56 protein-coding genes (2 of these 56 running past the window's edge) are annotated in these 56,307 nt (G+C 66.2%); 46 read left to right on the forward strand and 10 right to left on the reverse strand.

Annotation, left to right across the window (positions count from 1 at the left end; all coding sequences use genetic code 11):
• The 14 genes in view from WFP78_RS02450 to WFP78_RS02515 are tightly spaced (at most 49 nt apart) and all read left to right on the forward strand, a layout consistent with a single transcriptional unit that may run on beyond the window.
• Positions 1–33: the 3' end of a gamma-glutamyltransferase family protein gene (locus WFP78_RS02450; protein ID WP_336958313.1), read on the forward strand. Its footprint begins 1,551 nt before the window's first position; 33 of the gene's 1,584 nt are visible here — the last part of the coding sequence; its start codon lies beyond the left edge, outside the window; it ends in the stop codon at positions 31–33.
• A gap of 4 nt (positions 34–37) precedes the next feature.
• Positions 38–1,291 (forward strand): allantoate amidohydrolase, encoded by a 1,254-nt coding sequence (locus WFP78_RS02455; protein WP_336958315.1) that lies wholly within the window; start codon positions 38–40, stop codon positions 1,289–1,291.
• Positions 1,292–1,340: 49 nt separating this feature from the next.
• Positions 1,341–2,522: a pyridoxal-phosphate-dependent aminotransferase family protein gene (locus WFP78_RS02460; protein ID WP_336958864.1), complete on the forward strand. Its 1,182-nt coding sequence runs from the start codon at positions 1,341–1,343 to the stop codon at positions 2,520–2,522.
• Positions 2,523–2,524: 2 nt separating this feature from the next.
• Positions 2,525–3,418: an allantoinase PuuE gene (gene puuE, locus WFP78_RS02465; protein WP_336958317.1), complete on the forward strand. Its 894-nt coding sequence runs from the start codon at positions 2,525–2,527 to the stop codon at positions 3,416–3,418.
• A gap of 4 nt (positions 3,419–3,422) precedes the next feature.
• Positions 3,423–3,818 carry an oxalurate catabolism protein HpxZ gene (gene hpxZ / locus WFP78_RS02470; RefSeq protein ID WP_336958866.1) on the forward strand — a complete coding sequence of 132 codons (396 nt, stop codon included), beginning with the start codon at positions 3,423–3,425 and terminating at the stop codon, positions 3,816–3,818.
• Positions 3,815–4,306, forward strand: a complete 492-nt coding sequence (gene uraD / locus WFP78_RS02475; RefSeq protein WP_336958319.1) for a 2-oxo-4-hydroxy-4-carboxy-5-ureidoimidazoline decarboxylase — start codon at positions 3,815–3,817, stop codon at positions 4,304–4,306. The genes hpxZ and uraD overlap by 4 nt, the downstream gene beginning before the upstream one ends.
• Positions 4,303–5,772, forward strand: coding sequence for an FAD/NAD(P)-binding protein (locus WFP78_RS02480; protein WP_336958321.1), 1,470 nt, complete (start codon positions 4,303–4,305; stop codon positions 5,770–5,772). Before uraD ends, WFP78_RS02480 begins: the two co-directional genes overlap by 4 nt.
• Positions 5,769–6,131, forward strand: coding sequence for a hydroxyisourate hydrolase (gene uraH, locus WFP78_RS02485; protein WP_336958323.1), 363 nt, complete (start codon positions 5,769–5,771; stop codon positions 6,129–6,131). The genes WFP78_RS02480 and uraH overlap by 4 nt, the downstream gene beginning before the upstream one ends.
• A gap of 1 nt (position 6,132) precedes the next feature.
• A complete protein-coding gene (gene xdhA, locus WFP78_RS02490) occupies positions 6,133–7,626 on the forward strand; it encodes a xanthine dehydrogenase small subunit (protein WP_336958325.1) in 1,494 nt (497 codons plus the stop codon).
• The gene (gene xdhB / locus WFP78_RS02495; protein ID WP_336958327.1) at positions 7,619–9,967 is read left to right on the forward strand and encodes a xanthine dehydrogenase molybdopterin binding subunit; all 2,349 of its coding nucleotides are present in this window, start codon (positions 7,619–7,621) and stop codon (positions 9,965–9,967) included. The genes xdhA and xdhB overlap by 8 nt, the downstream gene beginning before the upstream one ends.
• Positions 9,967–10,923 carry a xanthine dehydrogenase accessory protein XdhC gene (xdhC, locus tag WFP78_RS02500; protein WP_336958329.1) on the forward strand — a complete coding sequence of 319 codons (957 nt, stop codon included), beginning with the start codon at positions 9,967–9,969 and terminating at the stop codon, positions 10,921–10,923. Before xdhB ends, xdhC begins: the two co-directional genes overlap by 1 nt.
• Complete coding sequence (gene guaD / locus WFP78_RS02505; protein ID WP_336958331.1) at positions 10,920–12,233, forward strand: guanine deaminase; 1,314 nt, start codon at positions 10,920–10,922, stop codon at positions 12,231–12,233. Before xdhC ends, guaD begins: the two co-directional genes overlap by 4 nt.
• A complete protein-coding gene (locus WFP78_RS02510) occupies positions 12,230–12,427 on the forward strand; it encodes a hypothetical protein (RefSeq protein WP_336958333.1) in 198 nt (65 codons plus the stop codon). The genes guaD and WFP78_RS02510 overlap by 4 nt, the downstream gene beginning before the upstream one ends.
• Positions 12,428–12,458: 31 nt before the next feature.
• Complete coding sequence (locus WFP78_RS02515; RefSeq protein ID WP_336958868.1) at positions 12,459–13,430, forward strand: bile acid:sodium symporter family protein; 972 nt, start codon at positions 12,459–12,461, stop codon at positions 13,428–13,430.
• A 42-nt stretch (positions 13,431–13,472) separates the two neighbouring features.
• Here the strand turns inward: WFP78_RS02515 and WFP78_RS02520 are convergent, their stop codons facing one another.
• Positions 13,473–14,132: an RBBP9/YdeN family alpha/beta hydrolase gene (locus WFP78_RS02520; RefSeq protein ID WP_336958335.1), complete on the reverse strand. Its 660-nt coding sequence runs from the start codon at positions 14,130–14,132 to the stop codon at positions 13,473–13,475.
• Positions 14,133–14,915: 783 nt separating this feature from the next.
• Between WFP78_RS02520 and WFP78_RS02525 the strand changes: the two genes are divergently transcribed.
• The 4 genes from WFP78_RS02525 to WFP78_RS02540 all read left to right on the forward strand — a co-directional run bounded on the left by WFP78_RS02525 (position 14,916) and on the right by WFP78_RS02540 (position 19,520).
• Positions 14,916–16,862: a ribonucleoside-diphosphate reductase subunit alpha gene (locus tag WFP78_RS02525; RefSeq protein WP_336958337.1), complete on the forward strand. Its 1,947-nt coding sequence runs from the start codon at positions 14,916–14,918 to the stop codon at positions 16,860–16,862.
• Positions 16,863–17,028: 166 nt separating this feature from the next.
• Complete coding sequence (locus WFP78_RS02530) at positions 17,029–17,427, forward strand: endonuclease domain-containing protein (protein WP_336958339.1); 399 nt, start codon at positions 17,029–17,031, stop codon at positions 17,425–17,427.
• Positions 17,428–17,469: 42 nt separating this feature from the next.
• Positions 17,470–18,522 (forward strand): ribonucleotide-diphosphate reductase subunit beta, encoded by a 1,053-nt coding sequence (locus WFP78_RS02535; protein WP_336958341.1) that lies wholly within the window; start codon positions 17,470–17,472, stop codon positions 18,520–18,522.
• A gap of 443 nt (positions 18,523–18,965) precedes the next feature.
• The gene (locus WFP78_RS02540; RefSeq protein ID WP_336958343.1) at positions 18,966–19,520 is read left to right on the forward strand and encodes a glycine zipper 2TM domain-containing protein; all 555 of its coding nucleotides are present in this window, start codon (positions 18,966–18,968) and stop codon (positions 19,518–19,520) included.
• Positions 19,521–19,736: 216 nt separating this feature from the next.
• Here WFP78_RS02540 and WFP78_RS02545 read toward each other — a convergent pair whose 3' ends face one another.
• From WFP78_RS02545 to WFP78_RS02555, 3 genes are all read right to left on the reverse strand, one after another.
• Positions 19,737–20,084, reverse strand: a complete 348-nt coding sequence (locus WFP78_RS02545; protein WP_336958345.1) for a hypothetical protein — start codon at positions 20,082–20,084, stop codon at positions 19,737–19,739.
• Between the two features lie 87 nt (positions 20,085–20,171).
• Positions 20,172–20,891, reverse strand: a complete 720-nt coding sequence (locus WFP78_RS02550) for a class I SAM-dependent methyltransferase (RefSeq protein WP_419722908.1) — start codon at positions 20,889–20,891, stop codon at positions 20,172–20,174.
• Between the two features lie 11 nt (positions 20,892–20,902).
• Positions 20,903–22,156, reverse strand: a complete 1,254-nt coding sequence (locus tag WFP78_RS02555; protein WP_336958350.1) for a BtaA family protein — start codon at positions 22,154–22,156, stop codon at positions 20,903–20,905.
• 241 nt (positions 22,157–22,397) lie between these two features.
• Here WFP78_RS02555 and WFP78_RS02560 point away from each other — a divergent pair, with 241 nt between their 5' ends.
• The 25 genes from WFP78_RS02560 to WFP78_RS02680 all read left to right on the forward strand — a co-directional run bounded on the left by WFP78_RS02560 (position 22,398) and on the right by WFP78_RS02680 (position 48,266).
• A complete protein-coding gene (locus WFP78_RS02560) occupies positions 22,398–23,432 on the forward strand; it encodes an acyltransferase family protein (RefSeq protein ID WP_336958351.1) in 1,035 nt (344 codons plus the stop codon).
• Positions 23,387–24,469, forward strand: coding sequence for an acyltransferase family protein (locus tag WFP78_RS02565; RefSeq protein ID WP_336958354.1), 1,083 nt, complete (start codon positions 23,387–23,389; stop codon positions 24,467–24,469). Before WFP78_RS02560 ends, WFP78_RS02565 begins: the two co-directional genes overlap by 46 nt.
• A 135-nt stretch (positions 24,470–24,604) precedes the next feature.
• Positions 24,605–26,188 (forward strand): M20/M25/M40 family metallo-hydrolase, encoded by a 1,584-nt coding sequence (locus WFP78_RS02570; protein ID WP_419722909.1) that lies wholly within the window; start codon positions 24,605–24,607, stop codon positions 26,186–26,188.
• Positions 26,189–26,588: 400 nt separating this feature from the next.
• Positions 26,589–26,957 (forward strand): 30S ribosomal protein S13, encoded by a 369-nt coding sequence (gene rpsM, locus WFP78_RS02575; protein ID WP_336958358.1) that lies wholly within the window; start codon positions 26,589–26,591, stop codon positions 26,955–26,957.
• Positions 26,958–27,060: 103 nt separating this feature from the next.
• Positions 27,061–27,450, forward strand: coding sequence for a 30S ribosomal protein S11 (gene rpsK / locus WFP78_RS02580; protein WP_336958361.1), 390 nt, complete (start codon positions 27,061–27,063; stop codon positions 27,448–27,450).
• A 114-nt stretch (positions 27,451–27,564) separates the two neighbouring features.
• The gene (locus WFP78_RS02585; RefSeq protein ID WP_336958363.1) at positions 27,565–28,629 is read left to right on the forward strand and encodes a DNA-directed RNA polymerase subunit alpha; all 1,065 of its coding nucleotides are present in this window, start codon (positions 27,565–27,567) and stop codon (positions 28,627–28,629) included.
• A 123-nt stretch (positions 28,630–28,752) separates the two neighbouring features.
• A complete protein-coding gene (gene rplQ, locus WFP78_RS02590; protein ID WP_336958365.1) occupies positions 28,753–29,178 on the forward strand; it encodes a 50S ribosomal protein L17 in 426 nt (141 codons plus the stop codon).
• Positions 29,179–29,388: 210 nt separating this feature from the next.
• The gene (locus WFP78_RS02595; protein WP_419722896.1) at positions 29,389–31,656 is read left to right on the forward strand and encodes a prolyl oligopeptidase family serine peptidase; all 2,268 of its coding nucleotides are present in this window, start codon (positions 29,389–29,391) and stop codon (positions 31,654–31,656) included.
• 70 nt (positions 31,657–31,726) lie between these two features.
• Positions 31,727–32,389 carry a hypothetical protein gene (locus WFP78_RS02600; protein WP_336958367.1) on the forward strand — a complete coding sequence of 221 codons (663 nt, stop codon included), beginning with the start codon at positions 31,727–31,729 and terminating at the stop codon, positions 32,387–32,389.
• Positions 32,390–32,544: 155 nt separating this feature from the next.
• The gene (locus WFP78_RS02605; protein WP_336958369.1) at positions 32,545–33,801 is read left to right on the forward strand and encodes a TCR/Tet family MFS transporter; all 1,257 of its coding nucleotides are present in this window, start codon (positions 32,545–32,547) and stop codon (positions 33,799–33,801) included.
• An 84-nt stretch (positions 33,802–33,885) separates the two neighbouring features.
• Positions 33,886–35,445, forward strand: coding sequence for a glutamine-hydrolyzing GMP synthase (gene guaA, locus WFP78_RS02610; RefSeq protein ID WP_336958371.1), 1,560 nt, complete (start codon positions 33,886–33,888; stop codon positions 35,443–35,445).
• 164 nt (positions 35,446–35,609) lie between these two features.
• Positions 35,610–36,479, forward strand: coding sequence for a 3-hydroxyacyl-CoA dehydrogenase NAD-binding domain-containing protein (locus WFP78_RS02615; RefSeq protein ID WP_336958373.1), 870 nt, complete (start codon positions 35,610–35,612; stop codon positions 36,477–36,479).
• Between the two features lie 85 nt (positions 36,480–36,564).
• The gene (locus WFP78_RS02620; protein WP_336958374.1) at positions 36,565–36,951 is read left to right on the forward strand and encodes a RidA family protein; all 387 of its coding nucleotides are present in this window, start codon (positions 36,565–36,567) and stop codon (positions 36,949–36,951) included.
• 20 nt (positions 36,952–36,971) lie between these two features.
• Positions 36,972–37,319 (forward strand): ArsC family reductase, encoded by a 348-nt coding sequence (locus WFP78_RS02625; protein ID WP_336958376.1) that lies wholly within the window; start codon positions 36,972–36,974, stop codon positions 37,317–37,319.
• A gap of 191 nt (positions 37,320–37,510) precedes the next feature.
• On the forward strand, positions 37,511–38,473 hold the full coding sequence (locus WFP78_RS02630; protein WP_336958872.1) for a glycerophosphodiester phosphodiesterase: 963 nt from the start codon (positions 37,511–37,513) through the stop codon (positions 38,471–38,473).
• Positions 38,474–38,562: 89 nt separating this feature from the next.
• Entirely contained in the window at positions 38,563–38,979 is a 417-nt protein-coding gene (locus tag WFP78_RS02635) for an RrF2 family transcriptional regulator (RefSeq protein WP_336958378.1), read from the forward strand.
• Positions 38,980–39,162: 183 nt separating this feature from the next.
• The gene (locus WFP78_RS02640) at positions 39,163–39,828 is read left to right on the forward strand and encodes an RBBP9/YdeN family alpha/beta hydrolase (RefSeq protein ID WP_336958380.1); all 666 of its coding nucleotides are present in this window, start codon (positions 39,163–39,165) and stop codon (positions 39,826–39,828) included.
• Between the two features lie 123 nt (positions 39,829–39,951).
• Positions 39,952–40,137 (forward strand): YezD family protein, encoded by a 186-nt coding sequence (locus WFP78_RS02645; RefSeq protein ID WP_336958382.1) that lies wholly within the window; start codon positions 39,952–39,954, stop codon positions 40,135–40,137.
• A gap of 163 nt (positions 40,138–40,300) precedes the next feature.
• Positions 40,301–42,739, forward strand: a complete 2,439-nt coding sequence (locus WFP78_RS02650; protein WP_336958384.1) for a TonB-dependent receptor — start codon at positions 40,301–40,303, stop codon at positions 42,737–42,739.
• A gap of 191 nt (positions 42,740–42,930) precedes the next feature.
• On the forward strand, positions 42,931–43,803 hold the full coding sequence (panB, locus tag WFP78_RS02655) for a 3-methyl-2-oxobutanoate hydroxymethyltransferase (protein WP_336958386.1): 873 nt from the start codon (positions 42,931–42,933) through the stop codon (positions 43,801–43,803).
• Positions 43,804–43,878: 75 nt separating this feature from the next.
• Positions 43,879–44,589, forward strand: a complete 711-nt coding sequence (locus tag WFP78_RS02660; RefSeq protein WP_336958388.1) for a tetratricopeptide repeat protein — start codon at positions 43,879–43,881, stop codon at positions 44,587–44,589.
• Entirely contained in the window at positions 44,576–45,907 is a 1,332-nt protein-coding gene (locus WFP78_RS02665; RefSeq protein ID WP_336958390.1) for an outer membrane protein assembly factor BamB family protein, read from the forward strand. Before WFP78_RS02660 ends, WFP78_RS02665 begins: the two co-directional genes overlap by 14 nt.
• Before the next feature lie 210 nt (positions 45,908–46,117).
• Entirely contained in the window at positions 46,118–47,500 is a 1,383-nt protein-coding gene (gene der, locus WFP78_RS02670) for a ribosome biogenesis GTPase Der (protein ID WP_336958392.1), read from the forward strand.
• On the forward strand, positions 47,487–47,756 hold the full coding sequence (locus WFP78_RS02675) for a sulfurtransferase TusA family protein (protein ID WP_336958394.1): 270 nt from the start codon (positions 47,487–47,489) through the stop codon (positions 47,754–47,756). Before der ends, WFP78_RS02675 begins: the two co-directional genes overlap by 14 nt.
• Positions 47,757–47,825: 69 nt before the next feature.
• Positions 47,826–48,266 carry an Hpt domain-containing protein gene (locus WFP78_RS02680; RefSeq protein ID WP_336958395.1) on the forward strand — a complete coding sequence of 147 codons (441 nt, stop codon included), beginning with the start codon at positions 47,826–47,828 and terminating at the stop codon, positions 48,264–48,266.
• A gap of 353 nt (positions 48,267–48,619) precedes the next feature.
• On the opposite strand, the gene bfr is transcribed toward WFP78_RS02680, so the two are convergent.
• The 3 genes from bfr to WFP78_RS02695 form a co-directional block, all read right to left on the reverse strand.
• Positions 48,620–49,099, reverse strand: a complete 480-nt coding sequence (gene bfr, locus WFP78_RS02685; protein WP_336958397.1) for a bacterioferritin — start codon at positions 49,097–49,099, stop codon at positions 48,620–48,622.
• A gap of 194 nt (positions 49,100–49,293) precedes the next feature.
• A complete protein-coding gene (locus tag WFP78_RS02690; RefSeq protein WP_336958399.1) occupies positions 49,294–49,464 on the reverse strand; it encodes a (2Fe-2S)-binding protein in 171 nt (56 codons plus the stop codon).
• A 62-nt stretch (positions 49,465–49,526) separates the two neighbouring features.
• Positions 49,527–50,783, reverse strand: a complete 1,257-nt coding sequence (locus tag WFP78_RS02695) for a DUF418 domain-containing protein (RefSeq protein WP_336958401.1) — start codon at positions 50,781–50,783, stop codon at positions 49,527–49,529.
• Positions 50,784–50,926: 143 nt separating this feature from the next.
• On the opposite strand from WFP78_RS02695, the gene WFP78_RS02700 reads away from it, so the two are divergent.
• The gene (locus WFP78_RS02700) at positions 50,927–51,712 is read left to right on the forward strand and encodes a methyltransferase domain-containing protein (protein WP_336958403.1); all 786 of its coding nucleotides are present in this window, start codon (positions 50,927–50,929) and stop codon (positions 51,710–51,712) included.
• An 11-nt stretch (positions 51,713–51,723) separates the two neighbouring features.
• Here WFP78_RS02700 and WFP78_RS02705 read toward each other — a convergent pair whose 3' ends face one another.
• Both WFP78_RS02705 and purL read right to left on the reverse strand, forming a co-directional pair.
• A complete protein-coding gene (locus tag WFP78_RS02705; protein WP_336958405.1) occupies positions 51,724–52,404 on the reverse strand; it encodes a peptidylprolyl isomerase in 681 nt (226 codons plus the stop codon).
• Positions 52,405–52,708: 304 nt separating this feature from the next.
• Positions 52,709–54,874: a phosphoribosylformylglycinamidine synthase subunit PurL gene (gene purL, locus WFP78_RS02710; protein WP_336958407.1), complete on the reverse strand. Its 2,166-nt coding sequence runs from the start codon at positions 54,872–54,874 to the stop codon at positions 52,709–52,711.
• A gap of 133 nt (positions 54,875–55,007) precedes the next feature.
• Between purL and WFP78_RS02715 the strand changes: the two genes are divergently transcribed.
• A complete protein-coding gene (locus WFP78_RS02715; RefSeq protein ID WP_336958409.1) occupies positions 55,008–55,439 on the forward strand; it encodes a DUF805 domain-containing protein in 432 nt (143 codons plus the stop codon).
• Between the two features lie 92 nt (positions 55,440–55,531).
• Here the strand turns inward: WFP78_RS02715 and WFP78_RS02720 are convergent, their stop codons facing one another.
• Positions 55,532–55,912, reverse strand: coding sequence for a hypothetical protein (locus WFP78_RS02720; protein WP_336958411.1), 381 nt, complete (start codon positions 55,910–55,912; stop codon positions 55,532–55,534).
• Positions 55,913–56,138: 226 nt separating this feature from the next.
• On the opposite strand from WFP78_RS02720, the gene WFP78_RS02725 reads away from it, so the two are divergent.
• A protein-coding gene (locus WFP78_RS02725) for an exodeoxyribonuclease VII small subunit (RefSeq protein WP_336958413.1) crosses the window boundary here: on the forward strand, positions 56,139–56,307 show its 5' portion. 86 nt of this gene lie beyond the right edge of the window; the window shows 169 of its 255 coding nt (coding positions 1–169); the start codon lies at positions 56,139–56,141; its stop codon lies off the right edge, out of view.

Below are 56,307 nucleotides of genomic sequence, written 5' to 3' on the forward strand. Positions count from 1 at the left end.
CCGCGCAGCGACGGGCAGGTGGCGGCATGGTGAGGGGATGGTGAGCGCCGTCGCCGATCTGCCGCCGGGCGGGGCGCGGGCGGTGGCGCGGTGCGACATGCTGGGCGTCGCGCCCTATAGCGACATGGCGGGCGGGCTTTATCGTGCTTATCTGACCCCCGCCTATGCCGCCGCGCAGGAACAGGCGCGCGCATGGATGGTGGAAGCCGGCATGGTGGTGACGCGCGATGCCGCCGCCAACCTTGTCGGCCGCTATGAAGGCAGCGCTCCCGATGCGCCCGCGCTGCTCATCGGCAGTCATCTCGACAGCGTGCGCGATGCGGGGCGCTATGACGGGCCGCTGGGCATCATGCTGGGCATCGAATGCGTCGCCGCACTGCATGCGCGGAGGCAGTGCCTGCCGTTTCCGATCGAGGTGATCGCCTTTGGCGACGAGGAGGGATCGCGCTTTCCCGCCGCCATGCTGACGAGCCGCGCGGTCGCCGGCACGCTCACCGCCGATGCGCTGGCCATATCCGATGCCGATGGCGTGCCGCTGGGCGAGGCGGGGGTGGATGTCGCCCACTATCTCTCCGCTGCTCGCGCGCCCGGCGAAACGCTGGCCTATCTGGAAGCGCATATCGAGCAGGGGCCGGTGCTGGAGGCGCAGGGGCTGGCCGTCGGCACCGTCACGGGCATCGCCGCGCAGTTGCGCTATCAACTGACCGTCACGGGCATGGCGGGGCATGCCGGCACCAGCAGCATGGGCCTGCGCCGCGATGCGCTCGCCGGTGCTGCCGAGATGATGGTGGCGATCGAGGGGATTGCGCGGGCCGACGCGTCCGATCTGGTGGCGACCGTCGGGCGGATCGAGGCGCTGCCGGGTGCGGCCAATGTCATCCCCGGCACCGTCCGCTTCACGCTGGACGTGCGCTCGGGCGATCCCCAGCGGCGCGACCGCGCGGCGCGCGCCATGCTGGACGAGGTTGCGGCCATCGCCGGCCGGCGCGGGCTGGATTTCGCCGTCGAACGGGTCCACGATCTGCCGGCCAGCCCCTGCGACGAGCGGCTGATGGCGCTGATGGATGCCGCCATCGCGCAGGCGGGTCAGCCGCCCTTCCGCCTCGTGTCGGGCGCGGGGCATGATGCGATGGTGATGGCGGCGCTCTGCCCCACGGCCATGCTGTTCATCCGCTGTGCGGGCGGGGTCAGCCACAATCCGGCCGAGGCGGTGGACGTGGCGGATGTGGAGATCGCGCTGGCGGTGATGCTGGCGTTCATAACGGGACTGGGAGAGACATTTGGCCGCTAATCTGGACCCGCTGCTGTTCGGAGAGATAGACCCGCCCCAGCGGCTGCTGATGGGCCCCGGCCCGGTCAACGCCCATCCACGGGTCCTGCGCGCGATGTCCGCCGACCTGCTGGGCCAGTTCGACCCGGAAATGACCGGCTATATGAACCAGGTGATGGCGCTCTATCGCCCGATCTTCGGCACGCAGAACCACTGGACGATGCTGGTCGACGGCACCGCGCGGGCGGGGATAGAGGCGGCGCTGGTCTCGCTGGTCGCGCCCGGCGACCGGGTGCTGGTGGTCAATTTCGGGCGCTTCGGGCTGCTGCTGACCGAAATCCTCGGCCGCATCGGCGCGCAGATCGAGACGGTCGACGCGCCCTGGGGCGAAGTGGTGCCGATGGACGCCATCGCCGCCGCCATCGCGCGCTTCGGGCCGAAGGTCGTCGCCTGCGTGCATGGCGATACCTCGACGACGATGGCGCAGCCGCTGGATGGGCTGGGCGATCTGTGCCGCGCGGCGGGTGCATTGAGCTATGTCGATGCCACCGCGACCATCGGCGGCATGCCGATCGCCGCCGACCGCTGGGGCGTGGACGTGGTGACGGGCGGCCTGCAGAAATGCCTTGGCGGCCCCTCGGGCTCCGCGCCGATCACGCTGTCGGATCGCGCCGCCGAGCATATCTTCGCCCGCCGCCATGTGGAACGGGGCATCCGCCGCGACGACATTGCGGACGGCACCGGCATCCGCATCGGCTCCAACTATTTCGACCTCGCCATGATCATGGATTACTGGTCGGACAAGCGCCTCAATCACCATACCGAGGCGACGACGATGCTCTATGGCGCGCGGGAATGCGCGCGCATCTGCCTCGCCGAGGGGCTGGACCGACGCTACGCCCGCCATGCCGCCGCCGGCCGCGCGGTGACGGCCGGGCTGCGGGCTATGGGGCTGACGGTCTTCGGCGACGACGCCCATCGCATGGCCAATGTGACCGGCGTCTACATCCCCGAGGGCGTCGACGGCGAGGCGGTGCGCGCCGCCATGCGCGAGCGGTTCGAGATCGAGATCGGCACCGCCTTCGGCCCGTTGCAGGGCAAGGTGTGGCGGATCGGCGCGATGGGCTACAATGCGATGAAGCATAAGGTGCTGATCACGCTGGCCGCGCTGGAAGCGTGCCTGCGCGCGCAGGGTTTTGCATTGCCGGCGGGTGCGGCGGTGGATGCGGCATTGCTGGGGTGGGAGGGGTGAGCGTGACCACCCCCCGCGACCTCACCGGCTATGGCGCCACCCCGCCCGATCCGCGCTGGCCCGGTGGCGCGCGGATCGCGGTGCAGTTCGTCGTCAATTATGAGGAGGGCGCGGAGAACAGCATCCTCAACGGCGACAAGGGTTCCGAAGCCTTCCTTTCCGAAATGGTCGGTGCGGGCAGCCATGCGGACCGGGCGATGGCGATGGAGAGCCTGTACGAATATGGCAGCCGCGCGGGCTTCTGGCGGCTGCACCGGCTGTTCACGGCGCGCGGGCTTCCCGTCACCGTCTTCGGCGTGGCGAAGGCGATGGAGATGAACCCGGAGGCGGTCGCGGCGATGCTGGCGGCGGACTGGGACATCGCCAGCCACGGCCTCAAATGGATCGACTATCAATATGTGCCCGAGGATGTGGAGCGCGCCCATATCGCGCAGGCCATCGCCCTTCATACCCGGCTTACCGGCAGCCGCCCGCTCGGCTGGTATCAGGGCCGCACATCGCCCAACACCGCGCGGCTGGTCGCGGAGGAGGGGGGCTTCCTCTATGACGCGGACAGCTATGCCGACGACCTGCCCTATTATGACCGGCGGTTCGGCATGACGCAGCTGATCGTCCCCTATACGCTGGACGTCAACGACATGAAGATCGTGGCATTGAACGGCTTCACCGAAGGGGAGCAGTTCTTCCGTTACCTGCGCGACACGTTCGACTATCTTCATGCCGAGGGTGGGCGCATGATGTCGGTCGGCCTGCATGGCCGCATTGCCGGGCGGCCGGGGCGGACGGCGGCGCTCGCCCGCTTTCTGGACCATATAAGCGCAAGAGAGGATGTCTGGATCGCGCGGCGGGTGGATATTGCCCGTCACTGGCTGAAGGAGCACGCCCCCGATGACTGATCCCGTGACCATCGACGATCCCGTCCTGCTGGCCGAAGTGACCGCCGCGTTCGCCGAATATGAGCGCGCGCTGATGGAGGATGATATCCCGGCGATGGACGCGCTGTTCCATGAGGCGCCGACGACCAACCGCTATGGCGTGGGCGAGGTGCTGTACGGCATCGAGGAGATCCGGGAATTCCGCAAGGGACGCGGCGGATCGCCTCAGCGCAGGCTCGGCAAGGTGGCGATCACCGTCTATGGGGGCGGGGACGGCGCCCCCGCTTTCGCCACCGCCGACGCCGAATTCTTCCGCGAGAACAGCGACCGGCGCGGGCGCCAGACGCAGAGCTGGGTGAAATTCCCGGACGGGTGGAAGGTCGTGACCGCCCATGTCAGCCTGGAAGGGAGCACGCATTGACGCTGGAAGAGGTCAACACGCTCAGCGAGGCGGCCTTTGTCGCCCGCTTCGGCGCGCTCTTCGAACATTCGCCCTGGGTGGTGGCGCGCGCCGCGATGTTGCGGCCCTTTGCCGATGTCCATGCCGGCCTGATGCAGGCGGTGCATGACGCGCGCCCGGAGGAACAGCTTGCCCTCATCCGCGCCCACCCCGAATTGGCCGGCAAGGCGGCGATCGACCGGACCCTGACCGACGCCTCGGCCGCAGAACAGGCGTCGGCCGGGCTCGACCGGCTGACGGCGGGGGAATATGCCCGCTTCCATGCGCTGAACGCCGCCTATGCGGAACGCTTCGGCTTTCCCTTCATCATCTGCGTGCGCCTGACCGACAAGGCGGGCATATTGGACGCCATGGAACGCCGTGCCGCCCATGACCGGGAGACCGAGATCGCGACCGCCATCGGCCAGATCGGCGAGATCGTCCGCCTGCGGCTGGAGGATTTGCCATGACGGAAGGCGAGGCGATCGGCCTGCCCATGCTGGAAGCGCGGCTGATGTGCGAGCTGATGCTGATCGGCCATGCCGGCACCGACTGGACCCGCCCGCGCATCCATGAGGACGGCCATGTCCATGACGTGGTCATCGTCGGTGGTGGGCAGAGCGGACTTGCCGCCGCCTTCGGCCTGCTGCGCGAGCGGATCGGCAATATCCTCGTCATCGACGACGGGCCGGAGGGCTATGAGGGGCCATGGGAAACCTATGCCCGCATGGTGACGCTGCGCACGCCCAAGGATCTGACCCCCATCGACTATGGCGTGCCTTCGCTCAGCTATCGGGCATGGTGGGAGGCGCAGCATGGGCGGGAAAGCTGGGCGGCGCTGGAGAGGATCGCGCGGGGCGACTGGATGGCCTATCTGCGCTGGTATCGCCGCGTGCTGGCGTTGCCGGTGCGCAACGACCACAGGCTGACCATGATCGAGCCGATGCCGCAGGATGGCCTGCATCGCCTGCACATCGCCAATGGCGTCACCTTCCTCACGCGAAAAGTGGTGCTGGCGACAGGCATTCAGGGCGGCGGGCAATGGCATACCCCGCCGATGATCGCGCAGAAGCTGTCGCGGGAACTTTATGCCCATAGCAGCGAGCCGATCGATTATGCGGCGATGGTGGGCAGACGCATCGGCATCCTTGGCGGCGGCGCTTCGGCCTTCGACAATGCCAACTGGGCGCTGGGGCTGGGCGCGGCGGCGGTGGAGGTGTTCGTTCGCCGCGAGACGTTGCCGCGCATCAATCCCATCCGCTTCATGGAGCGGCAGGGCTTCACCGCCCGCTATCCGGCGCTGGACGACGAGACCAAATATCGGGTGATGGCGGGCTTCCTTGGCCATAACCAGCCGCCGACCAACGACACGTTCGCGCGCGCGGCGGCCTGGCCCGGCTTTGCCCTGCATCTGGGCGCGCCCTGGCTGGATGTGGAGGAGGTGGACGGGCCGGATGGCGGGCCAGATGGCAGAGTGGTGCGCGTCACCACGCCGCAGGGCCGCCATGATTTCGATTTCGTCGTGTTGTCCACCGGCCTGGTCAGCGATCCCGCGCTGCGCCCGGAGTTGGCGCTGGTGGCGAACGGCATCGCCCGCTGGCGCGACCGGGTCACGCCGCCCGCCGCCGTCGCCAATCCGCTGATCGACGCGCATCCCTATCTGGGCGAGGGTTTCGAGCTGATGCCGCGCGCGCCGGAGGATAGCGCGCGCGTCCATGGCCTGTTCGCCTTCAACTATTCCGCGCTGATCAGCCTTGGCCTCTCCGCCTCCGCGCTTTCGGGGCTGAAGAACGCCTTGCCGCGCCTTGTGGCCGGCGTTGCCAACCAGCTGTTCCTTGACGACAAGGACCAGCTGGTCGCCGACCTGCTCGCCTATGACGAGCCTGAATTCCTGGGCGAATGGCCGCGCCCGGACGCGCGGGAGGCGGCGGCATGAGCAGCCTTTCCACCCCCACCCCGTCCACCCCCACCCTGTCCACGCATGTGCTGGACACCGCCCATGGCTGCCCGGCGGCAGGCGTCGCGCTGCGGTTGACGGCGGCGGACGGCAGCCGGCTGTTCGCGGGCACGACCAATGAGGATGGCCGCTGCGCCGGCCTGCCCGCGCTGGCGCCCGGCCGCTACCGGCTGGAATTCGACATCGCTCCCTATTTCCGTGCGCGCGGTGTGGCGCTCACCGATCCGCCCTTCCTCGATACCGTCGCCATCGATTTCGGCGTCGCGCCGGGCAGCGACCATTATCATGTGCCGCTGCTCGTCTCGCCCTTCGGCTATTCCACCTATCGGGGGAGCTGAGATGCGCGTGCGCTTCCTGCTGGATGGCGAGCTGGTCGAGATCGCCGATGTCGATCCCACCGCGACCGTTCTGGACCTGCTGCGCTATCGCCTGCGCCGCACCGGCGCCAAGGAAGGCTGCGCGGAGGGCGATTGCGGCGCCTGCACGGTGCTGCTGGGCGAGCTTTCGCCCGAAGCGGACAGCGGCGGCGAGGCGGTGGCATGGCGCGCGGTCAATGCCTGCATCCTCTTCGTGCCGATGCTGGACGGGCGCGCGCTGATGACCGTGGAAAGCCTCTCGCGGGACGGTACGCTCGCGCCGGTGCAGCAGGCGATGGTGGAATGCCACGGGTCGCAATGCGGCTTCTGCACGCCGGGCATCGTCATGTCGCTCCATGGCCGGGCGATCGGCGCTATGGGCACGGTGGACGTGCCTGTGGCCGATGTGCTTTCCGGCAACCTGTGCCGCTGCACCGGCTATGGCCCGATACTGGCGGCGGGCGAGAGGGTGATGCCCGCGCCGCAGGACGATGCGGAGGTCGTGGCGGCGCTCAAGGCGCTGGTGCGCGACGAGCCGCTGTCCTTCACCTATGACGACCCGCTGTCCGGCACCACCCGCCGCTGCTTCGCGCCGCGCTCTTCGGATGAACTGGCGGCGTTGCTGATCGACCATCCCGTGGCGTGGCTGGTCGCGGGCGCCACCGATGTCGGCCTGTGGGTGACGAAGCAGCAGCGCGTGCTGCCCGACATCATCCTGCTGGGCGATGTCGCCGACCTGCGCGGGATCGAGGAGACGACCGGGGGCCTCACCATCGGCGCGGGCGTGCGCTATGCCGAGGCGCAGGTGGCCCTCACTCGCCTGTCGCCCGATCTGGGTGAGCTGGTGCGGCGGATCGGGGGGACGCAGGTGCGCAATGCCGGCACCATCGGCGGCAATATCGCCAACGGATCGCCCATCGGCGACATGCCGCCGGCGTTGATCGCGCTGGGCGCGAGCCTCACCCTGCGGCGCGGCGACGGTCGGCGGACGATGCCGCTGGAGGATTATTTCCTCGCCTATGGCAGGCAGGACCGCGCGCCCGGCGAATTTGTCGAGAGTATCTTCGTGCCGCGCCCCACGCCCGAAACGCTGGTGCGCATCACCAAGCTGTCCAAGCGGTTCGACAGCGATATCTCGGCCGTCTGCGGCGCCTTCGTGCTGACGATCGCGGCGGGCATGGTCATGGATGCGCGCATCGCCTTTGGCGGCATGGCCGGCACGCCCGCCCGCGCCCGCGCCTGCGAGGGTGCGCTGATCGGCCAGCCATGGAACGAGGCCACGGTCGAGGCTGCCTGCGCCGCGCTGGGCGAGGATTATGCGCCGCTGAGCGACGTGCGCGGGTCTTCCGCCTATCGGCTGACGGCCGCCGCCAATCTGCTGCGGCGGATATGGGCGAAGACGCGCTATCCCGATGAACCGATGAGCGTGCTTGCCCCGGCATTGCTGCCCGTTTTTGCAGGTTCGCGCCATGGCTGACCGCGACGCCGCCCTGCCGCCCGAATTGCCCTTGCCGGCGGCCGGCGCGGTCCACAGCCCGATGCCGCATGACAGCGCCGCGATGCAGGTGGCGGGCGCCGCGCTTTATGTCGACGACATGGCCGAAAGCGCCGACCTGCTGCACCTTGCCTTCGGCCAGGGCAGCGAGGCGCATGCCGATATCCTGTCGATGGACCTTTCCGCCGTGCGCGCCGCGCCGGGGGTGGTCGCGGTCTATACCGCCGCCGACATTCCGGGGAAGAATGACGTGAGCCCCGTAGCGAGCGACGATCCGCTGCTGGCCGAGGGGCGGGTGCTCTTTGTCGGCCAGCCGATCTTCCTTGTCGCCGCGACCAGCGCCACCGCCGCCCGCCGCGCCGCAAAGCTGGCCAGGGTCGATTATGCCCCGCTGCCCGCGCTGCTCGATATCGAGGCCGCGCTGGCGGCAAAGTCCCTGATCGAGGCGAGCCAGACCATGGGCCGGGGCGATTCCGATGGCGCGATGGCTACCGCGCCGCATCGGCTCTCCGGCAGGATCGCCATCGGCGGGCAGGATCATTTCTACCTGGAAGGGCAGGTGGCGCTCGCGACGCCGGGCGAGGATGGGCAGGTGCATGTCCTCACCTCCTCCCAGCATCCCAGCGAAGTGCAGCATCTGGTCGCGCATCTGCTGCATCGCGCCAGCGCCGACGTGACGGTGGAGGTGCGGCGCATGGGCGGGGCATTCGGCGGCAAGGAAACGCAGGCCGCGCTGTTCGCCGCCGCCGCCGCGCTGGTGGCGAGCAAGACCGGCCGCCCCGCCAAGTTCCGCTGCGACCGGGACGATGACATGGTGATGACCGGCAAGCGCCATGATTTTGCTGCCAGCTATGATGTCGGCTTCGATGGCGAGGGGCGGATCGCCGGTATCCGCATGACGCTCGCCTCGCGCTGCGGCGCGACCACGGACCTGTCGCCCGCGATCAACGACCGGGCGATGTTCCACGCCGACAATTGCTATTATCTGCCCGCAGTCGAGATCGTCTCGCACCGGGCGAAGACCAACACCGTGTCCAACACCGCCTTTCGCGGTTTCGGCGGGCCGCAGGGCATGCTGGTGATCGAGCGGGTAATGGACGCCATCGCCGTGCATCTGGGGCGCGATCCGCTCGCCGTGCGGCGGGTCAATCTCTACGCTCGGCCGGGCGAAGGGGGAGGGCGCAACATCACCCCCTTCCATATGGAAGTGACGGACAATGTCGCGCCCGACCTGATCGATGAACTGGCGGCCCGTGCCGACTATGCCGGGCGGATGGCGGCGGTGCAGGCGTTCAACGCCTCCCACCATGTGCTGAAGAAGGGGCTGGCGCTCACCCCGGTCAAGTTCGGCATCAGCTTCACGACGACGCATCTCAACCAGGCCGGGGCGCTGGTGCTGGCCTATGCCGATGGCTCGATCCAGCTCAACCATGGCGGCACGGAGATGGGGCAGGGCCTGTTCATCAAGGTGGCGCAGGTGGTGGCGGATGTCTTTGCCGTGCCGGTCGAGAGCATCCGCATCACCGCGACGCGGACGGACAAGGTGCCCAACACCTCGGCGACTGCCGCGTCCTCGGGCTCGGACCTCAACGGCATGGCGGCGCAGAACGCCGCGCTGCAGATCCGCGACCGCCTCGCCAGCCTGCTCGCCGCCCGCCACGGCATCGCGCCGGAGGATGTGCGCTTCACCCCCGAAGGCATGGTGGCGGGGGAGAGCGTCACGCCCTTCGCCCAGCTGTGCCGCATGGCCTATCTGGCGCGCGTCTCGCTGGCGGCGAGCGGTTTCTACGCGACGCCCGACATCCATTATGACCGTGCCCGGCACAGCGGCCGGCCCTTTTATTATTTCGCCTATGGCGCGGCAATGAGCGAGGTGGTGATCGACACGCTGACCGGCGAACACAAGGTGCTGGCCGTGGACATCCTCCACGATGTCGGCCGCTCGCTGAACCCGGCCATCGACCTGGGGCAGGTGGAGGGCGGCTTCATCCAGGGCATGGGCTGGCTCACCACGGAGGAACTGGTGTTCGATGACAGGGGTCGGCTGCTGAGCCATGCGCCATCGACTTATAAGATCCCGACCGCCAGCGATCGCCCTGCGCATATGGACATTCGCCTGTGGGACGGCGGCTGCGCCAATGTGCCGACCATCCATCGTTCGAAGGCCGTGGGCGAGCCGCCCTTCATGCTGGCGCTCTCCGTGCTGTCGGCGCTGACCCATGCGGTTGCCGCCGCGGTGCCGGGCAAAGTTTTGCCCGCCCTCGATGCGCCCGCCACCCCTGAGCGCATCCTTGGCGCCATCGCCGCGTTGCGCGCGGGGTGATGGCGGTGCTCGACTGGGCGGAAGAGGCGTTGCGGGGGCTGGCACGGGGGCCGACCGCGATGGTGACGGTCCTTGCGACCGAAGGCTCCGCGCCGCGCGGGCCGGGCACGCGCATGGTGGTGACGGCAACGGGGCTGTCCGGTTCCATCGGCGGCGGCATGCTGGAATATCGCGCGACCGAGCAGGCCCGCGCCATCCTTGCCCATCCGCCGGGCAGCTGGCGGGTGCAGGATTATCCGCTGGGGCCGCTGCTCGGCCAATGCTGCGGCGGCAAGGTGCGGCTGCTGGTCGAGCGGCTGGACGATGACGCGGCGGCATGGCTCAACGCCGCCGATTTCGGCACGGTCTGGGAAGCGCGCTTCGAGGAGGGGCGGATCGCGCGCGCGCGGCTTGGCCCCGATGCCGCCGCCGCGCCGCCCTCCGCCCGCGATCCTCGGCCAGCGCCGGGCATGGTGCTGGCGGAGCGTCTGGGCGATCCGCCGCGCCCCGTCATCATGCTGGGCGCCGGCCATGTCGGGCAGGCGATCGCCCGCGCCGCCCATGGCCTGCCGCTCGCCTTCGCCTGGTATGATAGCCGCGCGGAGGCGGCCGACATCGCTGGCGTCACTTATGCGCGCGAGGACCAGATGATCGCCGCCATCGCCGCCGCGCCGGACGATGTCGCCGTGCTGATCCTCACCCACGACCATGGCCTCGACTTCCGCCTGGTGCAGGCGGCGCTGGCCCGGCCTTTCGCGTTCACCGGCGTCATCGGATCGGCCACCAAGCGCGCGCGCTTCCGCTCGCGCCTCGCCACGGCGGGGGTGGGGGAAGCGGCGCTTTCCCGCATGGTCTGCCCCATCGGCATGCCGGGCATCGGCGGCAAGCAACCCGAGGTGATCGCCATCGCCGTGCTGGCGCAGTTGCTGGCGCTGAAGGACGACGCGAAGGACGGCAGGGAAGGCGGGGCCGCATGACCCTCCACGGCTATCGCGCCGAAATCCTTGCCATGCCCCATGATCCCGCGCAGGCGGGCATGGACGCCATCGTCCATCATGAAGACGGTCTGCTGGTGGTGGAAGACGGCATCGTTATCGCGCTGGGCGACCATGCGATGCTTGAGCCCCGCTTTCCGGGCCTGCCCGTCACCGCCTTCCCCGGCGGGCTGATCGTGCCCGGCTTCATCGACACCCATGTCCATTATCCGCAGACCGACCGCATCGCCGCCCATGGCGCGCAACTGCTCGACTGGCTGGACCGGCATATCTTCCCCGCCGAAATCGCCTTTGCCGATCGCGCCCATGCCGATGGGGTCGCGGCCTTCTTCCTCGACGAGCTGCTGCGCAACGGCACCACCAGCGCGCTGGTCTTCTCCACCGTGCATCCGGGGTCCGTCGATGCGCTGTTCGACGCGGCGCTCAGCCGCAACATGCGGATCGTCTCGGGCAAGACGATGATGGACCAGTGCGCGCCGCAAGCCCTGTGCGACACGCCTGAGGGATCGCGCGACGAGAATGAAGCGCTGATCGCGCGCTGGCGGGGTCGGGGGCGGCTCGGCTATGCGGTGACGCCGCGTTTCGCGCTCACGTCCTCCGACGCACAGTTGCAGGTGGCGGGCGACCTGCTCGCCGCGCATCCGGAGGCGCTGCTGCACACGCATCTGTCGGAAAATCGGGGCGAGATCGCCGCTGTCGCCGCGCGCTTCGCCGATGCCATCGACTATCTCGACGTCTATGACCGCTTCGGGCTGGTCGGCGAGCGATCGGTCTTCGCCCATGGCGTGCATCTGGACGACCGCGCCATGGCCCGCATGGCGCAGGCCGGGGCGGGCATCGCCTTCTGCCCCACCTCCAACCTGTTCCTGGGCTCGGGCCTGTTCGACCTTGCCCGCGCCGACGCCCATGGCGTGAAGCTCGGCATGGGCACGGATGTCGGCGCGGGCACCAGCTTCTCGCTGCTTTCGACCATGGGGGAGGCGTACAAGGTCTGCCAGATGCGCGGGCAAAGCCTCGATCCCTTCCGCGCCCTCCATTTCGCCACGGCGGCGGGCGCGCGGCTGTTGGGCATGGCCGACCGGGTCGGCGCGCTGCAGCCGGGGCAGGAGGCGGACTTCGTCGTGCTCGATGGCGCCGCCACCCCGCTGCTCGCCCGCCGGACCGCTGGGCGTCCGCTGGCCGAGCGCCTGTTCGCGCTGCAGATTCTGGGTGATGACAGGGCGGTCGCCTTTACCTATGTCGCCGGGCGGGGCGCGCATGTCCGCTCCGGTAAGGATATGACAGCAAGATGACGATGTTCTGGACGACGGCAATCGCCCTGGCCGGCTTTTATTGCCTGGTGCGCGGCGCACAGGATCTGCGCCAGAAACGCTATGTCTGGGGCGTGCTCGGCTTGTGCTGCGGGGCGATCATCCTGCTGACGCCGGTGCCCGGCCAGACAGTGAACATCACGCTTCCCGCACCCACCCCGGCGGCACGGCATTGAGCGCCGGGTTCCACGGCACGGGCAAGGCATGATGGTGCGGCTGAAGGGCCTGCTCGACCCGTTCATCCTGATGCTGCTCGGCACGGTGCTGCTGGCGAGCGTGCTGCCGCCGCGCGGATGGGGCGTGCCGCTGTTCGGGGGCATTGCCGATGCGGCGATCGTGCTGCTGTTCTTCCTCCACGGCGCGAAACTCTCGCGTGAGGCGATCTGGGCGGGCGCGCGCAACTGGCGGCTGCATGGCGCGGTGCTGGCGACGACCTTCGTGCTGTTTCCGCTGCTGGGCGTCGCGATCGGGGCGATACCCTTCCTGCCGCCGATCCTGGCGGCGGGCATGCTGTTTCTCACCCTGCTGCCCTCTACGGTGCAATCCTCCATCGCCTTTACCGCCATGGCGCGGGGCAATGTGGCGGCGGCGGTGTGCAGCGCTTCCTTCTCCAACATCCTGGGCATCTTCGTGACGCCGGTGCTGGTCGCGCTGCTGATGGGGGGAGAGACCGGCGCCGTCTCCTTCTCCTCGGTCGAGAATATCGCGCTGCAACTGCTGTTGCCCTTTGTCAGCGGCCATTTGCTGCGGCCGGTGATCGGCGGCTTCGTGGCCCGGCACAAGGCGCTGGTGACGATGGTGGACCGGGGGTCGATCCTGCTGGTCGTCTACACCGCCTTCGGCGCGGCGGTGGTGGAGGGGCTGTGGAGCCGCGTGTCGCTGGGCGAGCTGGGTGTGATCGCGCTGCTGTGCGTGCTGCTGCTGGCCGTCGTGCTGCTGCTGACCTGGAGCGCGGGCAAGCTTTTCGGCTTCCGCCGCGAGGATGCGATCGTGCTGCTGTTCTGCGGATCGAAGAAAAGCCTTGCCTCGGGCGTGCCGATGGCCGGCGCGCTGTTCCCCGCGGCGCAGGTCGGCCCGATCATCCTGCCGCTGATGCTGTTCCACCAGATCCAGCTGATCGCCTGCGCCCTCATCGCCCGGCGCTTTGCCGCGCAGCCCGAAGAGATTGGCCGGGCATAGCAAAACCCTCTCCGGATGGGAGCCGGAGAGGGTTGGCACTGCCTAGAGCGAGAGATCGATGGGCCGCGCCGTCCTTCCGGGAAAGCCGATGATTTCCGCCGCGCCGCGCGGGGCGGCGGCCAAGCCTTCGCCGTCCTGCGCGGTCAGCCAGTGCAATATCGTGCGGCCATGCGTCCAGCGGCCAAGGTCGGCAGCGTCGTTGGCCGAGCCGATCTCGCCGCCGTCGACGCAATGGCTGCCCCACAGGCGGGCGAGGGATTGCGCGCCGGCATAGTCCATCCGGTGATCGTTGCGGCTGGCGACGACCACGCTGGGGAAGGGCAGCAGCACCTTGGCCGCCGGGCCGAAGCCGATATAGCGCAGATCGTCGCTGGCCGTGTCGATGCGCGGCGGCGCGACCAGCATCGCGCCGGCAACGGGGGTGCCATAAGCGGGGCGCTCCAGCGCCGCCCACCAGGCGACGGCATGGCAGGCAAGCCCGCGCGCCACCAGCACGACCGGCCGGTCGGCCTCGCGAATGGCGATGTTCAGCGCCGTGACCCAGGCATTGCGATTGGGGTTGGCCCACAGGCCCAGCGCCACCGGCTGGCAATCGGGCAGTTCCTCGTTCCACCGGCTCAGCCAGTGGCCGGGCCCGGGCTGTTCCATGCCGGCCAGGGTCAGGATGATGGGGGTTCGGTCGGTGACGGTCCGCTCGGTCATGACATCGTTCCTCCTGTGTCGATTCGCTGAGGACGATGTTATGTCTATTGCATGAGTAGACAAGAGGCCGGAGCCGAAATGAGAATGGTTTGCGCCAGTCCGTTGAACGCCCTCGGCCTGCCCCGCGGCCGCCCCGCCACCGCCGCCACCGGGCGTCTGGATCATGAAGATATCGCCGGCCTCTTCCGTCATGGCCGGCCGCTCCATCCGGTCGATGCGGAAAGGCCGTTCCGGCTGCAAATCCCGTCCGGGATCATGGGCGGGATCATGGGCGGGGTTGTGGGGCATGCCCTTCATTTCCGCGCTGCCGATACCATATATTGTATATGAGCCTTGACCGATCTTCCAGATGGGCGAGCGGGAAGCGTCGCTGGCGATGCTGCTGTGCAGCACGTTGATCCACATATTTATTTTCATTTTGACGATTGGCTCTTGCCTTTCATGGAGGCGAGGAAAGTCCGCGCGTCGCACAGGGCATGTCCATGAACCGGGTCGTTTCGGCGGCAGGCGGAGTCTCTAAACGGTAATTTACCCTCTTGCGTCCGAAACTGGCTATGGCACTATCCCTTGTATTCGGGACAACGGGGGTTACCCAATAGATGGTATAAGGCGCGGCGACGTGAGTCGGCGTGACGGGGTTTTGTCGGCTTAAGTGCAGGCTATACCTCGGCCTTTGTCGTCTCTGCATGCTTTGGTCCGGGCGGTTTGGAAATATGCTATGCTGGGCGCTTGCTCCGCACGGTTTGGCCGAATCGAACGAAATATGAACATTGGAGGCGGCGCATGGATTTTCGCGAAACGCAGGAAGTGAGTGGACAGGACGTGGCTACGACGATCGAAGATGTGATGGAGGCCGTTGCCGCCGCTCCGGCGAAAGCTGCTGCAGGGGCCGCGAAGGCCACGGCCGCGCCGATCGCGTCCAACGCCGTGCAGGAGCGCCGCTTCGCCGTGACGACGGATTCGTCGCGCGACGCGCTGTTGACCGATTTCGGCAAGGACACGCTGCAGGACCGCTATCTGCTGCCCGGTGAGAGCTATCAGGACCTGTTCGCTCGCGTCGCGGCGGCCTATGCCGACGATCAGCCGCATGCCCAGCGCATCTACGATTATATCAGCCGCCTGTGGTTCATGCCGGCAACGCCCGTGCTATCGAACGGCGGCACCGGACGCGGCCTGCCGATCTCCTGTTATCTGAACTCGGTGTCCGACAGCCTGGAAGGGATTGTCGCGACCTGGAACGAGAATGTCTGGCTGGCCTCGCGCGGCGGCGGCATCGGCACCTATTGGGGCAATGTGCGCGGCATCGGCGAGCCCGTCGGCCTCAACGGCAAGACCAGCGGCATCATCCCCTTCGTGCGGGTGATGGATTCGCTGACCCTCGCGATTTCTCAGGGCTCGCTGCGCCGTGGCTCGGCCGCCTGCTATCTCGACGTCTCCCACCCGGAGATCGAGGAGTTCCTGGAGATCCGCAAGACCTCGGGCGACTTCAACCGCAAGGCGCTGAACCTGCACCATGGCGTGCTGCTGACCGACGAGTTCATGGAAGCGGTGCGCGACGGCAGCGATTTCCACCTGCGCAGCCCGAAGGACCAGTCGATCCGCGGCACGGTGAACGCCCGCGCACTGTTCCAGAAGCTGGTCGAGGTGCGTCTGGCCACCGGCGAGCCCTATATCGTGTTCAACGACACCGTGAACCGCACGATGCCCAAGCATCACCGCGACCTGGGCCTGAAGGTCTCGACATCGAACCTCTGCTCGGAAATCACGCTGCCCACCGGCGTCGACCATCTGGGCAACGACCGCACGGCCGTCTGCTGCCTGTCTTCGCTGAACCTGGAAACCTGGGACCAGTGGAACGGCGACAAGCAGTTCATCGAGGATGTCATGCGCTTCCTCGACAATGTGCTGCAGGATTATATCGACCGCGCGCCCGACGAGATGGCCCGCGCCAAATATAGTGCCAGCCGCGAGCGCTCCGTGGGCCTTGGCGTCATGGGCTATCACAGCTTCCTGCAGGCGCGCCTCATCCCGTTCGAAAGCGCGATGGCGAAGAGCTGGAACATGAAGATGTTCAAGCACATCAACGCGCAGGTGAACGAAGCGTCGATGGTGCTGGCGCATGAGCGCGGGCCGTGCCCGGACGCGGCCGACATGGGCATGATGGAGCGGTTCAGCTGCAAGATGGCGATCGCGCCCACCGCGTCCATCTCCATCATCTGCGGCGGCACCTCGGCCTGTATCGAGCCGATCCCGGCGAACATCTACACGCACAAGACGCTGTCCGGCAGCTTCTCGATCAAGAATCCCTATCTGGAAAAGCTGCTGGTCGAAAAGGCGAAGGATTCCACCAATGTGTGGAATTCGATCCTCGAAAATGGCGGTTCGGTCCAGCATCTCGACTTCCTGAGCCAGGAAGAGAAGGATGCGTTCAAGACCAGCTTCGAGATCGACCAGCGCTGGCTGCTGGAACTGGCCGCCGACCGCACGCCCTATATCGACCAGGCGCAGTCGCTGAACCTGTTCATCCCGGCCGATGTCGAGAAGTGGGATCTGCTGATGCTCCATTTCCGCGCATGGGAGCTGGGCGTGAAGTCGCTCTATTACCTCCGCTCAAAGTCCGTGCAGCGCGCGGGCTTCGCCGGCGGCGTGGAGGCGGACAACACCAGCGAGGCACCCAAGTTCGAGATCGGTGAAAGCACCGACTATGACGAATGCCTTGCCTGTCAGTGAGACCCTTAAAGCCCTCTCCCCTTGTGGGAGAGGGTTGGGTGAGGGGGCAGTCGCGCCAGCGGCTGTCTACCCCTACTGGGACGTGGCAGTGAAGCGTATCCCTGGCGGCATCGAGCCGTCACGAGAGCGCTCTTTAGCCCGACTTTCTTTCGTAAGGGGAGCGGGGATGCAGCGGAAAGCCGATGCTATTGCCCATGCTCGGACATTGCGTCGGAATGCTACGGATGCTGAGCGCGCCTTGTGGAATGCCCTTCGTGCGCAACTCCCCATGGCCAAATTCCGCAGGCAGGTTCCGCTGGGAACCTATTTTGTGGATTTTGCGTCGCACTCTGCTCGGATGATCGTGGAAGTCGATGGCGGCCAGCATGCAGTCGACCGTGATCGTGATGCTGTGCGGACGGCCTTTCTCAACGGTGAGGGCTACCGCGTCCTGCGTTTCTGGAACCATGATGTGATGCAGAATATCGATGGCGTTCTGGCGACGATCGCCGCCGCCCTGCCCCCTCACCCTCCCACGCCTGACGGCGCGGGCCCCTCCCTCTCCCACAAGGGGAGAGGGGCGTAAGCTTTTCCTCTTTTTGTCTTTTTCGCTCCAAGGATACCTCCGATGTCCCTTCTCCAAGCCTCCAAGCAGTACAAGCCCTTCGAATATCCCTGGGCCTATGAGTTCTGGAAGCGCCAGCAGCAGCTGCACTGGCTGCCCGAGGAAGTGCCCCTGGGCGAGGATTGCCGCGACTGGGCGCAGAAGCTCAGCGACCATGAACGCAACCTGCTGACGCAGATCTTCCGCTTCTTCACCCAGGCGGACGTGGAAGTGCAGGATTGCTACCATGAAAAATATGGCCGCGTGTTCAAGCCGACCGAGATCAAGATGATGCTGACCGCGTTCAGCAACATGGAAACGGTTCACATCGCCGCCTATTCGCACCTGCTCGACACCATCGGCATGCCCGAGAGCGAGTATAGCGCCTTCATGCAGTATAAGGAGATGAAGGACAAACACGACTATCTGCAGCAGTTCGGCGTCGATACGGACGAGGATATCGCCCGCACGCTGGCGATGTTCGGCGGCTTCACCGAAGGGCTGCAACTGTTCGCCAGCTTTGCCATGCTGATGAACTTCCCGCGCTTCAACAAGATGAAGGGCATGGGGCAGATCGTCACCTGGTCCGTCCGCGACGAGACCCTGCATTGCGAGGGCATCATCAAGCTGTTCCACGCCTTCTGCGCCGAGCGCCAGTGCCTGACCCCCGCGGTCAAGGACGACATCATGGACATGTGCCAGAAGACGGTGCGGATCGAGGATGCGTTCATCGACCTGGTGTTCGAAATGGGGCCCGTGCCCGGCATGACGCCCAAGGACATCAAGCGCTATGTCCGCTACATCGCCGACTGGCGGCTGGGCCAGCTGGGCCTCAAGCCCATCTACATGATCGAGGACCACCCGCTCCCTTGGCTCGCCCCGCTGCTGAACGGCGTGGAGCATGCCAATTTCTTCGAAACCCGCGCGACCGAATATTCAAAGGGCGCGACCCGCGGCAACTGGAACGACGTGTGGGACAGCTTCGACCGCCGCAAGAAGCTCAAGGCCAATGACAGCACCGGCGCGGAAGAGGGCGACGCGGATATGTTCAAGGCGGCGGGGATCGCGGCGGAATAATCACGCGATTTGGTGAGTGGGCAATGATCGAAGCCGCATGTATTGGCCCACTCGCCGCCGTGATGATGATGCTTTGGATCAGGGGCGGGATCGGTTTTACGAGCGCCGCCTGAATATCCTCCGGTCTTTGGCGTGACATGAACGTTCAAGGCCGAAGTCGCAGAGACTCTTTTCGAGCAGGATCACTGGCTGCGGTCTTCCGACTGCGCCAGGCCATACAATTCTTGTCCTGCTGCCATTTCGCATAGCCGCGCTCGGTCTGCCCGGCGCGCGCGGCTTCAGCTTATGGAATGGACGTGCGTGGCGCCGGGTCGCGTAAATCCACGCGATAGTTGCGGGCATCGCAACGTTCCCTGAACCTCTCCTTATCTTTCCGTTCATGCAACATTCGGACATATTGTGGTGTTCTCGCTCCAGATCAAAACCATGTTGGAGCAAAAACAATGTCGTTCACCGTCAAGGGCGCACTGGCCGCCTTCTCTCTGGGGGCCATGATGCTCACCGCCGTTCCGGCTTCGGCCGATCAGGGCCATGGGCGTGGCAACGGGCATGGCCGCGACGGGGGCGACCGTGGCGACAATCGTGGCGACAGGGGCCATGGCCGCTATGATGAGCGCCATGGCGGCAAGCATTGGGATCGTGGGGATCGCGGCCATGGCGGCGGCAATTATCGCCCCGGCCGCGTCGTCTACAATTATGACTGGAACCGTCCGGACCCGCGCTATGGCCGCTATTATCGGCCGGACCGCTATTACCGCTCCGGCTATGCGCCCATCCGCGTAGACCGTTCGACCCGCATCTATCGCGGCTATGACGATCGCTATTATTGCCGCCGTTCGGATGGCACCACCGGCCTTATCGTCGGCGCGGCGCTGGGCGGCCTGCTGGGCAGCGAACTGGATCGCGGCCGCTCCAACACCGCGGGCATCCTCATCGGCGCGGGCACCGGCGCATTGCTGGGGCGGGAGATCGACCGGGGCAGCCTCAACTGCCGCTAAAGCCTTTTCGGGATGACCATGACACGGTCATCCGGTTCGAAAATGCGGCGACAAGGATCATGCATTTCGCTCAATGCGAAAATGCGCCGGGTCCATGAATGGCACGGGGGAGGCGCCATGCGCTTCCCCCTGCACTTGCGCGCCGGGGCAATGGCTTACGGCCTGTCGCTCGCCCCGCCATGCCTGCCTCCGGCCTGCGCCGGTCTTCCGTGGGGATTACGCGTCGCTATCGTCGTCCGTATCGCCATAATAATCTTCCTCGTCGTCCATCGAGGGTTCGCCGGCATAGGCGTCGAAGTCGATGCGGCCGCTGCGCTCCATGGCGTTCATCTTTTCGACCAGGTCTTCGGTGTCGTTGGGGATCAGTTGCGCCGGGTCGTCATGGCCGCCGCGCTCGCTGTCTTCGGACAGGTCCGTGCCGCCGGCCAGCGCATCGGCGGCGACATCCTGCGCCTGCGTGCCGGCTTCGCTCTGCTCGCTATTGTCGGTTTCCGGGGCAAGGCCGTCGGGTGCGTTGTCGCGGTCGTCGATATGATCGTCGATTCTGGATGTGCGGTCGGTCATGCGCGGGCTCCTTGGGGACAGGGCACTGGGAACTGGGCGCGCCGGCCGCGCGGCGTAGGGGATGGAGCGCGACCGATGCTGCCTGGATCAACGGGTCTGCGGCGCCGTTGTTCCGCGCCGCGTGGCGTTCTGCTCGGGGCGCCGCTCCAGCACCGCGCTCCACGCATAGCCGCGCAGCAGCGGGGTGAAGCGCGGGGTCAGCCGGTGGCGCTCGGCCACATCCTCCACCACGGCGCGCAGCCCGCCGCGCGGCGACACGTCGAAGCGGGCGAGCCAGGCGAAGAGGGCGGCGCGGAAGGGCGCGGGCAACCGCTCCTGCTGGCCGAAATCCACGATGTGGAGCGATCCGCCCGGCGCCAGCACGCTCGCCGCCATGTCCAGCGCCATTTCCCAGGGCGGGATCATGGACAGGGTATAGGACAGCATGATGCGGTCGAACCGGGCGATGCCGAACAGCGCCGCGGGATCGAACTCCGCCGCGTCGCCCTGCGCCAGCGCGATCCGGTGGGACAGGCCGGCGCGGGCCACCTGCACGCGGGCGGTGTCCAGCATCGCGTTGCTGATGTCGATGCCGTGCAGGCGCGCGCCCGGCCAGCGCTTCGCCGCGCGGATCAGGTTGCGCCCGGTGCCGCAGCCCACCTCCAGCACCTGCGCGCCGGCATCGGCATCCAGCGCGTCGATCAGCCGGTCGCGGCCCAGCAGATAATATTTGCGGCTGGCGTCATAGATATGCCGCTGGCGCGCATAGATGCGGTCCATCAGCGCGCCATGGCCGTCGGCGCCTTCCGGGCCGGTGCCGGTCCGCATGTCCATGGCCCTTACCAGCCGTCTTTCAGCACATAGAGGTGGACGCCGCCATAAATGGCCGATCGGTCGCGGCGGGTATAGTCGGTGGATGGCTCTGCCTCATAGCGCCAGGCATTGAGCAGCCGCTCCTCCACCCGGCCGGGCAACAGGCTGGGCGCGGCGGCGGTGCGGAAGACGACGCGGGCGCCGGGCCGCGCGGTGCGGGTGATCTGCGTCCACAGATCGTTGAGCTGCGCGTCGTTCATCCAGTCCTGCGCATCCAGCAGCACATAGCGGTCGAAGGCGCCCGGCGCGGCGCTGCGCAGATGCTCGGTGAAGTTGCGGTGGAGCACGCTGACCCGGTTCACCCGGTCGGCGACGGCGGCGTGGTTCTCCGCCTGCAGATAGGGTGGGAGCGAGGCGAGCGGCGCCTCGCCATAGCCGCGCCCGAACGCCTGCCAGGCGAAATAATTGCCGCGGATGTCGAAATCGCAGGCGAGCTTTTCCAGCCGCTGTTTCAGCACGCCGGCCATGTCCTGCTTGTCGCCCTCGCACAGCGCGTCGAACTGCGCGGGCGGGATGCCGAGGCCGAAGAGCGAGGCGGGCTGCGTCGTCAGCCAGCGCACCAGCTTGCGGTCGAAGATCGGGGCGAGCCGGGTCTCGAAGATGTGCCGCTGTTCGTCGATGCTGTTGGCGGCCAGCAATTCGCGCGGGTTCACCTTGTAGAGGCGGGCGATCAGATGGGCGCCGCCGATGAACTTGCCGAGCAGCCCGTTGGTGTAGAAATTGCGCGCGAAGGCGCCGATGCGGCGGCGGCCGGACAGGTCGCGCCCTTCCCAGTAGCGGCGGCTCATCTCGTCCAGATGCGGGCGCACATGCGCGCGATAGGCGGCGATATTCTCCGTCTGGCCCGATTGCGCGAAGAAGCGGTGGAAATCCGCATGGGTCGGCAGGTGCCGCGCGGCGGTGAGCTTCAGCCGGTTGAGCGCGACATGCGCGGTGTTGAGGTCCAGCGCGGTGATCGAGCGCGGATTGGCGGTGAGATAGGAGAGGATGTTGCACCCGCCGCTGGCGATGGCGACGATGTCGCTGTCCGGCCGGATGGCGAGCGCCTCCATGTCGACCACCGGGTCTTCCCAGATCTGCGCATAGACAAGGCCGCGAAAGGCGAAGGCAAAGGCGCGGTCGAGCAGGCCGGCGGGGCTCAGCTGCTCATGGCGGATCATCGCTTCCCCGACCTTCTTCGAGGATGAGGCGGTGCGGGAAGGGAGGGTGGGTGCGGCCATGGCGGTTGTCCGGTCAGCGTTGCGATCCGGCACGCCCTAGCCCTGTGGCGTTACGCGGCTGTGACCCGGCGATGACGCTTTTGCGTCGCCCCGGCGGAGCGGCCCGCCATCGACTATCCCTCCGGCGGAGCATCTGCTGTTAACCATGATTGCCCGCATTAACGACGATTTAACCGCGTTAACCCCTTTTGTCGGGCCGATTTTAACTTTTTGTTAAGTTTTGCGAAGCTTAACGCAACAGATGGAAACAACCGGGCAGCAAAGCGGAAGCAGGCGCCTGCAGGAGCTTGATGCCCTGCGCGGCATCGGCGCGCTTGCCGTCGTGCTGTTCCACTATACCACCCGTTTCCACGAGATGTTCCCGGCCGCGCAGCATGTGCCCTATGGCCTGATCGGCGGCAATTACCGGGTGCTGCTGTTCTTCGCGATCTCGGGCTTTGCCATTTTCTTCACGCTCGACCGGATCGGCAGCGCGGCCGATTTCGTGATGAACCGCTTTTCGCGGCTCTATCCGGTCTACTGGATCGCCATCGTGCTGACGGTGCTGGTCGAATATCTGGGCAATGTCACGGCGCTGCAGATTCCGCCCTGGGCCATCGTCGCCAATTTTTCCATGCTGGAGGGTTTCGCCTTCCTGCCGCAGGTGGACGGCGCCTATTGGACGCTGACGGTGGAGGTCGCCTTCTATGCCTGCATGATGGCGCTGTGGCTCAGCCCCTGGCGGCATCGGCTGGAGCCGGTGCTGATCGGCTGGCTGGCCTGCAAATGGCTATATGCCGCATGGCCGGACATGCCCGAGCGGATCATCATGCTGCTGATCCTGCGCTATGTGCCCTTCTTCGCGATCGGCATGCTGAGCTATCGGGTCTGGTCGGGGCAGCGAAGCTGGCGGCAGCAATGGCCCTATATGGCCGCCGTCATCGTCACCATCGCCGCGCTGGAAAGCCGGGCCTATCTGATCGCGGCGCTCATTCTGGTCGTGGCCTTCGCGGCGATGATCGCGGGGCGGCTGCGCTTCCTGTGCGTGCGGCCGCTGCTGTGGCTGGGGAGCATCAGCTATTCGCTCTACCTGGTCCACCAGCATATCGGTTTCGTGGTGATGCTGAAGGCGGATGAGCTGGGCATCGATCCATGGGTCGGCTGTGCGCTCGCCATCCTCATCGCGCTCAGCCTGGCGGTGGGCCTCAACCGGCTTGTCGAGCGCCCGGCGCAGCGGGTCATCGAGCGCTGGTGGCGGGCGCGCAGCCCGCGCCGCGCGCAATCGGCGGCGGCATGAACGCCGCGCATCCGCCGGGGGGCAGCGGCGGGGGCCGTCTGGCGGAACTGGATGCGCTGCGCGGCATCGCGGCGCTGGTGGTGGTGATCTATCATTTCAGCACGCGTTTCCACGAGATGTTCCCGGCCGCGGCGCATGTGCCCTTCGCGCTCACCCTCGGCCATGACGCGGTGCTGCTGTTCTTCGCCATTTCCGGCTTCGTCATCGCCTTTTCGCTCAGCACGGCGACGTCGGTGGCGGATTTTGCCGTCAAGCGCTTCGCCCGCCTCTACCCCGCTTATTGGGGGGCGATGGCGATCACCCTGCTGGTCGAATATCTGGGCGGCATCGCCGCGCTGCAGGTGTCGCCGGCGGCGGCGCTGGCCAATCTGTCGATGCTGCAGGGTTTCGCCTTCCTGCCGCAGGTGGACGGGGTCTACTGGACCTTGTCGGTGGAGCTGGCCTTCTATGTCTGCATGGCGGCGCTGTGGACGATGGGGCTGATGCCGCGCATCGAGCGGGTGGTGCTGCCATGGCTGGCGCTCTCGATCGTCGGGATGCTGTGGCCGCCCATGCCCTCGCGGCTCTCCATGCTGCTGGTCGCCGACCATATCCCCTTCTTCCTGATCGGCATCCTTTCCTGCCGGGTCTGGATGGGCGCGCGCCGCTGGGCGCAGCAGGCGCCGCTGTTCGTCGCGCTGCTGGCGACGGTGTGGCTGACGGACGGCGTCGCCGCGCTGGGCACGGCCCTGTTCCTCGTCGCGCTGTTCGCGGCGCTGGCCGCCGGGCAATTGCGGCTGCTGCGCGCGCCGCCGCTGCTGTGGCTGGGCGGGATCAGCTATGCGCTGTACCTTTCCCATCATAATAGCGGCTTCATCATCATGCTGACGGCCCAGGCGGCGGGATTTGGGCCATGGAGCGCGGCGGCGCTGGCGCTGGCGGCCGCCTTTGCGATGGCGATCCTGCTCCATCACGTTATCGAGCAGCCCGCCATCCGCCTGATCCGGGGATGGTGGGCAAGGCGCCGGCAGGCGCCGGAGCGTCCTGCGCTCGCCTGACGCATTTGTCGCGCCGCCCCCCTTGCGCCCGCCCGATCGCACGATAGGCTGCGCGCATTAAAAGAACATTGGGGAATCATAATCATGCGTCTCGCCATCGCGGCCCGGCCTCTGCTCGGGCTCTCCCTCATCGCCATGACGGTATCGCTCTCCGCGCCGCTCGCGGCCCAGCAGGCGGACGATGTCAATCGCCTGATCGACGAAGGCATGAACCACAGCCAGGTGATGCAGACCGCCCAGCAGCTGAGCGACGGCATTGGCGGCCGCATGACCAACTCGCCCCAGATGCGCCAGGCCGAGGAATGGACGGCGAAGCAGTTTCGTGATTGGGGCCTGTCGAACGTCCACAAGGAAGGGTTCGATTTCGGCCGGGGCTGGTCCATCCAGTCCGCCTATACGCGCATGGTCTCGCCCCGGCCGATCATGCTGACCTCCATCCCCGTCGCCTGGACGCCGGGCACCAATGGCGCGATCAGCGCGCCGATCATCGTCGCGCCGATGAAGAAGGAGAGCGATTTCGACGCCTGGAAGGGCAAGCTGGCCGGCAGGATCGTGCTCGTCTCCATGCCCGGCACCGGCAGCGAGCCCGACAAGGCAGCGTTCCAGCGCCTCTCCAATGAGGATATCGCCAAGCGCGATAGCTTCAGCCAGCCGGCCTATGATCCCGGCTCGGTCGAAAAGCGGATCAAGTCCGCCGGCTTTGCCCGCAAGCTGGATGCCTTCCTGAAGGCTGAGGGTGCGCTCGCCTGGGCGCGGATATCCTATCGCGACGCCAAGCTGGTGCATGGCGAGGGCTACAGCTTCCGCGTGGGCGACACGCCCGCACTGCCCGGCGTGGAGATCGCGGCGGAGGATTATCGCCGCCTCGCCCGCCTGGCGAAGACCGGCCCGGCGCCGGTGCTGGAAATCATGAGCGACGTGAAGTTCGATGACAGCGATCGCAACGCCTACAACATCATCGCCGAAATCCCCGGCACCGACCCCAAGGCGGGTTATGTGATGGCCGGCGCGCATCTGGACAGCTGGGTGGCGGGCGATGGCGCGGCGGACAATGGCGCGGGCAGCGCGATGATCATGGAGGCCGCGCGCATCCTGGCGAAATCGGGCGTGCGGCCCCGGCGCACCATCCGCTTCGCGCTGTGGAATGGCGAGGAGCAGGGGCTGCTCGGCAGCCTTGCCTATGTCGAGAAATATCTGGCGACCCGCGCGCCGGCGCCCGGCGTCGACAAGGAGGGCGGGCTGGAGCAGTTCTACCGCTGGCGCTACCGATTCCCGATCACGCCCAGGCCCGGCTATGCCGATCTGAAGGCCTATTTCAACATCGACAATGGATCGGGCAAGCTGCGCGGCCTCCATGCGGAGGGCAATGTCGCCGCCGTGCCGATGCTGAAGGAATGGCTCTCGCCCTTTGCCAGCATGGGCGCGACCGCCGTGGTCGCCGGGCCGACCGGCGGCACCGACCATGTCTACATGCAGGCGGTGGGCGTGCCGGGATACCAGTTCGTGCAGGACCCGCTGGATTATGGCAGCCGCGTCCACCACAGCAGCATCGACACCTTCGATCATCTGAAGGCAGAGGACATGCGGCAGGGATCGGTGGTGCTGGCCGGCGTGCTACTGAAGGCCGCCAACAGCGAGAAGACCCTGCCGCGCATGCCGCTGCCGACCGAGGGCGTGCTGACCGACCCCTTCAAATATGACGACCCCGCCGAGAATTGAGGGCCTGCGCAACCTCCTGCGCGATCCCTTGCATGACCGTGGGAAAGCGGGCGGGCGTCTGCGCGATGCCCGCCCGCTTTTGCCGGCCCGTTTTGCCGGCCCGTTTATGATGGTGGAATGAGCGGTGATGATCGGTTATGATGGCATTCGGCAATCCGGTGATCGGGACGATCCGCATTGTGCCCCTGCCGGGCGGAATGCGGGTTGCGATGTCGTCCTTGCCCGTCAGCGGCTTGACTCGTCCGGTGCGACTCTATAATGGCCCAAAATCCCGTCACGTTTGGCAGCGGCAGCGCATTTCTGAGCGCTGGCCGTCTTTCGTGCGTTTCGGGGTTTGTGCATCGCGCTTTGAGATAGGGTCGGCGGCCAGCCGCCCTGTGGAGCAGGAGACTTTTTACACATGGCACGTATCGCGGGCGTCAATCTGCCCACCAACAAGCGCGTGATCATCGCGCTCACCTACATCCACGGCATCGGCCGCAAGACCGCCGTCGACATCGCCGACAAGCTTGGCATCGACCACAGCCGCCGCATTCAGGATCTGTCGGACGCCGAAGTCCTGCAGATCCGCGAAACGATCGACTCCGACCTGACGGTCGAAGGCGATCTGCGCCGCGAAACGGCGATGAACATCAAGCGCCTGATGGACCTGGCCTGCTATCGCGGCCTGCGTCATCGCAAGGGTCTGCCGGTTCGCGGTCAGCGCACGCATACCAATGCGCGCACCCGCAAGGGCAAGGCGAAGCCGATCGCTGGCAAGAAGAAGTAAGAAAATAGTCCCCCGGACTATTTTCGTCTTCTTCTCCGCCGGAGGCAGTTCTCCCCAGGTGAGACGCCTTCGGCACAACAAGATTTGAGTAGGATAGAGCAAAATGGCACGCGAACCTCAGCGCATCAAACGCCGCGAGCGCAAGAACATTTCGGCCGGCGTCGCGCATGTGAACGCCAGCTTCAACAACACCATGGTCACCATCACCGACGCCCAGGGCAACGCGATCTCCTGGTCCTCCGCCGGCATGATGGGCTTCAAGGGCAGCCGCAAGTCGACCCCCTATGCGGCCCAGGTGTGCGCGGAAGATGCCGGCCGCAAGGCTGCCGAGCACGGCGTGCGCACCCTTGAGGTCGAGGTGAAGGGCCCGGGTTCGGGCCGTGAATCGGCGCTTCGTGCGCTGCAGGCGGTGGGCTTCACCATCACGTCCATCCGCGACGTGACGCCCATTCCGCACAACGGCGTTCGTCCGTCCAAGCGTCGTCGCGTCTAAGATCGCGTCCGTTTCGGCGGGTGGCGGACGCGCCATCCGCCTGCTTTTGCATCGGCCGGGGTCTTATCCACTGACGCAGCGGATCGACCCCCGCCACTTTCCCAGGGGAATTACATGACTGTCAACATGAAGAACTGGCAGGAATTGAAGAAGCCCACCGCTCTTGAGATCAAGGCGAGCGGCGATCCCAAGCGCAAGGCGACCTTCGTTGCCGAACCGCTCGAGCGCGGCTTTGGCCTGACGCTGGGCAACGCGCTCCGCCGCGTTCTTCTGTCGTCGCTTCAGGGCGCGGCGGTCACTTCGATCAAGATCGAGAATGTTCTGCACGAATTCTCCAGCCTTGCCGGCGTGCGGGAAGATGTCACCGACATCGTCCTCAACATCAAGCAGGTCGCGCTGAAGATGGAAGGCGAAGGCCCCAAGCGCCTGCAGCTCTCCGCCACTGGCCCTGCCACGGTGAAGGCTGGCGACATTGCCGTGACCGGCGATATCGAGGTGATGAACCCCGACCTGGTGATCTGCCACCTGGACGAGGGCGCGACGCTGAACATGGAACTGACGGCGGACATCGGCAAGGGCTATGTCCCCGCCGTTGCCAACCGTCCGGCGGACGCACCGATCGGGCTCATCCCCGTCGACGCGCTCTACTCGCCCGTGCGCCAGGTCGCCTACAAGGTGGACAACACCCGCGTCGGCCAGGAACTGGACTATGACAAGCTGTCGCTGACCATCGAGACTGATGGCACCGTCACGCCGGAAGACGCGGTGGCCTATGCCGCACGCATCCTGCAGGACCAGCTGCAGCTGTTCGTCCACTTCGAAGACGCGCTGCCGACCGCGGCGCCCTCCGTCGGTGGCACCTCTGCCGCTGCGGCTTCGGAAGGCGAGAGCGACACGAACCAGATCAACCGCTACCTCCTCAAGAAGGTGGACGAGCTGGAACTGTCGGTCCGTTCGGCGAACTGCCTGAAGAACGACAACATCATCTACATCGGCGACCTGGTCCAGAAGACCGAGGCCGAGATGCTCCGCACGCCGAATTTCGGCCGCAAGTCGCTGAACGAGATCAAGGAAGTGCTCTCGTCCATGGGCCTGCGCCTCGGCATGGACATCCCCGGCTGGCCGCCGGAAAATATCGAGGAAATGGCCAAGAAGCTCGAGCAGGAACTGCTGGGCTGAAGGGTATGGGTCAGGGCGATGCCTTGACCCTTTTCCGCGCGGGGGTTTGGGCGGTGCCCCCTTTTTCGCCGCCTGGTCGGGAATACCTGAAACGGTTCCCGGACGAACTGAAGGAAGAAGAAGATGCGTCATCGTGTAGGCGGCCGCAAGCTGCAGCGTACCTCCAGCCATCGCGCGGCCCTGTTCCGCAACATGGCGGCGGCCCTCATCAAGCATGAGCAGATCACCACCACCACCGCCAAGGCGAAGGAACTTCGCCCCTATGTGGAAAAGCTGATCACGCTCGCGAAGAAGGGTGGCCTGTCCAACCGTCGTCTGGCCCACGCCCGTCTTCTGGACGATGCGCAGCTGGTCAAGCTGTTCGACGTGCTGGCCGAGCGCTACAAGGATCGCAACGGCGGCTATTGCCGCGTCATCAAGGCTGGCATCCGCGCTTCGGACGCCGCCCCGATCGCGATCATCGAATTTGTCGACCGTGACGTCAACGCCAAGGGCCAGGATTCCGGCCCGGTGATGGGCGCCGACGAGGACGAGCTGGAAGCAGCCTGATCCTTTCGGCCCGACGGCCAGGAAACAGGGTCGCCGCGCCAGCCTCCAACGGGCTGGCCGGCGGCCTTTTTCTTTTGGCCGGATGGACCGGGCCGGGCCGAATGGCGCGGTGGGGGCGCCACGCACCGGCGGTCCGGAATGTCTCCGCTGGCCCCTTGCGGCATGCCTGCCGATGGCGGTATCCTGCGGAAAACAGAAGGTGAATGGAGGATGCCGGTGCGTCTGGCGCATGCGCTCTTGCTGGCGGCGATGCTTTCGCCCGCGCCGGCCCTTGCCGGCATGGCCGACACTGCGCCGCCCACGGCGGATGCGGCCATCGGCGTCACCAATGTGGCGCCCCATGCCGCCTTCAACCTCAACTATCCCGCTACCCGCCGCGATGACCTGATCGAGGATCATTTCGGCATCAAGGTGTCCGATCCCTTTCGCTGGTTGGAAGGCGACGCGCGCGGCGATCCGGCGGTGCGTGATTGGGTGAACCGGCAGAATGCGCTGACTACGGACTATCTCAAGACCCTGCCGGGCCGCGCCATCCTGCACGGCCGGATGGCGCGCTTCTACAATTATGGCCGCTATTCGACGCCCAAAAAGGCGGGCGGGCGCTATTTCTTCACCTATAATAGCGGGCTTCAGAACCAGTCGCCGCTCTTCGTGCGCGATGGGCTGTCGGGCGCGCGGCGGCTGTTGATCGATCCCAACGGCTTTTCGAAGGACGCGGCGATGGCGCTGGCCGAATGGGCGCCTTCGCCCGACGGCCGGCTGCTGCTCTATGCGCTGCAGGACAGCGGCACCGACTGGCGCACGCTGCGGCTGATCGACGTCGATAGCGGCAGGACGCTGGACGACGCCATCGGCTGGGTCCGCTTTTCGGACCTCAGCTGGGACAGCGACGGACAGGGCTTCTTCTATTCGCGGTTCCCGGCACCCGAGGATGCCGGCGCCCGGCTGTCCGCGATCAGGGACCAGCAGGTCTGGTATCATCGCATCGGCACCCCGCAATCGGCCGACCGGCTGGTCTATGCGACCCCGGACCGGCCGTCGCTGGGCCACCGGGCGGAAGTGACCGACGATGGCCGCTGGCTGCTCATCAGCTCGTCGGAGGGGACGAGCGACAAGCGCGAGGTGACGCTGGTCCCGCTCGCGCCCGGCTGGCGGGACCGGCCGATCGTGCTGCGCCGGCTGATCCGTGGGCTGGACAATGAATGGTCGTTCGTCGGCGGACGTGGCGACCTGCTCTGGTTCATCACCGATCGCGATGCGCCGCGCCAGCGGCTGGTGATCGTGGACGCGGCCCATCCGCGCCGCGATCCGGTGGAAGTGATGCCGCAGCGGCGCGAAACGCTGATCGCGGGCAATATCGTGGGCGACCGCATCATCCTCGCCTATCTGGACGATGGGCGCACCGTTGCGGAGCTGGTGGAACTGGACGGGCGCCGCGTCTCCGACGTGCCGTTGCCCGGCATGGGCACGGCGGCCGGTTTCGGCGGCAAGGGTGGCGACCCGGAAACCTTTTTCAGCTTTTCCGGCTACACCACGCCGTCGACCATCTATCGTTTCGATACGGCCACCGGGCGGGTGGAGCCCTTTGCCAAGCCGGAGCTTGCCTTCAATCCCGACGATTTCGTCACCGAGCAGATCAGCTATCCGTCGAAGGACGGGACGATGGTGCCGATGTTCGTCATCCGGCGCAAGGATCTGGCCGCAAGCGGCAAGCCGGCACCGACGCTGCTCTATGGCTATGGCGGCTTCAACATCGCGCTGACGCCGGGCTTTTCGCCCACGCGCATGGCGTGGCTGGAACAGGGCGGGGTGGTCGCCATCGCCAGCCTGCGCGGCGGCGGCGAATATGGCCGGGCCTGGTATGAAGCCGGCCGGCGCGAGAACAAGCAGAATGTGTTCGACGATTTCATCGCGGCGGGCGAATATCTCAAGAGCGCGGGCTATACCGGCAAGGACCAGCTGGCGATCGAGGGCCGGTCCAATGGCGGCCTGCTGGTGGGGGCGGTGGTGAACCAGCGGCCGGACCTGTTCGCGGCGGCGCTGCCCGCCGTCGGCGTGATGGACATGCTGCGCTTCGATCGCTTCACCGCCGGGCGTTACTGGGTGAACGACTATGGATCGCCCGGGCAGGAACAGGATTTCCGCCTGCTCTACACCTATTCCCCCTATCATAATGTGGCGTCGGGCCATGATTATCCCGCGATCATGGTGACGACCGCCGATACCGACGATCGCGTCGTGCCGGCGCACAGCTTCAAATATGCGGCGGCATTGCAGTCGAGCAGCATCGGCGGCAAACCCCACCTCATCCGCGTCGATACGCGGGCGGGCCATGGATCGGGCAAGCCGACCGACAAGGTGATCGACGAATATGCCGACATCTATGCCTTTGCCGCCTATTGGACGGGCCTGAAGATCGCCGACCCCGCGCTGGTCCCGGCGCCGGTCCTGACCATGGCCGGTCATTCAGCGCCCTGACAGCAATGCTGCGCTATCCGGGGGCGTAATGAAACGGGGGCGCCCGCCTGCGCCATGGAGGACAGTTGGTATGCGTAAGCTGCGCATGGTCATGGGATCGCTGGTTGGTGCGGCGCTGCTGGCCGGGAGCATCGCTCCGGCACAGGCGCGGGACGGTCGTGGATGGGACCGCGGGGGCTGGGGCCATCGCCACTATCGTGGCGACGGCTTCGGCTTTGGCGATGCGGTCGGCGTTGCCGCGCTGATCGGCGCGGTGGCGATCGTCGCCAATTCCATGAGCAAGGACAAGGCCGAGGCGCGCGACCGGGCATCCGCCCCGCCGCCGCCGGTGGACGACCGGGGCTATCAGCCCTCCGACCGGATGGACGATCGCAGCGGCGACAGCGGCTATGATGCGCGCGACGGGGATCATGCGCCGGCCGATGGCGGTTATGATGCCGGCGTCGCCGACGCCCGGAACGCGCCGGCTTCGGGCGATCTGGCGCACGAGGATTCCGCTGTCGACGCCTGCGCCGTGGCCGCCCGCGATCGCGCGGCCGAACAGGGCGGCTATGCGGAGATCCGTGAAATCGGATCGCCGCAGGCCACGGATGACGGCTTCAACATCGACGGCCGGGTCGAACGCCGCGCCAGCTATCGCGACACGGGCGGCGAGACCCGGCGCTTCACCTGCACGGTGAAGGGTGGCCGCGTGGCCGACGTGTATCTGAGCCGCGACGTCGCGCTGAACTAGGGGCGGGGCCTGTTCCTGCTATTCCCATCGTCATTCCCGCCTGCGCGGGGATGACGGATGCCGGGCAAAGCGCCCGCCACAGCTTGCCGTGGTGAAGACGGGCAGGTAGGAGAACGCCGCCCCGCTTGATCGCGCCGGGGCCTGGAGCCTCCTTCATGTCCGCCGTGCCCCATCAGGACGAACCGCTGCCCCGCGCCGCCCCGCGCCGCCGGGCCGCGATTGCGTTCATCATGGTGACGGCGCTGCTCGACATCATGTCGATGGGCATCATCATCCCCGTTCTGCCGCAGCTGATCGAAAGGCTGGCCGGATCGTCGGCACAGGCTGGGCTGTGGAACGGGCTGTTCGTGGCGCTGTGGGCGGGGATGCAGTTCATCTGCTCGCCGGTCATTGGATCGCTGTCCGACCGTTTCGGGCGCCGCCCGGTCATCCTGATTTCGGTCGCGGGGCTGGCGAGCGATTTCCTGCTGATGGCGGTGGCGCCCAGCCTGTGGTGGCTGGCCGTGGGCCGCATGCTGGGCGGGCTCACCTCGTCCAGCTTCACCACGGTGTTCGCCTATATGGCCGACATCACCCCGCCCGAGGCGCGCGCGCGCGGCTATGGGCTGATCGGCGCGGCGTTCAGTGCCGGGTTCGTCGCCGGGCCGCTGGTGGGCGGCGTGCTGGGCGAGATTTCGCTGCGCGCGCCCTTCTGGGCGGCGGCGGGGCTGAGCGGCCTCGCCTTTCTCTATGGCCTCTTCATCCTGCCCGAATCGCTGCCGGTCGAGCGGCGCATGGCCTTTTCATGGGCGCGCGCCAATCCCTTCGGCGCGCTCACCCTGTTGCGCTCCCACCCGGACCTCACCAGCCTCGCCTCGGTCAATTTCCTGCTCTATTTCGCGCATCACCTGTTTTCGGCGGTGTTCGTGCTCTATGCCGGGGATCGCTATGGCTGGGGCGCGTGGCAGGTGGGGACGCTGCTCGCCATGGTCGGCCTGCTCGACATGGGGGTGCAGGGCGTGCTGGTCGGTCCGGTGGTGAAGCGCATCGGCGACAGGCGGACGATGGTGACGGGACTTTCCTTCGGCGCGATCGGCATCGCCTGCATGGGGCTGGCGCCGACCGGATGGCTGTTTGTCGCGGCGATGCTGCCCAATGCGCTCTGGGGCCTTGCCATGCCGACCATCCAGTCGCTGATGACGCAGCGGGTTTCGCAATCCGAGCAGGGGCAGTTGCAGGGCGCGAACAACAGTGTCGGCGCCATTGCCGGCATCCTGTCGCCGTTGTTCTTCGGCGCGGTCTATTCCGCATCGGTGGGGGAGGGCGCGCTGCTGCCCTTCATCGGCACCGCCTTCCTGATCGCCGCGGCCGTGCTGGGGCTGGCCGCATTCATCGGCCGGCACGAGGCGAAGGCCGCGCGGGCGCACGCCTGACGCGGGCTTTGCTGGACATTGGGGAGCGGGGGGATTAACCGCGCCTCAAATTCCCGCCCCGCTTGCCATCCGAAAGGCGAATCGATGACGCTGCCCCTCCAGGATTCCATCCTCATCGTCGACTTCGGCAGCCAGGTGACTCAGCTGATCGCCCGCCGCGTCCGCGAAGCCGGCGTCTATAGCGAGATCGCCCCGTTCAACAGCGCCGCGGAGGCCTTTGACCGGCTGAAGCCCAAGGGCATCATCCTCTCCGGCGGCCCCTCTTCGGTGATGTGGGACGACAGCCCGCGCGCGCCGCAGCATTTCTTCGATGCGGGTATCCCCATCCTCGGCATCTGCTACGGCCAGCAGACGATGATGCAGCAGCTGGGCGGCAATGTCGAAGGCGGCGAGAGCGGCGAATTCGGCCGCGCCTTCATCGAGGTGAAGAAGAGCTGCGCGCTGTTCGACGGGCTGTGGCAGCCGGGCGAGAAGCATCAGGTGTGGATGAGCCATGGCGACAAGGTGACGCAGCTCGCCGACGGTTTCGAGGTGGTGGCGGTCAGCGACGGCGCGCCCTTTGCCGTGACCGCGAACGAGGCCAAGCGCTTCTACGCGACGCAGTTCCACCCCGAAGTTGTCCACACGCCCGATGGCGGCAGGCTGCTCTCCAATTTCGTGCGTCATGTCTGCGGCCTTGCCGGCGACTGGACCATGGCGGAATTCCGCGCAACCAAGATCGCCGATATCCGCGCGCAGGTGGGGGATGGCCGGGTGATCTGCGGCCTGTCCGGCGGCGTCGACAGCGCGGTGGCGGCGGTGCTGATCCATGAGGCGATCGGCGACCAGCTGACCTGCGTGTTCGTGGACCATGGCCTGATGCGGCTGGGCGAGGCGGAGCAGGTCGTCTCCCTGTTCCGCGAATATTATGGCATCACGCTGGTCCATGTGAACGCGGAAGAGCGTTTCCTGGGCGGCCTGGCCGGGCTCACCGACCCGGAAAAGAAGCGCAAGTTCATCGGCGGCGAGTTCATCGCCGTGTTCGAGGAAGAGGCGAAGAAGATCGGCGGCGCCGATTTCCTGGCGCAGGGCACGCTGTATCCCGACGTGATCGAATCGGTGTCGTTCACCGGCGGCCCGTCGGTGACGATCAAGAGCCACCACAATGTCGGCGGCCTGCCCGAGCGGATGAACATGAAGCTGGTCGAGCCGCTGCGCGAGCTGTTCAAGGACGAGGTCCGCGTGCTGGGCCGCGAGTTGGGCCTGCCGGAGATCTTCGTCGGCCGCCATCCCTTCCCCGGCCCCGGCCTTGCCATCCGCATCCCCGGCGAGGTGACGAAGGAACGCTGCGACATCCTGCGTAAGGCGGATGCGGTCTATCTTGAGGAAATCCGTTCCGCCGGGCTTTATGATGCGATCTGGCAGGCGTTCGCCGTGCTGCTGCCGGTGCGGACCGTGGGCGTGATGGGCGACTATCGCACCTATGACAGCGTCTGCGCCCTGCGCGCCGTGACCTCGACCGACGGCATGACGGCGGACATCTATCCGTTCGATGCGGCCTTCCTCAGCCGGGTCGCCACCCGGATCATCAACGAGGTGAAGGGCATCAACCGCGTCGTCTACGACTATACCAGCAAGCCCCCCGGCACGATCGAGTGGGAGTGAAGCGGAAAGAGCGCATGTCCGGGGGACATGCGCCCGCTTCACTCGGCGGCGCAAGCCGCCGCAAGGGCCGGGCAGGGCCATCTGGAAATAATCAAAGCCATTGATCGGCAAGGGACGACGCAGACAAGATAAGGCCATATGGCAACCTATCGAAAGGATGAGAGATGAAGGCTATCGGCGTGATCGGTGCAGGGCAGATGGGGGCTGGCATCGCCCAGGTCTCGGCGCAGGCCGGCTATCAGGTGTTTCTCTCCGACGTCGACGTCGCCCGTGCGCAAAAGGGCAAGGACGGCATTGCCAGGCAGCTTGGCCGGCTGGTCGAGAAGGGCAAGCTGGAGGGCGCGGATGTCGACGCCGCGCTCGGCCGCATCGTGCCGGTGGGCGACTATGGCCCGATGGTCGACGCCGGCCTCATCATCGAGGCGGCGACCGAGCGGGAAGAGATCAAGCGGGTGATCTTCGCCGAAGCGGCCAAGGTGCTGGCGCCCGACGCGGTGCTGGCGACCAATACCTCGTCCATCTCCATCACGCGCCTCGCGCAAGCGTCCAGCGATCCGAGCCGCTTTGTCGGCATCCATTTCTTCAACCCCGTGCCGTTGATGGCGCTGGTCGAGGTGATCCGCGGCCTTGCCACCAGCGATGCGACCGCCGCCGTGGCGAGGGATTTTGCCGTCGCGGTGGGCAAGCAGCCGGTGCTTGCCAAGGATTCGCCCTGCTTCGTGGTCAACCGCGTCCTGCTGCCGCTCATCAACGAGGCGTTCTTCGCGCTGGGCGAGGGCGTGGGATCGGCGCAGGATATCGACCTGGGCGTGAAGCTGGGCCTGGGCCATCCCATGGGGCCGCTGACGCTGGCCGACATGGTCGGCCTCGATACCGTGCTTGAGATCCTGCATGTGCTGCAGAAGGATTTCGGCGATCCCAAATATCGCCCCGCGCCGCTGCTGGTGAAATATGTCGAGGCCGGCTGGTTCGGCCGCAAGACCGGCAAGGGCGTGTACGACTATTCCGGGCCGGAGCCGGTGCCCTCGCTCTAGGTCCGACCCCGCCGCATTTTTTCCAGCGCCGGGCGGTGTTGTCACGGTCCGGCAATCTTCATGACGCAACAGGATACAGGATCGCATGACCAGCCGCACTCTCATCTCTTCCGGTTCCCCCTTCGAAGCGCAGGTCGGCTATTCGCGCGCTGTCGTGCAGGGCGACTGGTGCTTTGTCGCGGGCACGACCGGGACCGATCCCGAGACGAAGCTGATGCCACAGGATGTGGCGGCACAGGCGGCCAATGCGCTCGCCGTCATCGGCAAGGCGCTTGCGGAGGGCGGCTTTGCGTTCGAGGATGTCGTGCGCGCCACCTATTACATCACCGACGCGGCCTATTGGGATGCGATCGGCCCGGTTCTGGGCGGCACCTTCGGCGAGATCCGTCCGGCGGCGACCTGCATCGTCTGCGGCCTCATCAAGCCGGAGATGAAGATCGAGATCGAGGTCACGGCGCTCAGGAAGGCATAGGCAAGCGGGGGTAATGATCCATGGCGATCACCATGTACGGCATCAAGAATTGCGACACGATCAAGAAGGCTCGCACCTGGCTGGAGGGCAAGGGCATCGCCTATGACTTCCACGACTACAAGGCGCTGGGCGCGGAGGAGGGCAGGCTGCGCGCCTGGGTGGCCCAGCATGGCTGGGAAACCATCCTGAACCGCGCGGGCACCACCTTTCGCGCGCTGCCCGATGCCGACAAGACGGGGATCGACGCGGACAAGGCGGTGGCGCTGATGCTGGCCAACCCCTCCATGATCAAGCGGCCGGTGCTGGATCTGGGCGACAGGCGGATCGTGGGGTTCAAGCCCGACGCCTATCAGGCGGCATTGGGTTGATGCGCGGGGCGGTCGCCGGGATGCTGGCGCTGGTCGCGGTGCTGCAGCCCTGCGGCGCCCGCGCGCAGAGTGCCCTCGTTGCCGACCCGCGTGCTCCGGCAACGCAGGCCGAACCGGCGGCCGTTCCATCTCCGGTCCCGGCCCAGGCCCCGGTCCCGGCGACACCCGCCCCCGCGCAGAAGGAACGCCCCATGCCCCTCATCATCGGCCATCGCGGCGACAGCGGGGAACGGCCCGAACATACGCTCGCCAGCTATGAGCGCGCGATCGACCAGGGCGCCGATTTTGTCGAGCCCGACCTGGTGCCGACGAAGGACGGTATCCTCGTCGCCCGGCATGAGAATGAGATCGGCGGCACGACCGACGTGGCCGACCACCCGGAATTTGCCGCCCGCAAGACGACGAAGACGATCGACGGCCAGCAGATCACGGGCTGGTTCACCGAGGATTTCACGCTGGCCGAGCTGCGCACCCTGCGCGCGCGCGAACGGCTGGGCGCGGTCCGCACCGCCAATCGCCGGTTCGACGGGCTCTATCCCGTCCCCACCTTCGAGGAGGTGATCCGGCTGGTGCAGGCCAAGGAGGCGGAGACCGGGCGGCGCATCGGCCTGTATCCCGAAACCAAGCACCCGTCCTATTTCGCCTCCCTCGGCCTTGCGACCGAGCCGGTGCTGCTCGCGATGCTGGCGCGCTTTGGCTATATGGGCGCGGACGATCCGGTGTTCATCCAGTCCTTCGAGGTCGGCAATCTGCGGGCGCTGCGCGAGAAGACGCGGATTCGCCTGATCCAGCTTGTCGATGACACGGGGGCGCCGGCGGACGTGCCCGGCACATCCTATGCCGACATGATGACCGTGGGCGGGCTGAAGGCGATGGCCGGCTATGCCGACGGGATCGGCATTCCGGTGTCGCTCGCGGTCGGGCCGGACGGGACGGACGACGGCCTTGTGGCGCGCGCCCATGATGCCGGGCTGGCCGTGCATGTGTGGACGCTGCGGGCGGAAAACATGTTCCTGCCGGCGGCCTACAAGCGGGGTGACGACCCGGCGGCGCATGGCGATTTTCCAGGGCTGGTGAAGGCCGTCGCCGCCACCGGCGTGGACGGGCTGTTCAGCGATTTTCCGGGGCTGGCACGGGCTGCGCTCAAGCCCTGAACCATGGCGGCGCGCGCAAAGGACCTGGCGATCGTCATATCCCAATCCTTTCGCTTGAAATTCGGCACGGTTGGTCCGAATGATGGGCGATGCTTTCGCAGAAGACCCGTTACGCCATCCGCGCCCTTCAACATCTGGCGGATCACTATGGCCAGGGTCCGGTGCCGCTCACGGAGATCGCCGAGGGGCAGAATATCCCCGCCAAGTTCCTGACCGTCATCCTCTCCGAAATGTCGCGCGAGGGGCTGGTGGCGACGCAGCGCGGGCGTGACGGCGGCTATTGGCTGGCGCTCTCGCCCATCGACATCAGCTATGGCGACATCGTGCGGCTGACACGCGGATCGCTGGCGCTGACCCCCTGTGCCAGCCGGTTCGCGCATGAGACATGCGCCAATTGCCTGCCCGAGGAGGAATGCCGCCTGCACAAGGTGATGCTCCGCGTGCGGGATGAAACGGCCAAGGTGCTGGACGGCATCAGCCTGGCGGAAATGCTGCCGCAGCTCTGATCTTCGACCGCGGGCCTGTTCCGGCCAGCCCGATCATTGCCATATTGCGACCGGAATAATGCTCCCTCGCCATGGAATGGCGCGGCCATTCCGGCTGCCCAGATTTTGACACAATTGGGCGCTCGCCTATTGTCTACTATAAAAATAGAATTATCTGTGAGGTGCGACAAGAGGAGCAGGTTCATGGACCGATTCGGACATGCAGGTGATGCGCGGCAACCCGTGGTGCTGACGATTCCCGGCCTCAACAACAGCGGGCCGGGCCATTGGCAGACCATCTGGGAACAGACGCGGGGCGATTGCCAGCGCGTCGACCTGGGCAGTTGGGCCAGTCCCAATCGCAACAGTTGGGTCAGCCGGCTGGATGCCGCCATCCGCGAGGCGGAGGGGCCGATCGTGTTGGCCGCGCACAGCCTTGGCTGCATGGCCGTCGCCTGGTGGGGGGCGCTGCAGAGCCAGCCCTATGGCTGGCCGGTTGCGGGCGCGTTGCTGGTCGCGCCGCCCGATTGCGAACGGATGGAAACGCCCGAGACCATCGGCGGGTTCGCGCCGGTGCCGCGCGCGCCGCTGCCCTTCCCCTCCATCCTCGTGGCGAGCCGCAACGACCCCTATATCTTCTATGAGCGTGCCCACAGCATCGGGAAATATTGGGGCAGCCAGGTCGTAGACGCGGGGCATAGCGGCCATGTCAACGCGCAGTCGGGCCTTGGCGAATGGCGCTTCGGCCAAGGCCTGCTCGACAGGCTGATCGCGCTCGCGGGGGACCAGGCCGCGCTTGCCCGGCAATTCCGGCCGTCTCTGGTGCCGCAGGCCGACCGCCGTCCGATGCCCGTGACCGAGCGGGCCTGACCGGCCCGGCACCCGATTTCCCGGCGATTATGGATGATACCCATAGGGAAACTTGTCGCCGCCCCATATTTGCTTTTTTGTCTATCTTATGAGTTGAGATAAAGCCGTCGCAAGAGGACATAGATGAGCGAACAACAGCAGATTCGGCCGGCACGGGACAGTCTCTCCGCGCGGCATGACATAGAGGTGAGCATCGATGCGGTGCGCAAGGCGCTGGATGCGCTGCGCTATGGATCGATCACGTTGACGGTGCATGACGCCCACGTCGTGCAGCTCGACGTGACGGAGCGCACCCGCTTCGCGGGCTGACGCCGCGGCGCGGCTCCTTTTTGGGGCACGCCGATTTCCATCGGGTTCGCAAGGCCGGTGACGGCCGGGGGTTCGAACAAGGCGGGCGGCATTTCCGCCCGCATATCATCAGGCTTCGACCGGACCACCGGAGACGCCGCACGATCATAACGAAGGGGATCATATGACTGCGCGTTTCCTGTTGCTCGCCACTGCGGCGAGCGCATCCTTCATCGTGCCTGCCCATGCGCAGGATACCGGCACCGCACCTGCGGCCCAGGAGACGGCGCCCGAGCTGTCGGATGGTCGCGCAGGAGAGATCGTCGTCACCGCCCGGCGTCGCGCCGAGCAGATCCAGGATGTGCCGCTGGCCGTCTCCGTGCTCAATGCCAATGCCATCGAGCAGACCGGCAGCTATAATATCGGCCGTTTGCAGCAATTGCAGCCGACGCTGCAATTCTACACGTCCAACCCGCGCAACAGCTCGATCAACATCCGCGGCATCGGCGCGCCGCTGGGTCTCACCAATGACGGGATCGAGCAGGGTGTCGGCATCTATGTCGATCAGGTCTATTATAACCGCGTCGCCTCCGCGACGTTCGATTTCGTCGATATCGACCAGATCGAGGTGCTGCGCGGCCCGCAGGGCTCGCTCTACGGCAAGAACACGACGGCCGGCGCGATCAACATCACGACCCGCGCGCCCAGCTTCGACTTCGAGGGGCGGGCGGAGGTCTCCGTCGGCAATCTGGGCTTCAAGCAGGCGAAGGCATCGGTCTCCGGCCCGCTGTCCGACCGGCTGGCGGCGCGCATCAGCGTGTCGACCACCGACCGTCGTGGCACGATCTACAATGTCGCGACCAACCAGCATGTCAATTCGCAGGACAATCTGGGCCTGCGCGGCAGCCTGCTTTGGAAGGCGACCGACAGGCTCAACCTGACCCTGTCGGGCGACTATAATGTGCAGAACCCGGCCTGCTGCGCGCAGATTTACGCGGGTGTCGGTTCAACGCAGCGTGTCGCGACGCGCCAATATGCAGCGCTGATCAAACTGTTCCCCGGCTATGGGGTGCCCAGCACCGATCCGTTCGACCGCCTGACCGATCTGGATGCGCAGCTGCGTGCCCGCAACGAAGTGGGCGGCGTATCGCTGCGGGCAGAATGGGATGTCGGCGCCGGCACGCTGACCTCCGTGTCCGCCTATCGCTATTGGGACTGGCAGCCGGCCAATGACCGCGATTTCACCGGGCTCCCGATCACCACCAAGTCGCAGAACCCGACCCAGCAGAAGCAGTGGACGCAGGAATTGCGCTATGCGCAGTCGAGCGACAAACTGGACTTCGTGGTCGGCGCCTTCGCCTTCTACCAGAAGATCCATACGACCGGACAGCAGGTGCAGGGATCGGCGGCGAGCCGCTGGTTCCTGACCGGCGCGCTGCGCGACAATCCGGCGGTGCTGGACGGGCTGACGGCGGACAATGACATCCGCCTGAAGAACACCAGCCTTGCCGCCTTCGGCCAGCTCACCTGGCATGTCACCGACAAGCTGAAGCTGCAGCCGGGCCTGCGCCTCAATTACGACAAGAAGCAGGGCAGCTATAATTCGGTCGTCACCGGCACCACGTCCACCGGCGTGCGGCAGCTCGTGACCTTCACCAGCACCGATCCGTGGATCGTCGCCCAGCGCGGCGTGCTGGCGCCGCAATTCTTCGACGTGACGTTCAGCGACTGGAACCTGTCCTACGACTTCACGGCATCCTATGATTTCAGCCGCGACGTGATGGCCTATGCCACCTATTCGCGGGCCTTCAAGTCAGGTGGCGTCAACCTGAACGGCGTGCCGCTGAATGCGGCGGGCGTGCCGCAGACGGACGTGGCGACGGTGAAGCCGGAAAAGGTCAATCATTATGAAGTGGGCCTCAAGACCCAGTTCTGGGATCGCAAGGCGACGCTCAACCTCTCCGGCTTCTGGACCGAGATCGGCGATTATCAGGCGATCGTGAACGACGGCCAGAATTCGACCCTGCGCGGCTATCTGGCCAATGCGGACAAGGTGCGGACACGCGGCATCGAGGCCGATTTCTCCGTCCGTCCGTCCGATCGGGTGAACGCTTATGTGAACGGCGCCTACACCGATCCCAAATATGTGAAGTTCACCAATGCGCCATGCCCGCCGGAGCTTTCGGGCGGTGCCTCGGGCACGATACCCGGCGCGCCGGGCGTGCCCGGTGCGGTCAGCCCGCTGGTGTGCGACATTTCGGGCCAGTTGCTGCCCGGCATCTCCAAATGGGCGCTGTCCTATGGCGTGGAGTTCAATATCCCCACGACCTTCCTGGGCGACCATGGCGGCGAATTCTACATTGGCTGGGACGGCAGCTATCGCTCCAAATTCTCGTCCAACGCCTCGCGCTCCATCTACATGGATGTGGCCGGCTATTCGCTCAACAATCTGCGGGTCGGCTTCCGCCGGGAAAATGGCTTCAACATCTATGGCTGGGTGCGCAACATCTTCGACAAGGATTATTTCGAGCAGCTGGCGGTGACGCCGAACAATACCGGCCTGATCGCCGGCCAGCCGGGTGATCCGCGCACCTATGGCCTGACGATCAAGGCGAACTTCTGACGCGTCATGCGTTGAACCGGAAGGAGGCCTGGCCTCCCCTCTCGGGCAGGAATGGCACCACAGCTCACCCCGCCATTCCTGCCCACCTTTTTCGCGGCCTGCCCCGGCATCCTGCCCGGCAGGCAAGGGCGATTTGTCCCGGATGTCCGGTTCGGCTGGCTAAGGCCGGCGTGGCGCGCTAGATGACTTCCATGTCTACGACCTTTACGATCGACACCGCGACCAGCCGCGCCAACCCCACGCCCGCGCCGATGAAGCGCCTCACCGTGCCCGCGATCCAGCGCCGCAAGTTCGAAGGCCGGACGGAAGAGCCGTTGGTGATGCTGACCGCCTATACCGCGCGACAGGCGCAACTGCTCGATCCGCATTGCGACATGCTGCTGATCGGCGATTCGCTGGGGCAGGTGATCTACGGCCTGCCCTCCACCCTCGCGGTGACACTGGACATGATGATTGCCCATGGCGCGGCGGTCGTGCGCGGCAGCTATCACAGCGTCGTTATCGTCGACATGCCCTTTGGCAGCTATGAAGCCTCGCCGCAGGCCGCCTTTGCCAGCGCCAGCCGGGTGATGGCGGAAACCGGCTGCGCGGCGGTGAAGCTGGAGGGCGGCGAGGCGATGGCGCCGACCATCGCTTTCCTCAGCCAGCGCGGCATCCCGGTGATGGCGCATATCGGCCTGACGCCGCAGGCGGTGAACGCGCTGGGCGGCTATGGCGCGCGCGGCAAGAGCCAGGAAGAACATGCCAAAATCATGGCGGATGCCCGCGCCATCGCGGATGCCGGCGCTTTTGCCGTGGTGCTGGAAGGGGTGATGGAAGATCTCGCCGTCGCCGTCACCGACAGTATCGACATTCCGGTGATCGGCATCGGCGCGTCGGCCCATTGCGACGGGCAGGTGCTGGTGAGCGAGGACATGCTGGGCATGTTCGACCGGGTGCCGCGCTTCGTGAAGCGCTATGAAGCGCTGGCCGACACGATCTCCGGCGCGGCGGAGCGCTATGCCGGGGAGGTGCGGGCACGCACTTTCCCCACGGAAGAGCAGGTCTATCGCTCGAAAAAGTGATTTTCCTTCCTCGCGCGCGTCGCTAAGGTCGCCCGCCGCCCGTTCCCTGTTTCCAGCCATATCGGAGTATTTTCCTTGGCCCTGCCGCCGCAATCGAACGAAGCTTTCCTGCGTGAGGTGGATGACGCCGTCCGGCAGGATCAGCTGCTGGGCTTCTGGCGTCGCTTTGGCCGCTGGGTCGTGGCCGCCGTCATCCTTGGCCTTGTCGCCTTCGCGGCCTGGCTGTGGTGGGAGAATCACAGCAACACCCGTTCGGGCGAAACCGGCGAGGACATGGCGCAGCTGGTCGACGTCGCGACCGCCGGCGGCACCCCCGATGCGAAGAAGATCGACGCGCTGGTGAACGCCGGCCAGCCGGGATACCGCGCCGGTGCGCTGTTCCTGAAGGCCGCGGCCGCCGCGCAGAAGGATGACGGCAAGACGGCGATCGCCACCTATGCGCAGATCGCCGCCGACGAAAAGCTGGATCAGCCCTGGCGCGACCTGGCGCTCGTCAAGCAGACCGCGCTCGAATTCGACCAGATGAAGCCCGACGCCGTGGTCGCGCGGATGAAGCCGCTCGCCGTCTCCGGCGAGCCCTGGTTCGGCACGGCCGGCGAGATGGTCGCCATCGCCTATATGAAGATGAAGCGGCAGGATCTGGCGGGTCCGATGTATGCCGCCATGGCCAAGGATGAAAAGGTGCCCGCCTCCATCCGTTCACGCGCGCGACAGATGGCGGGCGTATTGGGGATCGATGCGGTCGAGATTCCGGGTGAGGATGGGACGGTTAATGCTGGTAGCTAAGAAGACGACACGCACGGCGCTGATGCTCGCCCTGGTGGTGGGCCTGGGCGCCTGTGGCGTGCTGAAGGGCAAGGGCGGCCCCAAGACCCCGGTGGTGGGCAATCGCACATCCATCCTGTCGCGCGAGCAGGGGGTGGAGGTCGATCCGGCGATCGCCGATGTCGCCGTGACCCTGCCTGAGCCCTTCAGCAATCCCGAATGGAGCCAGCCCGGCGGCAATCCGGCGAAGGCGATGGGGCAGCTTGCCCTTGGTGCATCGCCCGCCCGCGTGTGGACCGCGTCCATCAACGGCAGTTCGCCCCAGGCACGGCTTGCGGCGGCGCCGGTGGTCGCGGGCGGCAAGCTCTATGTGATCGACAGCAGCGCGACCGTGATCGCGATGGATGCCAAGACCGGTGCCAGGCTGTGGACGGCGCCGTTGCCTGCAGAGGGCAATGGCCGTGCGCGCTTCGGCGGCGGCGTCAGCGTCCTGGGCGACCGGGTCTATGCCGCGACCGGCGTGGGCGACGTGGTGGCGATCAACGTTGCCGATGGCGCCGTCGTGTGGAAAAAGCGCCCCGGCGGCCCGCTGCGCGGCGCGCCGACGCTGGAGAACGGCCATGTCTATGTGATGAGCCAGGACAACCAGATTTTCGCGCTCAACCAGACCGACGGCGAAACGCAGTGGACCGAAACCGGTACGCTGGAGGCGACGGCGGTGTTCGGCGTCGCCGCGCCGGCTGCTGCGCAGGGCACGGTGGTTGCGGGATACAGCTCGGGCGAACTGACTGCCTATCGCTATGAAAATGGCCGCACGCTGTGGGGCGACGCGCTGTCGCGCACCAGCATCGCGACCTCGGTCGCGACGCTCACCGATATCGACGCCAATCCGGTGATCGACCGTGGCCGGGTGTTCGCCATCGGTCAGGGCGGGCGCATGGCCTCCTATGAGCTGGTGAGCGGCCAGCGCCTGTGGGAAATCAATATCCCCGGCATTTCCAGCCCCTGGGTGGCGGGCGAATGGGTGTTCGTGGTGACGAGCGATGCGCGCCTGCTCTGCGTGGCGCGCGCCACCGGCAAGATCCGCTGGATCAGCCAGCTCAGGCGCTATCACAAGGAAAAGAAGCGGGATGGGCCGGTGCGCTGGTCCGGCCCGCTGCTGGCCGGCGGTCGCCTGATCCTGGTTTCGACCGAAGGCGACATGGTCTATGTGGACCCGTCGACGGGCAAGGAGCAGAGCACGATCGACATGGATGACAGCATGTCGATTGCGCCCGTCGTTGCCGACGGCATGCTGTATGTGCTGACCGACAAGGGGCGCCTGACCGCTTTCCGCTAAAGTGATTTCGAGCCAGATGAAGCTCTGGCGACTCGGAAATCACGGAAAACAAGGAATTTCCAGACTCGTTCCCGGGCAATCGGAACCGGAATAAGTCTGGGTTCCACCCGTCAAAAGGCTTTCGCCCGCCCGTCCGGCGCCCTCTTGCGGTGCCGGGCGGGCGATGTTTTTATACGCCGCAATTGCGGAAAAGGATGATAAGGCCGCGCCATGCTGCCAACAGTCGCCATCGTAGGCCGCCCCAATGTGGGCAAATCCACCCTGTTCAACCGCCTTGTCGGCAAGAAGCTCGCGCTGGTCGACGATCAGCCGGGCGTCACCCGTGACCGTCGTGAGGCGCAGGCGCATCTGCTCGGCCTGGATTTCCGCATCATCGATACGGCGGGCTATGAGGATGAAAATCCGCAGACCCTGCCCGGCCGGATGCGGATGCAGACGCAGGCGGCGGTGGAAAGCTGCGACGTTGCGCTGTTCCTGATCGATTCGCGGGTCGGCGTCACGCCGCTGGACGAAGAGATCGCCCGCTGGCTGCGCGAGGGCCATGCCCCCGTCGTGCTGGTCGCCAACAAGGCGGAAGGCAAGGCCGGCGACGACGGCGTTATGGAAGCGTTCAGCCTGGGTCTGGGCGAGCCCATTCCGTTCTCCGCCGAACATGGCCAGGGCCTGGCCGACCTGTTCCAGGCGCTGTTGCCGTTTCTGGACCGTGAGGGCGAGGAAGAGGATGAAGAGGGCGCGCGGGAAGAGCTGAGCGAGGCCGATATGGAGGCCGCGCCGCTCAAGCTGGCCATCGTCGGCCGGCCCAATGCCGGCAAGTCCACGCTCATCAACAAGCTGCTGGGCGAAAATCGCCTGCTGACCGGGCCGGAAGCGGGCATCACCCGCGACAGCATCGCCGTCGACTGGCTGTGGACCGATTATGAGGGCAATGATCGCCCGGTGCGGCTGATCGACACCGCCGGCATGCGCAAGCGCGCCAAGGTGCAGGACAAGCTGGAAAAGCTCGCCGTCACCGATGGGCTCAACGCCGTCAATTTCGCCGAGGTCGTCGTGCTGCTGCTCGATTCGACGCGCGGCCTTGAAGCGCAGGACCTGCGGATCGCGGACCGGGTGCTGGAGGAAGGCCGCGCGCTGGTGATCGCGCTCAACAAGTGGGACACGGTGGAGCATGGCTCCGCGCTCTATCAGGGCGTGAAAAAGGCGCTGGAGGACGGGCTGGCGCAGGTGCGCGGCGTGCCGTTGATGACCGTGTCGGGCGCGACCGGCAAGGGGCTGGACGACCTGATCAAGGTGGCCTTCGAAACCCGCACCGCCTGGTCGCAGCGTGTTTCCACCGGCACGCTCAACCGTTGGTTCGAGCGCGCGCTGGAGGCCAATCCACCGCCGGCGCCCGGCGGCAAGCGCATCAAGCTGCGCTACATCACCCAGGCGAAGACCCGCCCGCCCGGCTTCATCCTGTTCGGCACCCGGCTGGATATGCTGCCCGAAAGCTATCGCCGCTATCTGGTGAACGGCATCCGCCGTGAACTGGGCTTTGGCGCGGTGCCGGTGCGCCTGACCCTGCGGACCCAGAGCAACCCCTATGGCAATCGCTGACGAAGACCAGCCGTTTCCCGCCACAATGGTGCGAATCGATGCGCGCGGGATGCGCTGCCCCTGGCCGGCGCTGCGCGCGGCGCGGGCGATCCGTGAGGGCGCGGCCTCCGTCGCGGTGATCGCCGATGACCCGATTGCGCCGGGGGAACTGGCGGCGCTGGCCTCGGCGCGCGGCTGGGATTGTGCCCAAAGCCTGTTGCCCGAAGGGCCATATTTCCTGCTGAGCCCTCGGCCAGCGCGGCCGGGCGCGCTTTAACCCCACATTTACCCCGACAATCTTACACTCTCCAGCAAGCAGGTCTTGCATGCGTTGAGGGAGCGGCAGGTGGGTTATCATGATACCAGGCTGATCAGCTGGGAAGATTTCCAGCAGGCCCGCACCGAACTGGGCGCGGGATTCGTCCGTATCCTCGGCTATTTCCGCGAGGACGGCATCAAATCCGTCGGCGCGATCGAAGCAGCGATGCGCGGCCGCAATGCCGCCGCGCTGGTGATGCCCGCGCATACGCTGAAAGGCGAATCGCGGCAGTTCGGCGGCGAGCGGCTTGGCCTGATGGCCGAAGAGATCGAACTGGTCGCCCGCCGCTGCGTGGAATATCATGAAAGCCCCGAAGAGCTGATCGAGACGGTGGTCGAGCTGCGCCGCTGTTTCGAGGAAACGCTGGCCGCGCTGGAAAGCGATTCCAGCCCGCTGGTGGCCCGCCGCCCCTCCGCTTTCGGCCGCCGCGACGGCGCGGGCTTTGGCCAGGGCCTGAACCGGCATTAGAGCATCGTGCGCAGAAGTGGGAATCGGTTTTGCGCAAGAAACGATGCGACAACAGAGAATGAGCCCGCGCCCTGCGCCAGATGTAACGCAGCGCGCTTTTAGAGCGGTTGATCTGATACGATCAGATCAACCGTTCCATGTCCTTGATTGACTGCGGTTTCCCTGGCTTCGGTGCCGACATGGCGGAACCGCCCGCCAGAACCACCCTTTTGCCCCGCGGTCGTCCATGACGCCGGCTCCACCTGAAGATGGACTCCAGGCAGGACCAGCCGGCGCGCATTTCCTTGGGGGACAGGGGATGGCGCAGCCGGGTGGAAAGGCCTCCGCCCTGGCCATCATGCCTTGCCCGTCCGTCAGCCTTCGGCGGCTTCCGACTGCAGCTGGATATAATTCTGGATGCCCATGCGTTCGATCAGCTCGAACTGGGTTTCCAGCGTGTCGACATGCTCTTCCTCGCTTTCGAGGATATATTGGAACAGGTCGCGGCTCACATAGTCGCGGATCTGCTCGCAATATTGGATCGCATCCCGGAGCACGGGCAGCGCCTCATATTCCAGCTCCAGGTCGGCCTTCAGGATTTCCTCGACCGTCTCGCCGATCTTCAGACGCCCCAGCAGCTGGAAATTGGGCAGGCCGTCGAGGAAGAGGATGCGATCCGCCACCTTGTCGGCATGCTTCATCTCGTCGATCGATTCTTCATATTCGAACTTGGCGAGCTTCTTGATGCCCCAATGGCTGAGCATGCGGTAATGCAGGAAATATTGATTGATCGCCGTCAGCTCATTCTTGAGCACGTCGTTCAGATAGTCGATGACCTTGGGGTCGCCCTTCATGGGGATGCTCCGCCTGTTTGGAATATAATGCACCATGATAGGCGAGCGGGGCGCAATTGTTAAGGTAAAACCCTAGGAAATCCGCCATTTTTTGCGGTGAGACTGCGAAGCGGTCGCGGGCTTTGCCCTTATGTCATCTGCGGGTGCTTCGCATTCCCAGGGCATGTTCGCGTTGGGCCGGACCGCCCAACGGCTCAGATGGTGGCGCGCTCGGCGGCGATGATGGAGCGGGCGAAGGACACGCACTGGCCGCATTTGGGCCGGCGACCGAAGCGGGCATAGGCGCTGCACGGGCTTTCGGCGCCATCGCGCGCGGCTTCCCGAAGGTCTTTTTCCCGAATCGCATTGCAGACACAAACAACCATCAGTCGCGCTCCTGTCCCATGGAGATAGCGATACTGATAATAGCTCGCAATAGTAAATTTGCTTATTGCGAAGCGGTTCGTCGCATCGGCTGCAGGCGGCGGCGCGCCAAGGTGCGCCACAGCCATTCGAAGGGGCCATAGGCGAATCGGTCCAGCCAGGGCTTGGACCACAGCAGCATCAGCCCCCAGGCGGCGATGACGAAGAGATAGACCGGCGCGCGATCCACCTTGCCGAACAGGCCAAGGCCATAGCCGTAGAAGACCGTCGTCATGACGAGGCTGGTGCCCAGATAGTTGGAAAAGGCCGCCCGTCCCACCGCGCGGACCCGCAAGATCAGCGGATGCCCGGCATGGGTCGTGGCGATCCATGTGAACAGCGCCGCATATCCCACCACCAGCGGGATGCGGAAGGGAAAGGCGTAGAGGATGAACAGCAGGAAGGTGTCGAGCGTATCGAACCCGCCATGCCACACCCAGGCGGTGAGCAGGATCATGGGCGGAAAGCCGATCAGGAAACAATGGCGCATGGTCCGCCGGTAGAGGTCCGGGGGCCAGCTGCCGGTCAGGAAGCCCGATTTCAGCATCGCCATGCCGAGCAGCATCATGCCGATCGTGTCGAACAGGTTGAACAGCGTACTGCCGATCATCTCCCCGGCAAAGCCATGGATGCGATGCGCGAGCATGCCCGCATAATCGCCGCCATAGATCGCCAGTTCCTCCGCGATTTTCGGAGAACCCGGCGCGGCGAAGCCCTCGACCGTATCCGCATAGCGGCGGACATCCTCGACGGAGGCGCCAGGCGCGGTGGCGACGCTGCGCATGTGCAGTTGCGACACGGCGAAGAGGCCGCAGAGCAGGATGTGCAGGCCGAAGAAAAGGAAGGCGAGCTTGGTCAGGCTGCCGGCCGATTTGCGTGCGAAGAACACGGCCACGCTGCCGCACAGCGCATAGAGGGCCAGCACATCCCCCCACCAGAGCAGCAGATGATGGGCAAGGCCGAATAGCAGCAGCCAGAAGATGCGGTTGAAATGCACCGCGCGGGGATCTTCGCCCGCCATCGCCGCCCGTTCCATCACCAGCAGCATGGATGCGCCGAACATCAGGCTGAACAGGCCGCGAAACTTGCCGTCGAACAGTATCTGCGCGATGGCCCAGGCGGAAAGGTCGGCCGGATCGCCGCCGCCCCAGGCCAGCGGATTGAGATAGGCTGCCGACGGCATCGCAAAGGCGATGATGTTGAGCAGCAGGATGCCCATCACGGCAAAGCCGCGGACCACATCCATGCTGTCGTGGCGCGGCGCCATGGCGATGCTGGCCATTGCTGTCGATCTCCCGGTTTCCAAGGGCGCGGACGCTAGTCCGATGAGGCTGCTGCTGTCCAGAGGGCTTGCCGATGGGAGGAGGGGCCAAGGCGCCCCGTCATGCTGGCCTTGGCGCGGCGGCTCTGCCACAGACGGTCGCCATGGACACGGGGCGCAAGCAGCGAATCGGCAGTGCCTTCGGCGCGGCGGCGGCGGGCTATGAGGATCATGCCGGCGTGCAACGCACCGTGGCGCGCGCGGTTGCCGAACTGGCCGAACGGCAGGCGCATATGGCCGGCGTCGCGGGCCAGCGGCTGCGCGTGCTGGAGCTTGGCTGCGGCACCGGCTTCCTGACCCGCGATATCCAGGCGATCTGGCCGCAGGCGGAACTGGTGGCGACCGATCTTGCGCCCGAAATGGTCGGCCGCACGGCCGATGGCGCGATGCTGGCCGGCACCTTCCTGCCGATGGATGGCGAACAGCCCTGGTTCGAAGGGCCCTGGTTCGACCTCATCCTCTCCAGCCTCGCCTTCCAGTGGTTCGACGATATGGCGCGGGCGATCGACCGGCTGGTCGCGCTGCTGCGGCCGGGGGGCAGCCTGATCTTCTCGACCATGGGCGCGCGCAGCTTTGCCGGATGGCGCGCCGCCCATGCCGCCTGCGGGGCAGAGGCCGGCGTGCCCGCCTATCCCACTCTGGGCGCGCTGCAGGCGATGTTGGTGCGCTATCCCGATGCCTTCGCCTTCGATGAGGATTATCCGCTCGATTGCGGCAGCGCCAGGGGGCTGATCGCGCATTTGAAGGGCATCGGCGCGGTCGTGCCGATCAAGGGACGGGCGCCGCTGGCCCCGGCGAAGCTCCGGGCGGTCATGGCGGCGTTCGATGCGGCCGGTGCGCGCGACGGCTATCATGTGCTGTTCGGCCGGGTGACGCGGCTGCCGGATTGATCCGCCCGACGTCAGCGGGCGTCGGGATTGGGTTTGCGCTGCGGCACCTTGATCAGCCAGGGGCGCGGGCCGCCTGTCGGCCTGGCAATGCCGTCCAGCCTGCGCGCGGTGATGATGCGGACGGGTTTCAGGATCATCTGGCCCTTCATCGGCCCGGTGCCGCCGCCAATGGGCTCGGCAAGGATGCGGCGCACCGTGTCCATGCCGGCGACGACATGGCCGAAGGCGGCATAGCCCGGATTGTCGCCGCGCGCGTCCATATATTCCACCGGCCCCAGCGTGATGAAGAAATTGCCCATCGCCGTTCCGGGCGGTCCGCCCCGCGCCATGGAGATGGTGCCGTCCAGATGGCGGATACCGGTGACGTTCGTCGGTTCATGCGCGACCGGCGGCAGGGTGCGGCGCGCCTCCGTGCCGATGCCGCCCTGGATGAAGCCGCGCTTCGGGTCCGCCTTGCGCGGGGCGGAGCGGTAGAATTTGGTGTCGTCGAAGCGGCCGTCATCGACATAGGCGAGGAAATTGGCGGTGGTCCTGGGCGCGCGGCGGGCGTCGAGCGCCAGTACGATGGGTCCGTCCGACGTGACGAACCTCACGCGCACATAGCCGGGCGTCGGCCTGTTCGTCGGCAGGGCAGCGGCGGTCAGCGCGACGCAGCCAAGGAGTATCAGAAGGGCGCGGAACAGGTGAGGCATCGAAGGGCAGGCAGGCTCTCGGGCATGGGTCTACACGCTAGTTATCTGGACCTGAAATTCGTCACATAGAAATCGTCATGCTGAACTCGTTTCAGCATCCATTGCGCCTCCGGGTGACGCAGAATGTGGGGAGAAATGTGCAGTCGAGGCACGTGACTCGGCTGCACTGAACCAAGTTCAGGGTGACGACCTTTCGATGTCATGAACTTCGTTTCCATCATATTAGAGACATTTCCCTGCCAAGAAACCGCATCCATGCTGCGCCGCCGCAATTTTGCGACGGCGGCGCGCTATCCCCACCCGATCAGCCGTCCATCAGTGCGGGGAAGAAGCCCTCATGCGCGGCGCGCAGGTCGGCGAGCGCCACGCCCGCCACGCTGTCGCCGCCGGTGGTGCCGATACGCAGCGCGCCCGCAATGGCAGTGCCGGCCGGCGCGGTGACGACATAGCGGCCCTGATCCTCGCCGAACGCCGCCGCCGTGCCCAGCGGATCGAGCGTCGCGCCGATCTTCCCCGCCAGCGCCATTTCCGCGACCGTGACCAGCAGGCCGCCGTCGGAAATGTCATGCACGGCGGTCACGGTGCCGGCCTGCACCAGCGCGCGGACCGCATCGCCATGGGCGCGCTCGGCGGCCAGATCGATGGGCGGCGGTGCGCCTTCCTCGCGGCCATGCAGTTCGCGCAGCCAGATCGACTGGCCCAGATGCGTGCCGGGGCCGCCGATCAGGAAGATGTCCTCGCCCTCGGCCTTGAAGGCGACGGTCGCCATCACGTCGATGTCGGGAAGCAGGCCGATGCCGCCGATCGCGGGCGTAGGCAGGATGGCGCTGCCGCCGCCGGTCGCCTTGCTTTCATTGTACAGGCTGACATTGCCCGACACGATCGGGAAGTCGAAGGCGCGGCAGGCGTCGCCCATGCCCTCCAGGCAGCCGGTCAGCTGCGCCATGATCTCGGGGCGCTGCGGATTGGCGAAGTTGAGGCAGTTGGTGACGGCGAGCGGGGTCGCGCCCACGGCCGAGATGTTGCGATAGCATTCCGCGATCGCCTGCTTGCCGCCTTCATAGGGGTCGGCATAGCAATAGCGCGGCGTGCAGTCGGTGCTGATCGCGATGCCCTTTTGGGTGCCATGCACCCGCACGACCGCCGCGTCGCCGCCGGGGCGCTGGATCGTATCGGCGCCGACCATATGGTCATATTGTTCCCAGATCCACCGGCGGCTGGCGATGTCCGGCGAGCCCATCAGCTTGAGCAGGTCCGCACCGACGTCCGCCGATTCCGGCACGCTCTCGAGCGGCTTCACGCCGGCCCATGCCTTGTATTCCTCACGTGAGACGGAGGGACGGTCGTAGAGCGGCGCGTCGTCGGCCAGCGGCGCGAGCGGAATGTCGCACACCGTCTCGCCATGGTGGACAAGGACCATGCGGCCGGTGTCGGTGACTTCGCCGATCACCGCGAAATCCAGCTCCCATTTGTGGAAGATCGCCTCGGCAAAGGCTTCCTTGCCGGGCTTGAGCACCATGAGCATGCGCTCCTGGCTTTCCGACAGCATCATCTCATAGGCCGTCATGCCAATTTCGCGCTGGGGCACCTTGTCCATGTCCAGCCGGATGCCGACGCCGCCCTTCGACGCCATCTCGACGCTGGAGGAGGTGAGGCCCGCCGCGCCCATGTCCTGAATGGCGACGATCGCGTCCGACGCCATCAGCTCCAGGCAGGCTTCGATCAGCAGCTTTTCGGTGAAGGGGTCGCCGACCTGCACGGTGGGGCGCTTGGCGTCCGAATCTTCGCCGAAATCCGCCGACGCCATGGTCGCGCCATGGATGCCGTCGCGCCCGGTCTTCGACCCGACATAGACGATCGGATTGCCGATGCCCGATGCGGCCGAATAGAAGATCTTGTCCGTGTCCGCGACGCCCACGGTCATCGCGTTGACCAGGATGTTGCCGTCATAGGCGGGGTGGAAATTCACCTCGCCGCCCACGGTCGGCACGCCCACGCAATTGCCATAGCCGCCGATGCCGGACACGACGCCGCTGATGAGGTGGCGCATCTTGGGGTGATCGGGCCGGCCGAAGCGCAGCGCGTTCATGTTGGCGATCGGCCGGGCGCCCATGGTGAACACATCGCGCAGGATGCCGCCCACGCCCGTCGCCGCGCCTTGATAGGGCTCGATATAGGACGGGTGGTTGTGGCTCTCCATCTTGAAGATCGCGGCCTGACCGTCGCCGATGTCGACCACGCCGGCATTCTCGCCGGGGCCGCAGATCACCTGCGGGCCCTCGGTCGGCAGCTTCTTGAGGTGGATGCGGCTGGATTTGTACGAGCAATGCTCCGACCACATCACCGAGAAGATGCCCAGTTCCGTCAGATTCGGTTCGCGGCCCAGCGCATGGAGGACGCGATCATATTCCTCTGGCGAAAGGCCATGCTCGGCGACGATTTCCGGGGTGATGGCCAAGACGCGCTCCATTGGTTTGCGAAGGTGCAATGCGGGATTGCCGCGCCTTTAGCGGGCGCGGGGGGGATAGACAACCGTCGCGCGCCTTGCAGAGCACATCCATGCTATGGAATGATCCGTGCCGGATGTGAGAGAGGGGACGATCATGGATTGGATGCTGTTGCCGCTGCGTCGCTATGCGCAATTCAGTGGCCGGGCGCGGCCCAGGGAATTCTGGATGTTCTTCCTGTTCCTGCTGATCGGCTTCGTCGTCATCGCCGTGGTGGAAGGCATGTTGGGCCTGAGCACCACCGAACATTGGGCCCAGCGCGGGCCGTGGTGGGCAAGCGCGGGCTATCACAGCAGCGGCGGGCCGCTGACCGGGCTGTTCGCGCTCGCCATATTGATCCCTTATCTGGCGGTCGGGGTGCGACGGCTGCACGATACCGACCGGCGCGGCTGGTGGCTGCTGATCGGCATTATCCCGCTGATCGGCGGGCTTGTGCTGATGGTGTTCTTCATCATCAGCGGCACGCGCGGCCCCAATCGCTTTGGCGCCGATCCGATCACGCAGGTCGAGGACGGCGCGGCCGGCTGAAATCCCAAGCAAAAGGGCCGGATCTGCTGCCAGATCCGGCCCATGTCCGGGGAAGATGGAATGTCAGGACTGCGCCGGTGTCGAGTCCGGTATCAGGCCTTGCAGCTCTGCGCTGCCTTGCCGGGCACGGTCGCGGTGATCGTGCTGCCGCTGCCCGACACTTCGAAGCCGCCTGCAGCCGTGAAGGGCTTGCCCGCTTCGGGGGCGACCAGCTTGGTCGGCGTGCCGGCCTTTTCGGTGCGCAGGTTCGCGGTCACGTCGTCCGACATGAAGTCGACGAAGAGCAGGCTGTTGTCCTTGCAACGATAGGTCTTGTTGGCCTTCACCGACGGCGGCAGCGCTACGGGCGCCGCGTTCGCAAGTTGGGTCGCCATGGGATCGGCAGGGCCGCCCACGACTTCGGGTTCGGATTTGCCACAGGCCGAAAGAAGGATCAGCGGGGCAACGGCGAGGAGAGGGATATAAAGTTTCATAGCGAGACTCATATGTGCGGTTGCAGCATCACCCGTCAACGGCAAACTGAAGTTTTCTTGCAATAAGGCGTTCAACCGAAATTGTGCATGGCGGCATGACAACCATGTGACAGTCGCGCGATAACCGCATGATCGCCGTGTGACAGGCGCCGAACCGGCGCTTCAGGCCGCTTGGCTGATCGGTCAAAGGCTTGACCGCGCCCGCCCCCAAGGCCAATGCAAGGCCATGGATGCTGAAACGGAAGACGCGGGCTTTGCCGAACTGACGTTCGAGGAAGCGTTGCGCGAACTGGAAATGATCGTGCGCAAGCTGGAAAGCGGCGATGTGCCGCTGGACGAATCGATTGCGCTCTATGCCCGCGGGGAAAAGCTGCGCGCCCAATGCACGCGCCGCC

Origin of the sequence: Sphingobium aquiterrae (assembly GCF_037154135.1) — a bacterium.
In the GTDB taxonomy this organism is placed as follows: domain Bacteria; phylum Pseudomonadota; class Alphaproteobacteria; order Sphingomonadales; family Sphingomonadaceae; genus Sphingobium; species Sphingobium aquiterrae.

Coding starts and splice junctions, on each gene's coding strand:
- purL (WP_336958407.1), bottom strand. CDS start 54,874: ATGGAGCGCGTCTTGGCCATCACCCCGGAAATCGTCGCCGAGCATGGC.
- guaA (WP_336958371.1), top strand. CDS start 33,886: ATGACGCTGCCCCTCCAGGATTCCATCCTCATCGTCGACTTCGGCAGC.
- WFP78_RS02545 (WP_336958345.1), bottom strand. CDS start 20,084: ATGACCGACCGCACATCCAGAATCGACGATCATATCGACGACCGCGAC.
- guaD (WP_336958331.1), top strand. CDS start 10,920: ATGACCCTCCACGGCTATCGCGCCGAAATCCTTGCCATGCCCCATGAT.
- WFP78_RS02600 (WP_336958367.1), top strand. CDS start 31,727: ATGCGTAAGCTGCGCATGGTCATGGGATCGCTGGTTGGTGCGGCGCTG.
- rpsM (WP_336958358.1), top strand. CDS start 26,589: ATGGCACGTATCGCGGGCGTCAATCTGCCCACCAACAAGCGCGTGATC.
- WFP78_RS02615 (WP_336958373.1), top strand. CDS start 35,610: ATGAAGGCTATCGGCGTGATCGGTGCAGGGCAGATGGGGGCTGGCATC.
- WFP78_RS02585 (WP_336958363.1), top strand. CDS start 27,565: ATGACTGTCAACATGAAGAACTGGCAGGAATTGAAGAAGCCCACCGCT.
- rplQ (WP_336958365.1), top strand. CDS start 28,753: ATGCGTCATCGTGTAGGCGGCCGCAAGCTGCAGCGTACCTCCAGCCAT.
- WFP78_RS02455 (WP_336958315.1), top strand. CDS start 38: ATGGTGAGCGCCGTCGCCGATCTGCCGCCGGGCGGGGCGCGGGCGGTG.
- WFP78_RS02540 (WP_336958343.1), top strand. CDS start 18,966: ATGTCGTTCACCGTCAAGGGCGCACTGGCCGCCTTCTCTCTGGGGGCC.
- der (WP_336958392.1), top strand. CDS start 46,118: ATGCTGCCAACAGTCGCCATCGTAGGCCGCCCCAATGTGGGCAAATCC.
- xdhA (WP_336958325.1), top strand. CDS start 6,133: ATGCGCGTGCGCTTCCTGCTGGATGGCGAGCTGGTCGAGATCGCCGAT.
- WFP78_RS02715 (WP_336958409.1), top strand. CDS start 55,008: ATGGATTGGATGCTGTTGCCGCTGCGTCGCTATGCGCAATTCAGTGGC.
- WFP78_RS02645 (WP_336958382.1), top strand. CDS start 39,952: ATGAGCGAACAACAGCAGATTCGGCCGGCACGGGACAGTCTCTCCGCG.
- WFP78_RS02635 (WP_336958378.1), top strand. CDS start 38,563: ATGCTTTCGCAGAAGACCCGTTACGCCATCCGCGCCCTTCAACATCTG.
- WFP78_RS02460 (WP_336958864.1), top strand. CDS start 1,341: ATGGGCCCCGGCCCGGTCAACGCCCATCCACGGGTCCTGCGCGCGATG.
- WFP78_RS02480 (WP_336958321.1), top strand. CDS start 4,303: ATGACGGAAGGCGAGGCGATCGGCCTGCCCATGCTGGAAGCGCGGCTG.
- WFP78_RS02550 (WP_419722908.1), bottom strand. CDS start 20,891: ATGCGGACCGGCACCGGCCCGGAAGGCGCCGACGGCCATGGCGCGCTG.
- uraH (WP_336958323.1), top strand. CDS start 5,769: ATGAGCAGCCTTTCCACCCCCACCCCGTCCACCCCCACCCTGTCCACG.
- WFP78_RS02630 (WP_336958872.1), top strand. CDS start 37,511: ATGCCCCTCATCATCGGCCATCGCGGCGACAGCGGGGAACGGCCCGAA.
- WFP78_RS02530 (WP_336958339.1), top strand. CDS start 17,029: ATGCAGCGGAAAGCCGATGCTATTGCCCATGCTCGGACATTGCGTCGG.
- WFP78_RS02525 (WP_336958337.1), top strand. CDS start 14,916: ATGGATTTTCGCGAAACGCAGGAAGTGAGTGGACAGGACGTGGCTACG.
- WFP78_RS02595 (WP_419722896.1), top strand. CDS start 29,389: ATGCCGGTGCGTCTGGCGCATGCGCTCTTGCTGGCGGCGATGCTTTCG.
- WFP78_RS02720 (WP_336958411.1), bottom strand. CDS start 55,912: ATGAAACTTTATATCCCTCTCCTCGCCGTTGCCCCGCTGATCCTTCTT.
- WFP78_RS02535 (WP_336958341.1), top strand. CDS start 17,470: ATGTCCCTTCTCCAAGCCTCCAAGCAGTACAAGCCCTTCGAATATCCC.
- WFP78_RS02510 (WP_336958333.1), top strand. CDS start 12,230: ATGACGATGTTCTGGACGACGGCAATCGCCCTGGCCGGCTTTTATTGC.
- rpsK (WP_336958361.1), top strand. CDS start 27,061: ATGGCACGCGAACCTCAGCGCATCAAACGCCGCGAGCGCAAGAACATT.
- WFP78_RS02690 (WP_336958399.1), bottom strand. CDS start 49,464: ATGGTTGTTTGTGTCTGCAATGCGATTCGGGAAAAAGACCTTCGGGAA.
- WFP78_RS02625 (WP_336958376.1), top strand. CDS start 36,972: ATGGCGATCACCATGTACGGCATCAAGAATTGCGACACGATCAAGAAG.
- WFP78_RS02665 (WP_336958390.1), top strand. CDS start 44,576: ATGCTGGTAGCTAAGAAGACGACACGCACGGCGCTGATGCTCGCCCTG.
- panB (WP_336958386.1), top strand. CDS start 42,931: ATGTCTACGACCTTTACGATCGACACCGCGACCAGCCGCGCCAACCCC.
- WFP78_RS02650 (WP_336958384.1), top strand. CDS start 40,301: ATGACTGCGCGTTTCCTGTTGCTCGCCACTGCGGCGAGCGCATCCTTC.
- WFP78_RS02520 (WP_336958335.1), bottom strand. CDS start 14,132: ATGACCGAGCGGACCGTCACCGACCGAACCCCCATCATCCTGACCCTG.
- WFP78_RS02560 (WP_336958351.1), top strand. CDS start 22,398: ATGGAAACAACCGGGCAGCAAAGCGGAAGCAGGCGCCTGCAGGAGCTT.
- WFP78_RS02675 (WP_336958394.1), top strand. CDS start 47,487: ATGGCAATCGCTGACGAAGACCAGCCGTTTCCCGCCACAATGGTGCGA.
- WFP78_RS02705 (WP_336958405.1), bottom strand. CDS start 52,404: ATGCCTCACCTGTTCCGCGCCCTTCTGATACTCCTTGGCTGCGTCGCG.
- WFP78_RS02620 (WP_336958374.1), top strand. CDS start 36,565: ATGACCAGCCGCACTCTCATCTCTTCCGGTTCCCCCTTCGAAGCGCAG.
- xdhB (WP_336958327.1), top strand. CDS start 7,619: ATGGCTGACCGCGACGCCGCCCTGCCGCCCGAATTGCCCTTGCCGGCG.
- bfr (WP_336958397.1), bottom strand. CDS start 49,099: ATGAAGGGCGACCCCAAGGTCATCGACTATCTGAACGACGTGCTCAAG.
- WFP78_RS02605 (WP_336958369.1), top strand. CDS start 32,545: ATGTCCGCCGTGCCCCATCAGGACGAACCGCTGCCCCGCGCCGCCCCG.
- WFP78_RS02515 (WP_336958868.1), top strand. CDS start 12,459: ATGGTGCGGCTGAAGGGCCTGCTCGACCCGTTCATCCTGATGCTGCTC.
- WFP78_RS02640 (WP_336958380.1), top strand. CDS start 39,163: ATGGACCGATTCGGACATGCAGGTGATGCGCGGCAACCCGTGGTGCTG.
- xdhC (WP_336958329.1), top strand. CDS start 9,967: ATGGCGGTGCTCGACTGGGCGGAAGAGGCGTTGCGGGGGCTGGCACGG.
- WFP78_RS02555 (WP_336958350.1), bottom strand. CDS start 22,156: ATGGCCGCACCCACCCTCCCTTCCCGCACCGCCTCATCCTCGAAGAAG.
- WFP78_RS02695 (WP_336958401.1), bottom strand. CDS start 50,783: ATGGCCAGCATCGCCATGGCGCCGCGCCACGACAGCATGGATGTGGTC.
- WFP78_RS02570 (WP_419722909.1), top strand. CDS start 24,605: ATGACGGTATCGCTCTCCGCGCCGCTCGCGGCCCAGCAGGCGGACGAT.
- WFP78_RS02700 (WP_336958403.1), top strand. CDS start 50,927: ATGGACACGGGGCGCAAGCAGCGAATCGGCAGTGCCTTCGGCGCGGCG.